The organism is Azospirillum sp. NS33 (assembly GCF_059703765.1).
This window is the reverse complement of the sequence record NZ_BAAKJB010000017.1, coordinates 57,532-111,062: the sequence shown is the minus strand read 5'-3', so window position 1 is coordinate 111,062 and position 53,531 is coordinate 57,532. Positions and strand designations below refer to the sequence as shown.

63 protein-coding genes and 4 tRNA genes (1 of these 67 running past the window's edge) are annotated in these 53,531 nt (G+C 69.2%); 57 read left to right on the top strand and 10 right to left on the bottom strand.

The features are described from left to right. Positions 1–559 precede the first annotated feature (559 nt). Both AC6H2I_RS16390 and AC6H2I_RS16385 read left to right on the top strand, forming a co-directional pair. On the top strand, positions 560–1,852 hold the full coding sequence (locus AC6H2I_RS16390) for an outer membrane beta-barrel protein (protein WP_497501737.1): 1,293 nt from the start codon (positions 560–562) through the stop codon (positions 1,850–1,852). Between the two features lie 296 nt (positions 1,853–2,148). After that, on the top strand, positions 2,149–2,727 hold the full coding sequence (locus AC6H2I_RS16385; protein ID WP_497501736.1) for a polysaccharide biosynthesis/export family protein: 579 nt from the start codon (positions 2,149–2,151) through the stop codon (positions 2,725–2,727). Here AC6H2I_RS16385 and AC6H2I_RS16380 read toward each other — a convergent pair. Continuing rightward, the gene (locus tag AC6H2I_RS16380) at positions 2,718–3,014 is read right to left on the bottom strand and encodes a hypothetical protein (RefSeq protein WP_497501735.1); all 297 of its coding nucleotides are present in this window, start codon (positions 3,012–3,014) and stop codon (positions 2,718–2,720) included. The two genes, AC6H2I_RS16385 and AC6H2I_RS16380, sit on opposite strands and share 10 nt — an antisense overlap. A gap of 272 nt (positions 3,015–3,286) precedes the next feature. On the opposite strand from AC6H2I_RS16380, the gene AC6H2I_RS16375 reads away from it, so the two are divergent. Continuing rightward, positions 3,287–4,294 carry a TAXI family TRAP transporter solute-binding subunit gene (locus tag AC6H2I_RS16375; protein ID WP_497501734.1) on the top strand — a complete coding sequence of 336 codons (1,008 nt, stop codon included), beginning with the start codon at positions 3,287–3,289 and terminating at the stop codon, positions 4,292–4,294. A 98-nt stretch (positions 4,295–4,392) separates the two neighbouring features. Here the strand turns inward: AC6H2I_RS16375 and AC6H2I_RS16370 are convergent. Both AC6H2I_RS16370 and rlmB read right to left on the bottom strand, forming a co-directional pair. Continuing rightward, positions 4,393–4,468: transfer RNA gene (locus AC6H2I_RS16370), tRNA-Thr, on the bottom strand. A gap of 72 nt (positions 4,469–4,540) precedes the next feature. Continuing rightward, on the bottom strand, positions 4,541–5,272 hold the full coding sequence (gene rlmB / locus AC6H2I_RS16365) for a 23S rRNA (guanosine(2251)-2'-O)-methyltransferase RlmB (RefSeq protein ID WP_497501733.1): 732 nt from the start codon (positions 5,270–5,272) through the stop codon (positions 4,541–4,543). Positions 5,273–5,582: 310 nt separating this feature from the next. Between rlmB and AC6H2I_RS16360 the strand changes: the two genes are divergently transcribed. The 16 genes from AC6H2I_RS16360 to tuf (AC6H2I_RS16285) all read left to right on the top strand — a co-directional run bounded on the left by AC6H2I_RS16360 (position 5,583) and on the right by tuf (AC6H2I_RS16285) (position 23,852). Further along, positions 5,583–5,668: transfer RNA gene (locus tag AC6H2I_RS16360), tRNA-Tyr, on the top strand. Between the two features lie 62 nt (positions 5,669–5,730). Then, positions 5,731–5,804 (top strand) — tRNA-Gly (locus AC6H2I_RS16355). A 96-nt stretch (positions 5,805–5,900) separates the two neighbouring features. Further along, on the top strand, positions 5,901–7,091 hold the full coding sequence (gene tuf / locus AC6H2I_RS16350) for an elongation factor Tu (RefSeq protein ID WP_497501722.1): 1,191 nt from the start codon (positions 5,901–5,903) through the stop codon (positions 7,089–7,091). 116 nt (positions 7,092–7,207) lie between these two features. Beyond that, positions 7,208–7,283 (top strand) — tRNA-Trp (locus AC6H2I_RS16345). Positions 7,284–7,389: 106 nt separating this feature from the next. Beyond that, positions 7,390–7,587, top strand: coding sequence for a preprotein translocase subunit SecE (secE, locus tag AC6H2I_RS16340; protein WP_497501732.1), 198 nt, complete (start codon positions 7,390–7,392; stop codon positions 7,585–7,587). 5 nt (positions 7,588–7,592) lie between these two features. Continuing rightward, positions 7,593–8,123 carry a transcription termination/antitermination protein NusG gene (gene nusG / locus AC6H2I_RS16335; RefSeq protein WP_497501731.1) on the top strand — a complete coding sequence of 177 codons (531 nt, stop codon included), beginning with the start codon at positions 7,593–7,595 and terminating at the stop codon, positions 8,121–8,123. A 135-nt stretch (positions 8,124–8,258) separates the two neighbouring features. Then, on the top strand, positions 8,259–8,690 hold the full coding sequence (rplK, locus tag AC6H2I_RS16330; protein ID WP_497501730.1) for a 50S ribosomal protein L11: 432 nt from the start codon (positions 8,259–8,261) through the stop codon (positions 8,688–8,690). A gap of 3 nt (positions 8,691–8,693) precedes the next feature. Continuing rightward, positions 8,694–9,398: a 50S ribosomal protein L1 gene (rplA, locus tag AC6H2I_RS16325; protein ID WP_497501729.1), complete on the top strand. Its 705-nt coding sequence runs from the start codon at positions 8,694–8,696 to the stop codon at positions 9,396–9,398. Positions 9,399–9,672: 274 nt separating this feature from the next. Further along, positions 9,673–10,200 carry a 50S ribosomal protein L10 gene (gene rplJ, locus AC6H2I_RS16320; protein ID WP_497501728.1) on the top strand — a complete coding sequence of 176 codons (528 nt, stop codon included), beginning with the start codon at positions 9,673–9,675 and terminating at the stop codon, positions 10,198–10,200. Between the two features lie 56 nt (positions 10,201–10,256). Next, a complete protein-coding gene (gene rplL / locus AC6H2I_RS16315) occupies positions 10,257–10,634 on the top strand; it encodes a 50S ribosomal protein L7/L12 (protein ID WP_497501727.1) in 378 nt (125 codons plus the stop codon). A gap of 221 nt (positions 10,635–10,855) precedes the next feature. Further along, positions 10,856–15,049, top strand: a complete 4,194-nt coding sequence (gene rpoB / locus AC6H2I_RS16310) for a DNA-directed RNA polymerase subunit beta (RefSeq protein ID WP_497501726.1) — start codon at positions 10,856–10,858, stop codon at positions 15,047–15,049. A 99-nt stretch (positions 15,050–15,148) separates the two neighbouring features. Beyond that, positions 15,149–19,315, top strand: a complete 4,167-nt coding sequence (rpoC, locus tag AC6H2I_RS16305) for a DNA-directed RNA polymerase subunit beta' (protein ID WP_497501725.1) — start codon at positions 15,149–15,151, stop codon at positions 19,313–19,315. A 335-nt stretch (positions 19,316–19,650) separates the two neighbouring features. Next, positions 19,651–20,022, top strand: coding sequence for a 30S ribosomal protein S12 (gene rpsL, locus AC6H2I_RS16300; protein WP_029007684.1), 372 nt, complete (start codon positions 19,651–19,653; stop codon positions 20,020–20,022). A gap of 13 nt (positions 20,023–20,035) precedes the next feature. Further along, complete coding sequence (gene rpsG / locus AC6H2I_RS16295) at positions 20,036–20,506, top strand: 30S ribosomal protein S7 (protein ID WP_497501724.1); 471 nt, start codon at positions 20,036–20,038, stop codon at positions 20,504–20,506. A gap of 42 nt (positions 20,507–20,548) precedes the next feature. Further along, on the top strand, positions 20,549–22,624 hold the full coding sequence (gene fusA / locus AC6H2I_RS16290) for an elongation factor G (protein ID WP_497501723.1): 2,076 nt from the start codon (positions 20,549–20,551) through the stop codon (positions 22,622–22,624). A 37-nt stretch (positions 22,625–22,661) separates the two neighbouring features. After that, positions 22,662–23,852, top strand: coding sequence for an elongation factor Tu (gene tuf, locus AC6H2I_RS16285; protein ID WP_497501722.1), 1,191 nt, complete (start codon positions 22,662–22,664; stop codon positions 23,850–23,852). Positions 23,853–23,980: 128 nt separating this feature from the next. On the opposite strand, the gene AC6H2I_RS16280 is transcribed toward tuf (AC6H2I_RS16285), so the two are convergent. After that, positions 23,981–24,325 (bottom strand): helix-turn-helix domain-containing protein, encoded by a 345-nt coding sequence (locus AC6H2I_RS16280; protein WP_497501721.1) that lies wholly within the window; start codon positions 24,323–24,325, stop codon positions 23,981–23,983. A gap of 231 nt (positions 24,326–24,556) precedes the next feature. On the opposite strand from AC6H2I_RS16280, the gene AC6H2I_RS16275 reads away from it, so the two are divergent. From AC6H2I_RS16275 to AC6H2I_RS16135, 29 genes are all read left to right on the top strand, one after another. Beyond that, positions 24,557–24,847 carry a hypothetical protein gene (locus tag AC6H2I_RS16275; RefSeq protein ID WP_497501720.1) on the top strand — a complete coding sequence of 97 codons (291 nt, stop codon included), beginning with the start codon at positions 24,557–24,559 and terminating at the stop codon, positions 24,845–24,847. An 821-nt stretch (positions 24,848–25,668) separates the two neighbouring features. Next, on the top strand, positions 25,669–25,977 hold the full coding sequence (rpsJ, locus tag AC6H2I_RS16270) for a 30S ribosomal protein S10 (RefSeq protein ID WP_497501719.1): 309 nt from the start codon (positions 25,669–25,671) through the stop codon (positions 25,975–25,977). Between the two features lie 61 nt (positions 25,978–26,038). Next, on the top strand, positions 26,039–26,776 hold the full coding sequence (gene rplC, locus AC6H2I_RS16265; protein ID WP_497501718.1) for a 50S ribosomal protein L3: 738 nt from the start codon (positions 26,039–26,041) through the stop codon (positions 26,774–26,776). Between the two features lie 5 nt (positions 26,777–26,781). Then, a complete protein-coding gene (rplD, locus tag AC6H2I_RS16260; RefSeq protein ID WP_497501717.1) occupies positions 26,782–27,402 on the top strand; it encodes a 50S ribosomal protein L4 in 621 nt (206 codons plus the stop codon). After that, complete coding sequence (locus AC6H2I_RS16255; protein ID WP_497501716.1) at positions 27,399–27,716, top strand: 50S ribosomal protein L23; 318 nt, start codon at positions 27,399–27,401, stop codon at positions 27,714–27,716. The genes rplD and AC6H2I_RS16255 overlap by 4 nt, the downstream gene beginning before the upstream one ends. A 16-nt stretch (positions 27,717–27,732) precedes the next feature. Beyond that, positions 27,733–28,557, top strand: a complete 825-nt coding sequence (gene rplB, locus AC6H2I_RS16250; RefSeq protein WP_497501715.1) for a 50S ribosomal protein L2 — start codon at positions 27,733–27,735, stop codon at positions 28,555–28,557. A 12-nt stretch (positions 28,558–28,569) separates the two neighbouring features. After that, positions 28,570–28,848, top strand: coding sequence for a 30S ribosomal protein S19 (gene rpsS / locus AC6H2I_RS16245; protein WP_497501714.1), 279 nt, complete (start codon positions 28,570–28,572; stop codon positions 28,846–28,848). A 3-nt stretch (positions 28,849–28,851) separates the two neighbouring features. Continuing rightward, positions 28,852–29,244 (top strand): 50S ribosomal protein L22, encoded by a 393-nt coding sequence (gene rplV, locus AC6H2I_RS16240; protein ID WP_497501713.1) that lies wholly within the window; start codon positions 28,852–28,854, stop codon positions 29,242–29,244. Between the two features lies 1 nt (position 29,245). Further along, positions 29,246–30,049, top strand: coding sequence for a 30S ribosomal protein S3 (gene rpsC, locus AC6H2I_RS16235; RefSeq protein WP_497501712.1), 804 nt, complete (start codon positions 29,246–29,248; stop codon positions 30,047–30,049). Positions 30,050–30,061: 12 nt separating this feature from the next. After that, positions 30,062–30,487, top strand: a complete 426-nt coding sequence (gene rplP, locus AC6H2I_RS16230; protein ID WP_497501711.1) for a 50S ribosomal protein L16 — start codon at positions 30,062–30,064, stop codon at positions 30,485–30,487. Beyond that, positions 30,484–30,690, top strand: a complete 207-nt coding sequence (rpmC, locus tag AC6H2I_RS16225; protein WP_497501710.1) for a 50S ribosomal protein L29 — start codon at positions 30,484–30,486, stop codon at positions 30,688–30,690. The genes rplP and rpmC overlap by 4 nt, the downstream gene beginning before the upstream one ends. A gap of 14 nt (positions 30,691–30,704) precedes the next feature. Further along, positions 30,705–30,959, top strand: a complete 255-nt coding sequence (rpsQ, locus tag AC6H2I_RS16220) for a 30S ribosomal protein S17 (protein WP_497501709.1) — start codon at positions 30,705–30,707, stop codon at positions 30,957–30,959. 19 nt (positions 30,960–30,978) lie between these two features. Then, positions 30,979–31,347, top strand: a complete 369-nt coding sequence (gene rplN / locus AC6H2I_RS16215) for a 50S ribosomal protein L14 (RefSeq protein ID WP_497501708.1) — start codon at positions 30,979–30,981, stop codon at positions 31,345–31,347. Then, positions 31,347–31,664: a 50S ribosomal protein L24 gene (gene rplX / locus AC6H2I_RS16210; RefSeq protein WP_497501707.1), complete on the top strand. Its 318-nt coding sequence runs from the start codon at positions 31,347–31,349 to the stop codon at positions 31,662–31,664. Before rplN ends, rplX begins: the two co-directional genes overlap by 1 nt. Before the next feature lie 10 nt (positions 31,665–31,674). Beyond that, a complete protein-coding gene (rplE, locus tag AC6H2I_RS16205) occupies positions 31,675–32,217 on the top strand; it encodes a 50S ribosomal protein L5 (RefSeq protein WP_497501706.1) in 543 nt (180 codons plus the stop codon). A 17-nt stretch (positions 32,218–32,234) separates the two neighbouring features. Beyond that, positions 32,235–32,540 carry a 30S ribosomal protein S14 gene (rpsN, locus tag AC6H2I_RS16200; RefSeq protein ID WP_497501705.1) on the top strand — a complete coding sequence of 102 codons (306 nt, stop codon included), beginning with the start codon at positions 32,235–32,237 and terminating at the stop codon, positions 32,538–32,540. A gap of 13 nt (positions 32,541–32,553) precedes the next feature. Beyond that, positions 32,554–32,952, top strand: coding sequence for a 30S ribosomal protein S8 (rpsH, locus tag AC6H2I_RS16195; protein WP_497501704.1), 399 nt, complete (start codon positions 32,554–32,556; stop codon positions 32,950–32,952). Between the two features lie 10 nt (positions 32,953–32,962). Continuing rightward, positions 32,963–33,496 carry a 50S ribosomal protein L6 gene (gene rplF, locus AC6H2I_RS16190; RefSeq protein WP_497501703.1) on the top strand — a complete coding sequence of 178 codons (534 nt, stop codon included), beginning with the start codon at positions 32,963–32,965 and terminating at the stop codon, positions 33,494–33,496. Between the two features lie 7 nt (positions 33,497–33,503). Continuing rightward, positions 33,504–33,866 carry a 50S ribosomal protein L18 gene (rplR, locus tag AC6H2I_RS16185; protein WP_497501702.1) on the top strand — a complete coding sequence of 121 codons (363 nt, stop codon included), beginning with the start codon at positions 33,504–33,506 and terminating at the stop codon, positions 33,864–33,866. Between the two features lie 12 nt (positions 33,867–33,878). Continuing rightward, entirely contained in the window at positions 33,879–34,460 is a 582-nt protein-coding gene (gene rpsE / locus AC6H2I_RS16180; RefSeq protein WP_497501701.1) for a 30S ribosomal protein S5, read from the top strand. A gap of 16 nt (positions 34,461–34,476) precedes the next feature. Beyond that, complete coding sequence (rpmD, locus tag AC6H2I_RS16175) at positions 34,477–34,668, top strand: 50S ribosomal protein L30 (RefSeq protein WP_497501774.1); 192 nt, start codon at positions 34,477–34,479, stop codon at positions 34,666–34,668. A 4-nt stretch (positions 34,669–34,672) separates the two neighbouring features. Further along, positions 34,673–35,158, top strand: a complete 486-nt coding sequence (rplO, locus tag AC6H2I_RS16170) for a 50S ribosomal protein L15 (RefSeq protein WP_497501700.1) — start codon at positions 34,673–34,675, stop codon at positions 35,156–35,158. Positions 35,159–35,295: 137 nt separating this feature from the next. Then, a complete protein-coding gene (gene secY, locus AC6H2I_RS16165; RefSeq protein WP_497501699.1) occupies positions 35,296–36,636 on the top strand; it encodes a preprotein translocase subunit SecY in 1,341 nt (446 codons plus the stop codon). After that, positions 36,633–37,277, top strand: a complete 645-nt coding sequence (locus tag AC6H2I_RS16160; protein ID WP_497501698.1) for an adenylate kinase — start codon at positions 36,633–36,635, stop codon at positions 37,275–37,277. Before secY ends, AC6H2I_RS16160 begins: the two co-directional genes overlap by 4 nt. Positions 37,278–37,446: 169 nt before the next feature. Further along, positions 37,447–37,815 carry a 30S ribosomal protein S13 gene (gene rpsM / locus AC6H2I_RS16155; protein WP_497501697.1) on the top strand — a complete coding sequence of 123 codons (369 nt, stop codon included), beginning with the start codon at positions 37,447–37,449 and terminating at the stop codon, positions 37,813–37,815. A gap of 18 nt (positions 37,816–37,833) precedes the next feature. Then, positions 37,834–38,232, top strand: coding sequence for a 30S ribosomal protein S11 (rpsK, locus tag AC6H2I_RS16150; protein ID WP_497501696.1), 399 nt, complete (start codon positions 37,834–37,836; stop codon positions 38,230–38,232). A 134-nt stretch (positions 38,233–38,366) separates the two neighbouring features. Continuing rightward, the gene (locus AC6H2I_RS16145) at positions 38,367–39,383 is read left to right on the top strand and encodes a DNA-directed RNA polymerase subunit alpha (RefSeq protein ID WP_497501695.1); all 1,017 of its coding nucleotides are present in this window, start codon (positions 38,367–38,369) and stop codon (positions 39,381–39,383) included. 139 nt (positions 39,384–39,522) lie between these two features. Then, positions 39,523–39,945 carry a 50S ribosomal protein L17 gene (rplQ, locus tag AC6H2I_RS16140; RefSeq protein ID WP_497501694.1) on the top strand — a complete coding sequence of 141 codons (423 nt, stop codon included), beginning with the start codon at positions 39,523–39,525 and terminating at the stop codon, positions 39,943–39,945. 122 nt (positions 39,946–40,067) lie between these two features. Beyond that, complete coding sequence (locus AC6H2I_RS16135; protein WP_497501693.1) at positions 40,068–40,646, top strand: YqaA family protein; 579 nt, start codon at positions 40,068–40,070, stop codon at positions 40,644–40,646. A gap of 22 nt (positions 40,647–40,668) precedes the next feature. Here the strand turns inward: AC6H2I_RS16135 and AC6H2I_RS16130 are convergent, their stop codons facing one another. Beyond that, positions 40,669–40,932, bottom strand: a complete 264-nt coding sequence (locus AC6H2I_RS16130; RefSeq protein WP_497501692.1) for a hypothetical protein — start codon at positions 40,930–40,932, stop codon at positions 40,669–40,671. 122 nt (positions 40,933–41,054) lie between these two features. On the opposite strand from AC6H2I_RS16130, the gene AC6H2I_RS16125 reads away from it, so the two are divergent. Genes AC6H2I_RS16125 through AC6H2I_RS16115 form a run of 3 tightly spaced genes read left to right on the top strand, consistent with a single transcriptional unit; the run spans position 41,055 to position 43,640 of the window. Then, positions 41,055–41,435, top strand: coding sequence for a hypothetical protein (locus tag AC6H2I_RS16125; RefSeq protein WP_497501691.1), 381 nt, complete (start codon positions 41,055–41,057; stop codon positions 41,433–41,435). Positions 41,436–41,443: 8 nt separating this feature from the next. Beyond that, the gene (locus AC6H2I_RS16120; RefSeq protein ID WP_497501690.1) at positions 41,444–42,784 is read left to right on the top strand and encodes a replication-associated recombination protein A; all 1,341 of its coding nucleotides are present in this window, start codon (positions 41,444–41,446) and stop codon (positions 42,782–42,784) included. Beyond that, complete coding sequence (locus AC6H2I_RS16115; RefSeq protein WP_497501689.1) at positions 42,771–43,640, top strand: hypothetical protein; 870 nt, start codon at positions 42,771–42,773, stop codon at positions 43,638–43,640. The genes AC6H2I_RS16120 and AC6H2I_RS16115 overlap by 14 nt, the downstream gene beginning before the upstream one ends. Before the next feature lie 39 nt (positions 43,641–43,679). Here the strand turns inward: AC6H2I_RS16115 and AC6H2I_RS16110 are convergent, their stop codons facing one another. From AC6H2I_RS16110 to AC6H2I_RS16100, 3 genes are all read right to left on the bottom strand, one after another. After that, positions 43,680–44,264 carry a cysteine hydrolase family protein gene (locus AC6H2I_RS16110; protein WP_497501688.1) on the bottom strand — a complete coding sequence of 195 codons (585 nt, stop codon included), beginning with the start codon at positions 44,262–44,264 and terminating at the stop codon, positions 43,680–43,682. 52 nt (positions 44,265–44,316) lie between these two features. After that, positions 44,317–45,522 carry an OpgC family protein gene (locus AC6H2I_RS16105; protein ID WP_497501687.1) on the bottom strand — a complete coding sequence of 402 codons (1,206 nt, stop codon included), beginning with the start codon at positions 45,520–45,522 and terminating at the stop codon, positions 44,317–44,319. 133 nt (positions 45,523–45,655) lie between these two features. Further along, on the bottom strand, positions 45,656–46,477 hold the full coding sequence (locus tag AC6H2I_RS16100; protein ID WP_497501686.1) for an SGNH/GDSL hydrolase family protein: 822 nt from the start codon (positions 46,475–46,477) through the stop codon (positions 45,656–45,658). Positions 46,478–46,694: 217 nt separating this feature from the next. On the opposite strand from AC6H2I_RS16100, the gene crcB reads away from it, so the two are divergent. The 6 genes from crcB to AC6H2I_RS16070 all read left to right on the top strand — a co-directional run bounded on the left by crcB (position 46,695) and on the right by AC6H2I_RS16070 (position 52,210). After that, positions 46,695–47,093 (top strand): fluoride efflux transporter CrcB, encoded by a 399-nt coding sequence (gene crcB, locus AC6H2I_RS16095; protein WP_497501685.1) that lies wholly within the window; start codon positions 46,695–46,697, stop codon positions 47,091–47,093. A 278-nt stretch (positions 47,094–47,371) separates the two neighbouring features. Then, positions 47,372–48,355, top strand: a complete 984-nt coding sequence (locus tag AC6H2I_RS16090) for an RluA family pseudouridine synthase (RefSeq protein WP_497501684.1) — start codon at positions 47,372–47,374, stop codon at positions 48,353–48,355. A gap of 102 nt (positions 48,356–48,457) precedes the next feature. Then, complete coding sequence (locus tag AC6H2I_RS16085; protein WP_497501683.1) at positions 48,458–50,158, top strand: methyl-accepting chemotaxis protein; 1,701 nt, start codon at positions 48,458–48,460, stop codon at positions 50,156–50,158. 78 nt (positions 50,159–50,236) lie between these two features. Further along, on the top strand, positions 50,237–50,716 hold the full coding sequence (locus AC6H2I_RS16080) for a cache domain-containing protein (protein WP_497501682.1): 480 nt from the start codon (positions 50,237–50,239) through the stop codon (positions 50,714–50,716). 108 nt (positions 50,717–50,824) lie between these two features. Beyond that, a complete protein-coding gene (locus AC6H2I_RS16075; protein WP_497501681.1) occupies positions 50,825–51,502 on the top strand; it encodes an HAD-IA family hydrolase in 678 nt (225 codons plus the stop codon). A 12-nt stretch (positions 51,503–51,514) separates the two neighbouring features. Continuing rightward, a complete protein-coding gene (locus AC6H2I_RS16070) occupies positions 51,515–52,210 on the top strand; it encodes an ATP12 family chaperone protein (RefSeq protein WP_497501680.1) in 696 nt (231 codons plus the stop codon). A gap of 74 nt (positions 52,211–52,284) precedes the next feature. Here the strand turns inward: AC6H2I_RS16070 and AC6H2I_RS16065 are convergent, their stop codons facing one another. Both AC6H2I_RS16065 and ygfZ read right to left on the bottom strand, forming a co-directional pair. Beyond that, positions 52,285–52,932: a PRC-barrel domain-containing protein gene (locus AC6H2I_RS16065; RefSeq protein ID WP_497501679.1), complete on the bottom strand. Its 648-nt coding sequence runs from the start codon at positions 52,930–52,932 to the stop codon at positions 52,285–52,287. A 122-nt stretch (positions 52,933–53,054) separates the two neighbouring features. Continuing rightward, on the bottom strand, positions 53,055–53,531 hold the 3' portion of the coding sequence (gene ygfZ / locus AC6H2I_RS16060) for a CAF17-like 4Fe-4S cluster assembly/insertion protein YgfZ (protein WP_497501678.1). It continues 441 nt past the right edge of the window; only the last 477 of its 918 coding nucleotides appear in the window; the start codon falls outside the window, past its right edge; it ends in the stop codon at positions 53,055–53,057.

Genomic DNA, 53,531 nt, shown 5'->3' with positions numbered 1-53,531 from the left:
GCACCACGGCGGATGGCGGCGGGTGGCGGCGGGGCGGTCAGGGGGCCCGTTTCGGGGGATAGGTCGGCGGCGGCACGGCGCGTTCGGTGTCGCTGCGGGGTGCCGGCGCGGCGGGTTCGGGCACCCCGCCCGGGGTGTAGGGCGGCATCGCGTCGTCCGGTGGCCGCTTCGGCGACCGCGCCGGCCTCGGCCCGCTGGGCGGCGATGGGGGGGTGACCGGCGTCTCGGGGTCGGCCATCGGGACCTCCAGTGGTGGGTGGGGCTGTCGGCGTCGCCCCGTCCCCGGAAAACCGCCGTGGCCGTCCGCCGTCCCGCCCCTCCGCCGAACGCGCCGTCGCCTATGACGTTCGTCGAGTAGTTCGCCGGGCTCCTCTCCGCTCGGCGGATGCCAGCCAAGTCATGTTGCCGGGTGGGCACAGTTGCCCGCAAAACCGTGTTCCCCGTGCCTTCACTGTTGCGTTCGTGTCACGCCATCGGTTGACTTGCGGCACCGCCCGATCCACCGACCCGGTCTCGGGCGCTTCAGTTTTGCGGCATGATGCCTATCGCGGTGAGCCCCATGAAGACCTTGTCCCCGTCGATTGTTGCCTCCGCCGCCGCGGTCGCCGGACTGTTGTCCGGGCTGGGCCCGGCGCCGGTCGCAGCGCAGGACCTGCAGCGCGGCGAGACCGTGCTGGAGCGTCCCCGCCCCGAGGTCGAGCAGCTCGGCATCCGGGCCGGCTCCTTTCGCGTCCTGCCGCGCCTCGAAGGCGGGGTGACGTACGACAGCAACGTCCTGGCCACGGAGCGGGACGAGGAGGACGATCTGATCATCGTCACCCGGCCGGAGCTGGACATCCGTTCCGACTGGAACCGCCACGCGCTGAACCTGTCGGCCTATGGGGAGCTCGGCCGCTACACCGACCATTCCCGCCTCAACTACACCGACTACCGGGTGCTGCTGGACGGCCGCCTGGACGTGTGGCGGGACAACACGCTCGAAGGCGAGGCCTTCCACCGCCGCAACCACGAGGGCGCCGGGGAGATCGACACCGAGCTGGGGCCGACGCTGGCGACCGGCGTGGCCGAGCCGGTGGTCTACTACGTCACCGGCGGCGAGCTGGCCTACACCCACCATTTCAACCGCGTGAACCTGCGGCTGTCGGGGCTGGCCTCGTACTACGACTACGACGACGCCGTCCTCGCCGGCGGCGCGACCCAGCCCGAGGACGACCGCAACCGCTGGATCTATGGCACGGCGTTGCGCGCCGGCTATGCGTTCCTCGACGGATACGAGGCGTTCGTGCAGGGCGCGTACACCTGGACCCGCTACGACGATGCCACCCGCTACGGCGACGTCGCGCGCGACTCCGACGGCTACGACATCACCGCCGGCTTCAGCGCCGATCTCACGGCGCTGGTCACCGGCGAGGTCTTCGCCGGCTACCTCTCCCGCGACTTCGACGCCCCCACCCTCGACGACGTCGACGGGCTGGCCTTCGGCGGGCGGGTCAACTGGGCGGTGACCGAGCTGACGGCGGTCACCGGCTCCGTCACCCGGCACGTGCGCGACACCCGGGCGGCGCTCGGCGGGGCCACCGCGTCGAGCTACACCCGCACCGTGTACGCCATCGGCGTCGACCACGAGCTGCTGCGGACGGTGCTGCTGAACGGCCGCGTGCAGTACCGCACCGACGACTTCAATGGCATCGATCGCGCCGACGACGTCTACACCCTGGGGCTCGGCGCGACGTACCAGGTCAACCGCTACCTCTACGTCACCGGCGGCTACACCTTCGAGGAGCGGCAGTCGGACGCGGCGACGGAGTACAGCACCAATCTGCTGTTCCTGCGGGTCGGCGCCCAACTCTGACCGGCCAACTGGTCGCCAAGTCGCCATCACCACGCCCACAGTCCTGCCGCGCAATGACGGCGCCCGCGAACGCCGCGGGCGCCGTCCTTCGTTTTGACCTCGGCCGATCGGCGGGACGGGATATGCTGCACCCCATGCCTCGTCCATTCGCCAGAGTGGGAGGCGGCCACGTGTGTTAATTCGACTCCACTTATTCCCGTAGCCGCGGGAGTGACTAGGATCTTACCTGGACACCGGGGTCGTCGGCATCGGCCGCGGCCCGCCCCCGCAAGACACGTTCCAGGGAAGGGTTTGGGATGAATCGACGTCACCTGTTCCGTTTGCTCGGGCTTTCCGCCGCCGGCGTGGCCGGCTTCGGCATCGCCGGCTGCGCCAACATCGACGCGCCGCCCGAGCCCGCGGGCTCGGTCCAGGCGGGCGAATACACGCTGGACGCGGGCGACGCGCTGCGCGTCATCGTCTTCGGCGAGGAGCAGCTCTCCGGGGAGTTCCGGGTCGACGGCTCCGGCAGCGTCGCCATGCCGCTGATCGGCGAGGTGCAGGCCCGCAACCGCACCACCCGGCAGCTGGAGACCGAGATCGCGTCTCGGCTGGAGAGGGGCTACGTGCGCGACGCCCGGGTCAGCGTCGAGGTGCTGAACCACCGGCCGTTCTACATCCTGGGCGAGGTGCGCAACCCCGGCCAGTACAGCTTCCAGAACGGCATGACCGCGCTCACCGCGGTGGCCATGGCCGGCGGCTACACCTACCGCGCCGACGACGATTTCATCCTCGTCACCCGTGGCAGCGACCCCGACAAGAAGCTCTACCGCGCGCCGCTCAACACGCCGATCCGGCCGGACGACGTGGTGCGCATCCCCGAGCGCTATTTCTGATCGGGGGCCGTGCGGCGGCCCCGGCCACCGTCGCCGTGCCGCCGGTCGCCGGCCACAGGGGGCGCGACGGGCACCGGGCCGGGCGGGGGCGCCGCAGCGCGCGGCGCCGGGGTGCCCGCCGCCTCGTCGTCGGTGCCCAGGGGCGCCGCCGCGGGGTCCGGGGCGGCGATCTTGTCGTCGGTCTTGCCGCTGTCGATGGCGGCGCGCAAGCGGGCCGCGCTGCCGTCGCGCCGCTGCGGTCCGGCGCTGGCGGGGTCGATCGGTCGGGTGTCGGGGCGTTCGTCCATGGCTCGGCCTCGGGGTCGTCAACGTGGGGCGGGGGGCGCCGCCGACCCAACCAACCGCCGGGCGGCCGTCGCGTTCCCGTCCGCCGCACCCCGTCCGGCTTCCCCTCCTCTGCGCTCCTCCACCTTTTTTCCGCCCCCGGATGCGTTGACGGCCCCTGGCGGGCCTGCCATCGTGACCGTGATGCCCGCGCCGGGCGCCGGCGCCGGCGCTGGCCGGTGCGGTCGCGCCGGCGGGGACGGCGCCCCTTCCGCCGTCCGGGAAGGAGGCTCCAATGGCCACCAGATTCGTGTGCGCCGCCGTCGTGGCCGCGTTGCTTGTGCTGGCCCCGCCACGCCCCGGGGCGGGCGCGGCGGAGTTGGTGATGGCGACGATCTCGCCCACGAGTGATGATTTCCAGATGGCGCTGGCCTGGTCGGCGCTGCTGACGGCGGACGGGGCGGCGCTGCGCATCGCGCCCGTGGCCACCGGGACGGCGAAGGGGCTGCGGCTGCTGACCCAGGGGCGTGCCGATCTGGCGCTGATCGGGGCGCCGCACTACCTCGACGCGGTCGGGCGCACCGGCAGCTTCGAGGATGATCCGCCCGGAGCGGCGGCGGCCTACCGGGACCTGCGCGCGCTGTTCGCGGTCCGCACCGGGATGGGGCAGTACGTGGTGCGTGCCGACGGGCCGGTCCACCGGTTCGCCGACCTCATGGGCCGTCGGGTCAGCGTCGGCCGGCCCGGCGGCAACGCCGGCCGGGTCACCACCGCCCTGCTGAAGGTGCACGGGGTCGACGCCGAGCGGGGCGAGGTGGCGACGGAGTACCAGGACTACGCCACCGCCCTCGCACGCCTCGCGCGGGGCGACATCGCCGCCGCGCTGGTCTGGGGCGGGCTGCCGCATGCGGCGATCGCCGCGGCCTCCCGCGACACGCCCCTGCGCTTCCTGTCGCCCGCCGCCGACAGCCTGCCGGCGTTTCGGCGGGCGCTGGCCAACGGCGCCCACTATGTCTACCGGGCGGTGCCCGCGGGACGGATCGCCCAGGCCTATGAGGGGGCCGTCGCCGTCGCCGGTGACGAGGCGCGCTTCTGGACCTTCCCCGTCATGGTGATGGTGCGTGCCGACATGCCCGATGCCACCGCCCACACCCTGTGCACGGTGTTCTGGCGCAATCTGGGAACGATTCGCGCCGGCGCCCCGGCCCTCGCCCTGGTCGACCCGCGGGAGGCCGCCGAGGGCCTGTCCGCCGACCTCCACCCGGGGGCCCGGCGCTGCCTCGAAGAGGCGGGGACGCTGTGAACCCGGGCCGCCGCCCGGGCGGCGGGCAACCGGCAAGCGGGCAACCGGCAAGCGGGCAAGGGGAACACGGGCAGGGGGAGATTGGGGACGCGGGAAGATGGTGCCGGATACAGGAATCGAACCCGTGACCTTCTGATTACAAATCAGCTGCTCTACCAGCTGAGCTAATCCGGCGCCGCGCCCCGACTCGGGGGACGGCGCCACACTAGCGTTCCGCCTCGCTCCGCACAAGCGCCGGATGGCCGCTCAGGGCCGCCGCCGCGCCACCTCGTAGAGGGCCACGGCGGCGGCGTTGGACACGTTCAGGCTGCCGACGGGGCCGCCGGTGGGCAGGCGGGCGATCGCGTCGCAGCGCTCGCGGGTCAGGCGGCGCAGGCCCGCGCCCTCGGCCCCCAGCACCACCGCGACCCGGCCCTCCGGCGCCATCGCGGCGAGGGTGCAGGGTCCCGATTCGTCGAGCCCGACGCACCAGATCCCGGCGTCCCGCAGCTCTGTCAGGGCCCGCGCCAGGTTGCTCACGCGGACCAGCGGCACCGCCTCCAGGGCGCCGGACGCGCTCTTGGCGAGCACGCCCGTGACCTCCGGCGCGTGCCGTTCCGTCACCAGCACCGCCCGGGCCCCGAAGGCGGAGGCCGAGCGCAGGATGGCGCCGACGTTGTGCGGGTCCGTCACCTGGTCCAGCACCACCAGCAGCAGGGCCGACTCGATCGCGGCGGCGGCGCAGAGATCTTCGATCCCGACCTCGGGCAGGGCGTCCGCGTCCAGCGCCACGCCCTGGTGGACGGCGCCGGGCGGGAGCATGCGGTCGAGGTCCAGGCGGTCCACCACCGTCGGCGCCGGCCGCTCCAACCCCGCCGCGGCCGCCCGTTCCAGGGCGTCGTCGAGGGCCGTGCGGCCCGACTCGGTCACCAGCAGCCGGCGGCACCGCCGCTCCGGGTTGACCCACGCGGCGGCCACGGGGTGGAGGCCATAGAGCATGCCGGCTCCCGCGCGCGGGCCTGCGCCCCCCGGCGACGCCCCGGGACGGCGTCGCCGGCCGGGCGGCGGCGCGGCCGGTCCAGCCGGTCCGGCGCTGTCGCGACCGCCGTGCTGGCGTGGGGAGGAGGGGCGGGATGGCTTGCGGCTCATGGGGCACTCGGCGTCGGGATGGGGTGGTCGAAGGGGGCGCGGCGAAGGCGCGCCGCGACCCTAGGCGTTTTTCACGAGGCCCGCATTCATCGCTGTTGACAAGCCCCCAAAAATTCTCATAGTGCCGAACTCCGTTCCGGGGCACACCGGGACGGACCCTGGAAGGGTGGCCGAGTGGTTAAAGGCAGCAGACTGTAAATCTGCCCTCTTCGGAGTACGTAGGTTCGAATCCTACCCCTTCCACCATCTACTCTACGGCTGGGCCGGGAACGCGCTCCCGGGTGGCCGCGCCGGCTGGGCTGGGCAAGGCGGGTGTAGCTCAATGGTAGAGCAGAAGCCTTCCAAGCTTACGACGAGGGTTCGATTCCCTTCACCCGCTCCAGCCCGCGCGCACACCGGGCGTGCCATGCCGTCCGGCCTTTAGCGTGCCTCGGATTCGTCGGGGCGTCGGGAACGTCGGGAACGAAAGAAAACTGCGATGGCGAAGGCGAAATTCGAGCGGAACAAGCCGCACTGCAACATCGGCACGATCGGCCACGTCGATCACGGCAAGACGTCGCTGACGGCCGCGATCACGAAGGTTCTGGCGGAGTCCGGCGGTGCGACGTTCACCGCGTACGACCAGATCGACAAGGCGCCGGAAGAGAAGGCGCGTGGGATCACGATCTCGACGGCGCACGTTGAGTACGAGACGGCGAACCGTCACTACGCGCACGTGGACTGCCCCGGCCACGCGGACTACGTGAAGAACATGATCACGGGCGCGGCGCAGATGGACGGCGCGATCCTTGTGGTTTCGGCGGCGGACGGTCCGATGCCGCAGACCCGGGAGCACATCCTTCTGGCGCGTCAGGTCGGCGTTCCCGCGATCTGCGTGTTCATGAACAAGGTGGACATGGTGGACGACCCCGAGCTTCTGGAGCTGGTTGAGCTCGAGGTGCGCGAGCTGCTGTCGTCGTACCAGTTCCCCGGCGACGACATTCCGATCGTGAAGGGCTCGGCGCTGTGCGCGCTGGAGGACCGGAACCCGGAGATCGGGCGCGAGGCGGTTCTGGCGCTGATGGCCGAGGTCGACAAGTACATCCCGCAGCCGGAGCGTCCGAAGGACCGTCCGTTCCTGATGCCGATCGAGGACGTGTTCTCGATCTCGGGTCGTGGCACGGTGGTGACGGGTCGTGTCGAGCGCGGCATCGTGAAGGTCGGCGAGGAGGTCGAGATCGTCGGCCTGAAGACGACGGTGAAGACGACGGTGACCGGCGTCGAGATGTTCCGCAAGCTGCTCGACCAGGGCGAGGCCGGCGACAACATCGGCGCGCTGCTGCGCGGCACGAAGCGCGAGGACGTTGAGCGCGGCCAGGTGCTGGCGAAGCCGGGCACGATCACGCCGCACACCAAGTTCAAGGCCGAGGCGTACATCCTGACGAAGGAAGAGGGCGGCCGCCACACGCCGTTCTTCTCCAACTACCGTCCGCAGTTCTACTTCCGCACGACCGACGTGACGGGCATGGTGGCGCTGCCGGAAGGCACGGAGATGGTGATGCCGGGCGACAACGTCGCCATCGAGGTGACGCTGATCGCCCCGATCGCCATGGACGAGGGCCTGCGCTTCGCCATCCGCGAGGGCGGCCGCACCGTCGGTGCCGGCGTCGTTGCCTCCATCATCGAGTGATGGTATAAGGCTCCTCCGCCGCCGGGTCCGCCCGGCGGCGGAGTTTTCAGTGGACGCGTTGCGGAAGTTCGGCTATACCGCGCTCCGCCCTCCGGGACGGCGCACGGGACGGCTTTAGGAGTGTAGCTCAATTGGTAGAGCACCGGTCTCCAAAACCGGGGGCTGGGGGTTCGAGCCCCTCCACTCCTGCCATTCCGCACTGCAACAGACATCGACGCCGGCCGGTGCCGGCGTTTTTTCGCTGAGGGGCGCCGGTCTCGGCACCCTCATCGCTCCCGGATCTGGTACGAACCGCACCATGGCAAAAGTCAATCCCGCCACATTCGCCAGCGAGGTTCGCCGCGAGGTCGCCAAGGTCACTTGGCCGACCCGCAAGGAGACCGCGATCACGACCGCCATGGTCTTTGTCATGGTGGTGCTGGCGGCGCTGTTCTTCCTGGTGGTGGACCAGATCCTGTCGGTGGCCGTGCGCCTCGTTCTCGGCCTGGGGGCCTGAGCGCCATGGCGATGCGGTGGTACGTGGTCCACGTCTACTCCGGCTTCGAGAAGAAGGTCTCCCAGTCGATCCGCGAAAAGGCCGCCCAGAAGGGTCTGGACGAGCTGTTCGACGAGATCCTGGTGCCGACCGAAGAGGTCGTCGAGGTGCGGCGTGGCGCGAAGGTCGCCTCCGAGCGCAAGTTCTTTCCGGGCTACGTCCTGGTCCGCATGGATCTTACGGACGACACCTGGCACCTGGTGAAGAACACCCCGAAGGTCACCGGCTTCCTGGGCGGCGGCGGCAAGCCGCAGCCGATCAGCCAGAAGGAAGCGGAGCGCATCGTCAAGCAGGTCCAGGAAGGCGTCGAGCGGCCGAAGCCCTCGATCACCTTCGAGGTGGGCGAGCAGGTGCGCGTCAGCGACGGACCCTTCACCTCGTTCAACGGGACGGTCGAGGAGGTGGACGAGGAAAAGGCCCGCCTCAAGGTCGCCGTCTCCATCTTCGGTCGCTCGACCCCGGTGGAGCTGGAATACGCCCAGGTCGAGAAGGTCTGAGGGCGTGCGTGTGACGGCTGGGGGCGGAGAGTTCCGCCGCCGGCCGTATCGACCGTGGGAGGCCCGCCATAGCCGCACCACGGAAACCCGGCGGCGCCGCTCGTAGACGCGGTCGCCGCTATCGGAGGTTAAGACATGGCGAAGAAAATCGTTGGTTACATCAAGCTGCAGGTGCCGGCCGGCAAGGCCAACCCGTCGCCGCCGATCGGCCCGGCGCTCGGTCAGCGCGGCCTGAACATCATGGAGTTCTGCAAGGCGTTCAACGCCAAGACGCAGGACCTGGAGGTCGGCATGCCGATCCCGGTGGTGATCACCGCCTACGGCGACCGCACCTTCACGTTCGTCACCAAGACCCCGCCGGTGACCTATTTCCTGAAGAAGGCGTCGGGCATCGCCAAGGGCACCACGACCCCGGGCAAGGGCACGGTCGGGTCCATCACCATGGAGCAGATCCGCGAGATCGCCCAGAAGAAGATGGTCGACCTCAACGCCAACGACGTCGAGGCGGCGTCGCGCATGATCGTCGGCTCCGCCCGCTCGATGGGCCTCGAAGTGGTGGGGGACTGATCCATGGCCAAGCTGGGCAAGCGTCTCAAGAACGCCTACTCCGACGTCGACCGCGACGCGTTCTACGCGCTGGTCGACGCCATCAAGCTGCTGAAGGGCAAGGCCACGGCGAAGTTCGATGAGACCATCGAGATCGCCATGAACCTGGGCATCGACCCGCGCCACGCCGACCAGATGGTCCGCGGCGTCGTCAACCTGCCCAACGGCACCGGCAAGACCGTGCGCGTCGCCGTGTTCGCCAAGGGCGCCAAGGCGGACGAAGCCGCCGCCGCCGGGGCCGACATCGTCGGCGCCGAGGACCTGGCCGAGAAGATCCAGGCCGGCGAGATGAACTTCGACCGCTGCATCGCCTCGCCCGACATGATGGGCGTGGTCGGCAAGCTCGGCAAGATCCTGGGCCCGCGCGGCCTGATGCCGAACCCGAAGCTGGGCACCGTGACCCCCAACGTCGCCGACGCCGTGAAGGCGGCCAAGGCCGGCGCGGTGGAGTTCCGGGCCGAGAAGACCGGCATCGTGCACGCCGGCGTCGGCAAGGCCAGCTTCTCCGACGAGGCGCTGGCACAGAACATTCACGCCTTCGTGGACGCGATCTCGAAGGCGAAGCCGTCCGGCGCCAAGGGCACCTACATCGAGAAGGTGTCGTTGAGCTCGACCATGGGCCCCGGCCTCAAGCTCGACATTCCGAGCCTGAGCGGCGCCCCGGCCTGACGGCCGATGAGTTTCGCCGCCGCGACCTTCGGGCCGGGGCGGCGGGGGGATGCCCCCGGCGCCGCCGGAGGCATCCATCCCTGTCCGAGACCGCAGGCGCCGGAAACGGCTTAATGATGCCCTGCGCAGACAGGAGTTTGAACCGACTACCGGCCGTGGCGGTCGCCACGGTCTCGTTCGGCTTGGGCTTCTGGGACAGGTTTTAGCCGGGATCGAAACGCCCCTGCGGGGGACATCGGTCCCATGGTGCACTCTAGTGCATTGGAGGCGATCCGTGGATCGTACACAAAAAGAAGCGACGATCGCGGACCTGCATTCTAAGCTGCAGGACACCGGCCTGGTGGTGGTCACCCATCACCTCGGCCTGACGGTTGCGGAAGTGACCGACCTGCGCGCGAAGATGCGGGCCGCGGGGGCCAGCTTCAAGGTGACGAAGAACCGGCTCGCCCGCCGTGCCCTGAAGGGCACGCAGTTCGAGGGGCTGGACGGCCTGTTCAAGGGCCCGACGGCGATTGCCTACTCGCAGGACCCGGTGGCGGCGGCCAAGGTTGTGGCCGCCTACGCCAAGTCCAACGACAAGCTGGCCATCGTCGGCGCCGGTCTCGGCACCCAGATGCTCGACGCGGACGGGGTGAAGGCTCTGGCCGAACTCCCGTCGCTGGATGAACTGCGCGCCAGGCTCGTTGGCATGATCCAGACCCCGGCGACACGAATCGCCGGCGTCCTCCAGGCGCCGGGCGGTCAAATCGCCCGCGTCCTGTCGGCTTATGCCACCAAAGACGAGCAGGGCGAGGCGGCCTGAGCCTCGCTGTGAACGCGTAAACCAGACCCGAACCCAAGCTTACCAGGAAGAGAGAAATGGCTGATCTGCAGAAGCTGGTCGACGATCTGTCGGCCCTCACCGTCCTCGAGGCCGCCGAGCTGTCGAAGATGCTCGAGGAGAAGTGGGGCGTGTCCGCCGCCGCTCCGGTGGCCGTCGCCGCCGCCCCGGGTGCCGCCGCCGCCGCCGCCCCGGTCGAGGAGCAGACCGAGTTCAACGTGATCCTCGCCGAAGCCGGCGACAAGAAGATCAACGTCATCAAGGAGGTCCGCGCCATCACCGGTCTCGGCCTGAAGGAGGCCAAGGATCTGGTCGAGGGCGCCCCGAAGGCCGTGAAGGAAGCGGTCAGCAAGGACGAGGCCGCCAAGATCAAGAAGCAGCTTGAAGACGCTGGCGCCAAGGTGGATATTAAGTAAGACCGTCTTGCTGAGACACGGAACGCATATATCCACGCCGGACGGCGGCTGGCTCCCTCGGGGGCCCGCCGCCGCACGGCGTTTTCGTCCTTCCACCGGTCGGGGGGGTCCCGCAAGGGAGTCCGCCGCCCGGCATTTGCTGTCCCGGTCGCCCTCCTGGCGGACGGGACCTGTCGCTCGGTCGGATGAGCGTACACACGGACAGACGTTTGGGGACATCCATGGCCAAATCCTTTACCGGTCGTAAGCGTGTTCGCAAGAGCTTCGGGCGCATCCCGGAAGTCACCCAGATGCCCAACCTCATCGAGGTGCAGCGGAGCTCGTACGACCACTTCCTGCAGATGGACGTCCCGCCCGAAAAGCGGGCGAATCTGGGTTTGCAGGAGGTGTTCCGGTCGGTGTTCCCGATCAAGGACTTCTCCGATCGGGCCGTTCTCGATTTCGTGCGCTACGAACTCGAACAGCCTAAGTACGATGTGGAAGAGTGCCAGCAGCGGGGCATGACCTTTGCCGCGCCGCTGAAGGTGACCCTGCGCCTGTCGGTGTTCGATGTCGAGGAGGATACCGGCCTGCGGTCGATCCGCGACATCAAGGAACAGGACGTCTACATGGGCGACATGCCCCTGATGACGGCCAACGGCACTTTCGTCATCAACGGCACGGAACGCGTTATCGTGTCGCAGATGCACCGCTCGCCGGGCGTGTTCTTCGACCACGACAAGGGCAAGACCCACTCGTCGGGCAAGTACCTGTTCGCCGCCCGCGTCATCCCCTACCGCGGCTCCTGGCTCGACTTCGAGTTCGACGCCAAGGACCTCGTGTACGTGCGCATCGACCGGCGCCGCAAGCTGCCGGCGACCACCTTGCTGTTCGCGCTCGACAACGCCGCGACGGTGAGCCTGCGTGGCCAGCGCCGGGAATCCGGCAAGGACCTGCTGCCCTATGAGGCGCAGGGCATGTCGAAGGAGGAGATCCTCTCCTACTTCTACGACGTCATCACCTATTCCCGCGCGTCCGGCGGCTGGAAGACCCCGTTCTCGGCCGAGCGCATGAAGGGCGTGAAGCTGATCTCCGACCTGGTCGACGCCAAGACCGGCCAGGTGGCAGCCGAGGCCGGCGCGAAGATGACCCCGCGCCTGATCCGCAAGCTGCAGGACGGCGGCCTCGAGGAGCAACTGGTCGCCACCGAGGAGTTGACCGGCCGCTACCTCGCGGTGGACGTCATCAACGAGCAGACCGGCGAGGTCCTGCACGAGGCCGGCGACGAGCTGTCGGCGGCCGACCTGGAGAAGCTGGAGAAGTCGGGGGTCGCCGAGATCCCGGTGCTGGCGATCGACCACATCAACGTCGGCGCCTACATCCGCAACACCATGGCGGCCGACCGCAACGCGTCGCGCGAGGACGCGCTGATCGACATCTACCGCGTCATGCGGCCGGGCGAGCCGCCGACGCTGGAGAGCGCCGAGGCGCTGTTCAACGGCCTCTTCTTCGACAGCGAGCGCTACGACCTCTCGGCCGTCGGCCGGGTGAAGATGAACGCGCGCCTGAACTTCAAGACCGATGACACCATGCGCGTCCTGCGCAAGGAGGACATCCTGGAGATCCTGAAGGTTCTGGTGAGCCTGAAGGACGGCCGGGGCGAGATCGACGACATCGACCACCTCGGCAACCGCCGGGTGCGGTCGGTCGGCGAGCTGATGGAGAACCAGTACCGCGTCGGCCTGCTGCGCATGGAGCGGGCGATCCGCGAGCGCATGAGCTCGGTCGAGATCGACACGGTGATGCCGCACGACCTGATCAACGCCAAGCCGGCGGCGGCGGCGGTGCGCGAGTTCTTCGGCTCGTCGCAGCTCTCGCAGTTCATGGATCAGACCAACCCGCTGTCGGAGATCACCCACAAGCGCCGCCTGTCGGCGCTCGGCCCGGGCGGCCTGACCCGCGAGCGCGCCGGCTTCGAGGTGCGCGACGTTCACCCCACCCATTACGGCCGCATCTGCCCCATCGAGACGCCGGAAGGCCCGAACATCGGCCTGATCAACTCGCTGGCGACCTACGCGCGCGTGAACCAGTACGGCTTCATCGAGAGCCCGTACCGCAAGGTGCACGACAGCCGGGTGACCGACGAGGTGGTCTACCTCTCGGCCATGGAGGAAGGCCGCTACGTCGTCGCCCAGGCCAACGCCGAACTGGACGGGCAGGGCCGTTTCGTCGCCGACCTCGTGTCCTGCCGGCAGGGCGGCGAGTATCTGATGTTCCGCCCCGAGGCGATCGACCTCATCGACGTGTCGCCCAAGCAGCTGGTGTCCGTCGCCGCGGCGCTCATCCCGTTCCTGGAGAACGACGACGCCAACCGCGCGCTGATGGGGTCCAACATGCAGCGCCAGGCGGTGCCGCTGGTCAAGGCCGACGCGCCGCTGGTGGGCACGGGCATGGAGGCCACGGTGGCCCGCGACAGCGGTGTCACCATCGTTGCCAAGCGCTCGGGCGTGATCGACCAGATCGACGCCACCCGCATCGTGATCCGCGCCACCGACAACGCCGACACCATGGCGCCCGGCGTCGACATCTACAACCTGTTGAAGTTCCAGCGCTCCAACCAGAACACCTGCATCACCCAGCGGCCGCTGGTGAAGGTCGGCGACCGCGTGGCGGCCGGCGACATCATCGCCGACGGCCCGTCGACCGAGCTGGGCGAGCTGGCCCTGGGCCGCAACGTGCTCGTCGCCTTCATGCCCTGGAACGGCTACAACTTCGAGGACTCCATCCTCATCTCCGAGCGGATCGTCAAGGACGACGTCTTCACCTCGATCCACATCGAGGAGTTCGAGGTGATGGCCCGCGACACCAAGCTGGGCCAGGAGGAGATCACCCGCGACATCCCGAACGTCGGCGAGGAGGCGCTCAAGAACCTCGACGAGGCGGGCATCGTCTACATCGGCGCCGAGGTGAAGCCGGGCGACATCCTGGTCGGCAAGGTGACGCCCAAGGGCGAGAGCCCGATGACGCCGGAAGAGAAGCTGCTGCGCGCGATCTTCGGCGAGAAGGCGTCGGACGTGCGCGACACCTCCTTGCGGCTGCCGCCGGGCGTCACCGGCACGATCGTCGAGGTCCGCGTCTTCTCGCGGCGCGGCGTCGACAAGGACGAGCGCGCCCAGGCCATCGAGCGGGCCGAGATCGAGAAGCTGGCCAAGGACCGCGACGACGAGAAGGCGATCCTGGAGCGCAGCTTCTACGCCCGCCTGAAGGAGCTGCTTCTGGGCCAGGTCGCCCAGTCCGGCCCGCGCGGCTTCCAGGTCGGCCTGGCCATCACCGAGGAGGGCCTGGGCTCGATCACCCGCGGCCAGTGGCGCCAGGTGTCGGTGCAGGACGAGAAGGTGATGGAGTCGGTCGAGAACATCACCAAGGTGTTCGACGACAGCATCCAGGCGCTGCAGAACCGCTTCGAGAACAAGGTCGAGAAGCTGCAGCGCGGCGACGAGCTGCCGCCCGGCGTCATGAAGATGGTCAAGGTGTTCGTCGCGGTGAAGCGCAAGCTGCAGCCCGGCGACAAGATGGCCGGCCGCCACGGCAACAAGGGCGTGGTGTCGCGCATCATCCCGCAGGAGGACATGCCCTACCTGGAGGACGGCACGCCGGTCGACCTCGTGCTCAACCCGCTGGGCGTGCCCTCGCGCATGAACGTCGGCCAGATCCTGGAGACGCATCTGGGATGGGCGTCGGCCGGGCTGGGCCGGCAGATCGGCGAGTGCATCGACCGCTACCGCCACCTCAGCCGCACCCAGGGCGACGGCACGCCGGCGATCGAGCCCCTGCGCAGCACGCTGAAGGCGGCGTACGGCCCGGAGGTCTACGACGAGGACATCGCCGACATGACCGAGGGCGAGCTCATGGAGCTGGCCGGCAACCTGCGCAAGGGCATCCCGTTCGCCACCCCGGTGTTCGACGGTGCGCGCGAGGACGACATCTGCCGGATGCTGGATCTGGCCGGTCTCGACCGCTCCGGGCAGGTGACGCTGATCGACGGCCGGACGGGCGAGTCCTTCGACCGCAAGGTCACGGTGGGCTACATCTACATGCTCAAGCTCCACCACCTGGTCGACGACAAGATCCACGCCCGGTCCATCGGTCCGTACTCGCTGGTCACCCAGCAGCCCCTGGGCGGCAAGGCCCAGTTCGGCGGCCAGCGCTTCGGCGAGATGGAGGTGTGGGCCCTCGAAGCGTACGGTGCGGCGTACACCCTGCAGGAAATGCTCACCGTCAAGTCCGACGACGTCTCCGGCCGCACCAAGGTCTACGAAGCCATCGTCCGCGGTGACGACAACTTCGAGGCCGGCATTCCGGAGTCGTTCAACGTGCTGGTCAAGGAGCTGCGCTCCCTCGGCCTCAACGTCGAACTGAACACGCGGTCCTACTGAGCTTGACGACGACCACCGCCGGAAGACGGGTGCCCCCCCGTTCTCTTCCGGCGGCGCGTCCCCATATGACAACGCGGCTGACGCCAGCGGGAGACGGTCATGAATGAGTTGATGAACATTTTCGGCCAGGTCCAGGGTCCTCAGAGCTTCGATCAGATTCGCATTCAGATCGCCAGCCCCGAGCGCATCCGGTCCTGGTCGTACGGCGAGATCAAGAAGCCGGAGACCATCAACTACCGCACTTTCAAGCCTGAGCGCGACGGCCTGTTCTGCGCGCGCATCTTCGGCCCCATCAAGGACTACGAGTGCTTGTGCGGCAAGTACAAGCGCATGAAGTACCGTGGCATCATCTGCGAGAAGTGCGGCGTCGAAGTGACCCTCTCGAAGGTCCGCCGCGAGCGCATGGGCCACATCGAACTGGCCTCGCCGGTCGCGCACATCTGGTTCCTGAAGTCGCTGCCGAGCCGCATCGGCCTGCTGCTCGACATGACGCTGAAGGACCTCGAGCGCATCCTCTATTTCGAGAACTACGTCGTCATCGAGCCCGGCCTGACCCCGCTGAAGCTGCACCAGCTCCTCTCCGAGGAGGAGTTCGTCACCGCCCAGGACGAGTACGGCGAGGATTCGTTCACCGCCTCCATCGGCGCCGAGGCGCTGCGCATCATGCTCTCCGCCCTCGACATGGAGGAGGAGAAGAAGCGCTGCCGCGAGGACCTGCGCGACACCGCGTCGGAGGCCAAGCGCAAGAAGCTGGTCAAGCGCCTGAAGCTGATCGACGCCTTCCTGGAGAGCCAGTCCCGTCCGGAGTGGATGATCCTCGAGGTCATCCCGGTCATCCCGCCCGAGCTGCGCCCGCTGGTGCCGCTGGACGGCGGCCGCTTCGCCACCTCCGACCTCAACGACCTCTACCGCCGCGTCATCAACCGCAACAACCGCCTGAAGCGCCTGATCGAGCTGAAGGCGCCGGACATCATCGTGCGCAACGAGAAGCGCATGCTGCAGGAGGCGGTCGACGCCCTGTTCGACAACGGCCGCCGCGGCCGCGTCATCACCGGCGCCAACAAGCGTCCGCTGAAGTCGCTGTCCGACATGCTCAAGGGCAAGCAGGGCCGCTTCCGCCAGAACCTGCTGGGCAAGCGCGTCGACTACTCCGGCCGGTCGGTCATCGTGGTGGGCCCGGAGCTGAAGCTGCACCAGTGCGGCCTGCCCAAGAAGATGGCGCTGGAGCTGTTCAAGCCGTTCATCTACGCCAAGCTGGAGCTCTACGGCCTGGCCTCGACCATCAAGGCGGCCAAGCGCATGGTGGAGAAGGAGCGGCCCGAGGTCTGGGACATCCTGGAGGAGGTGATCCGCGAGCACCCGGTCATGCTGAACCGGGCGCCGACGCTGCACCGCCTCGGCATCCAGGCGTTCGAGCCGGTGCTCATCGAGGGCAAGGCGATCCAGCTCCACCCGCTGGTCTGCACCGCCTTCAACGCCGACTTCGACGGCGACCAGATGGCCGTGCACGTGCCGCTGAGCCTAGAGGCCCAGCTCGAGGCGCGCGTCCTGATGATGTCGACCAACAACATCCTGTCGCCGGCCAACGGCAAGCCGATCATCGTGCCGTCCCAGGACATCGTCCTGGGCCTCTACTACATCACCATGGACCGCCCCGGCGAGCCGGGCGAAGGCATGGTCTTCTCCACCGTCGGCGAGATCGAGCAGGCGCTCGACGCCAAGGTGCTGACCCTGCACGCCAAGATCAAGGCGCGCTACAAGGGCGTGGACTCCGAAGGCACGCCGATCGTCACCATCGTCGAGACGACCGCCGGCCGCATGCTGCTGTCGGAGATCCTGCCGCGCCACCCCGCCGTGCCGTTCGCGCTGATCAACCGCCTGCTGACCAAGAAGGACGTCGGCAACGTCATCGACGCCGTCTACCGCCATTGCGGCCAGAAGGAGACGGTGATCTTCGCCGATCGCCTGATGAAGCTGGGCTTCGGCCACGCCTGCCGGGCCGGCATCTCCTTCGGCAAGGACGACATGGTCATCCCCGCCGCCAAGGTGAAGCTGGTCGGCGACGCCAAGGAGCGGGTGAAGGAGTATGAGCAGCAGTACCTCGACGGCCTGATCACCCAGGGCGAGAAGTACAACAAGGTGGTCGACGTCTGGTCGGAGTGCACGGAGAAGGTGGCGACCGAGATGATGAAGGTCATCTCCGACACCGCCCCGGGAAAGCCGGTGAACTCGGTCTACATGATGGCGCATTCCGGTGCCCGCGGCTCGGCGGCGCAGATCCGCCAGCTCGCCGGCATGCGCGGCCTGATGGCCAAGCCGTCGGGCGAGATCATCGAGACGCCGATCATCTCGAACTTCAAGGAAGGCCTGACCGTGCTGGAGTACTTCAACTCCACCCACGGCGCCCGCAAGGGCCTGGCCGACACCGCGCTGAAGACGGCGAACTCCGGCTACCTGACCCGCCGCCTGGTCGACGTCGCCCAGGACGCCATCATCGTCGAGCATGACTGCGGCACCGAGAAGGGCATCACCGTGAAGGCGGTGATCGACGGCGGCGAGGTCATCTCGCCGCTGTCCGACCGCATCCTCGGCCGCACCGCGGTCGACGACGTGGTCGACCCGCTGAACGGCGAGATGATCTGCAACCGCGGCGACCTGATCGACGAGCCGCTGGTCGACCGCTTCGAGCGGTCGGGCATCGACAGCGTGCGCATCCGCTCGGTGCTCACCTGCGAGACCAAGGACGGCGTGTGCGCCATGTGCTACGGGCGCGACCTCGCCCGCGGCACGCTGGTCAACACCGGCGAGGCGGTCGGCGTCATCGCCGCCCAGTCGATCGGCGAGCCGGGCACCCAGCTCACCATGCGCACCTTCCACATCGGCGGCGCCGCCCAGCGCGGGGCCGAGCAGAGCTTCGTGGAGGCGGCGTTCGACGCCACGGTGCGGATCAACAACCGCAACGTGGTGCTGAACTCGGCCAGCGTGCCGGTGGTGATGGGCCGCAATTGCGAGGTGGTGCTGCTCGACGACCAGGGCCGCGAGCGGGCCCGGCACCGCGTCCCCTACGGCACCAAGCTGCTGGCGGACGAGGGCGCGTTGGTCGAGCGCGGCCAGAAGCTGGCGGAGTGGGACCCCTACACCCTGCCGATCATCACCGAGCGCGAGGGGACGGCCCACTACCTCGACCTGGTCGAGGGCGTGTCCATGCGCGAGGTGATGGACGAGGCCACCGGCATCTCGTCCAAGGTGGTGGTGGATTGGCGCCAGCAGACGCGCGGTGCCGATCTCAAGCCGCGCATCACGCTCCGCGACCCGCAGGGCAACGTGGTGATGCTGCCGAACAACATGGAGGCGCGCTACTTCATGTCGGTGGACGCCATCCTGTCGGTGGAGAACGGCGCCCAGGTGAAGGCCGGCGACGTGCTGGCCCGCATCCCGCGCGAATCCTCGAAGACGCGCGACATCACCGGCGGTCTGCCGCGGGTGGCCGAGCTGTTCGAGGCGCGCCGTCCCAAGGACTTCGCCATCATCTCCGAGAGCGAAGGCCGGGTCGAGTTCGGCAAGGACTACAAGACCAAGCGGCGCATCGTCGTGCGCCACGAGGAGACCGGGGACGAGACCGAGTACCTCATCCCCAAGGGCAAGCACATCTCGGTGCAGGAGGGCGACTACGTCCAGCGGGGCGACCTGCTGATGGACGGCAACCCGGTGCCCCACGACATCCTGTCGGTGATGGGGGTGGAGGCGCTTGCCAACTACCTCATCAACGAGATCCAGGACGTCTACCGGCTGCAGGGCGTGAAAATCAACGACAAGCACATCGAGGTGATCGTCCGCCAGATGCTGCAGAAGGTCGAGATCACCGACGCCGGCGAATCCACCTTCCTGGTGGGTGAGCAGGTCGACCGCCAGGAGTTCGACGAGGAGAACAACAAGACCATCGCCGAAGGTCTGAAGGCGGCCGAGGGCAAGCCGGTGCTGCAGGGCATCACCAAGGCCTCGCTGCAGACCCGCTCCTTCATCTCGGCCGCGTCGTTCCAGGAGACGACCCGCGTCCTCACCGAGGCCGCGGTGTCGGGCAAGACCGACAACCTGGAAGGCCTGAAGGAGAACGTCATCGTCGGCCGCCTGATCCCGGCGGGAACGGGGTCGGTGGTCAACCGCCTGAAGCAGATCGCCGCCGAGCGCGACCGCGTGGCCGCCTTGGCCGCGGAGGAGGGGGCTCCGGCCCTGCCGCCGCACCACGGCGAGAGCTCGGCCGCCTGAGCGCGGCCGGCTTCGCCGGTGATCGGGGGCGCGTCCGACGGGACGCGCCCCTTTTTCTTGGGCGCATCGCTTTCGCGCCGGCCGGGCCGACACGGCAAAAGCCCGCTTGACGCCACCACCGGCGCTCCATATAGTCGCCCGACCTCAAAGGGCAGGTGGTAGGCGGACGCACGCCTAGACACTGCCCTGTTCGAACCGCGACATAGCCGTTTGGGAAGCTCTGGACGGCGTTCGATGATTGGGCCCGCAACGAGGCGATCGCGCTTCGATGGCGGGTTTTTGCATCGTCTGGCGGCGTTTGCCGGGCGAGCCACAGGAAGGAATGAAAGGCTGCAATGCCGACGATCAACCAATTGATCCGTAAGCCGCGTGAGCCCGAAGCCGCGCGCAACAAGGTTCCGGCGCTGGAGGCGTGCCCGCAGAAGCGCGGTGTGTGCACCCGCGTCTACACCACGACGCCGAAGAAGCCGAACTCGGCCCTTCGTAAGGTCGCCCGTGTGCGTCTGACCAACGGTTTCGAGGTCACCAGCTACATCCCGGGCGAAGGCCACAACCTTCAGGAACACTCCGTGGTGATGATCCGCGGCGGTCGCGTCAAGGACCTTCCGGGTGTGCGCTACCATATCATTCGCGGCACCCTGGACACCCAGGGTGTGAAGGATCGTAAGCAGCGCCGGTCGAAGTACGGCGCGAAGCGCCCGAAGTAAGGAGTACCAGGCGATGTCCCGTCGTCGTCGCGCCGAGAAGCGTGAGGTCCTGCCCGACGCCAAGTATGGCGATCGCGTTCTGACCAAGTTCATGAACTGTCTGATGTTGGACGGCAAGAAGTCGGCCGCCGAGCGCATCGTCTACGGTGCGCTGGAGCGCGTCGAGGGCAAGGCGAAGGCCGACCCGGTCCAGGTCTTCCACGACGCCCTGGCGAACGTGAAGCCGCACCTCGAGGTGCGGTCCCGTCGCGTCGGCGGCGCCACCTACCAGGTGCCGGTCGAGGTCCGCACGGACCGCGCCCAGGCCCTGGCCATCCGGTGGCTGATCGGCGCGGCCCGCGCGCGGTCGGAGAACACCATGACGGAGCGTCTGTCGGGCGAGCTCCTCGATGCCGCGAACCAGCGCGGCACCGCGGTGAAGAAGCGCGAGGACACCCACCGCATGGCCGAGGCCAACAAGGCGTTCTCGCACTACCGCTGGTAAGCACGACCGGTCGGTAAGCACGCAGTCCGGAAGACGCCCGACATGCCCCGTTCCCATCCACTCGACCGCTATCGCAACATCGGCATCATGGCCCACATCGATGCCGGGAAGACGACGACGACCGAGCGGATCCTCTTCTACACCGGACGGTCCTACAAGATCGGCGAGGTCCACGAGGGCACCGCCGTCATGGACTGGATGGAGCAGGAGCAGGAGCGGGGCATCACCATCACGTCGGCGGCGACCACGTGCTTCTGGCGGGACCACCGCATCAACATCATCGACACCCCCGGCCACGTCGACTTCACCATCGAGGTGGAGCGGTCGCTGCGGGTGCTCGACGGTGCGGTGGCGGTGTTCGACGCGGTGGCCGGCGTCGAACCCCAGTCGGAGACCGTGTGGCGGCAGGCGGACAGGTACCGCGTGCCCCGCATGTGCTTCGTCAACAAGATGGACCGCACCGGCGCCGACTTCTTCCGCTGCGTCGGCATGATCCGCGACCGGCTCGGCGCGGAACCGCTTGTGCTGCAGCTTCCCCTCGGCGAGGGCGCCGCCTTCGCCGGCGTGATCGACCTGGTGGAGAACCGGGCGGTGGTCTGGAAGGACGAGACGCTCGGCGCCGAGTTCCACCACACCGCCATTCCCGATGCCTTCAAGGACGAGGCGGCCCGCCAGCGCAAGGCGCTGATCGAGACCGTGGTGGAGCAGGACGACGACGTCCTCATGGCCTACGCCGACAGCGGCCTGGACCCCGACGCGGCGACTCTGCGCCGGCTGATCCGCAAGGGCACGCTGGACTTCGCCTTCGTCCCCGTGACCTGCGGATCGGCGTTCAAGAACAAGGGCGTCCAGCCGATGCTGGATGCCGTGGTGGATTTCCTGCCGTCGCCCCACGACGTAACCAACGTGCAGGGCACCACCGTCGACGGCGCCCCCGACGAGCGGCCGACCGACGACGCCGCGCCCTTCGCCGCGCTGGCGTTCAAGATCATGAACGACCCCTTCGCCGGGACCCTGACTTTCGTGCGGATCTACTCCGGCACGGTGGAGACCGGCAGCTCCCTGCTCAACGCCGCCAAGGGCGAGCGGGAGCGGGTCGGGCGCATGCTGCTGATGCACGCCAACACCCGCGAGGAGATCAAGGAGGCCGGGGCCGGCGACATCGTCGCCTTCGCCTCCCTGAAGGCCACCACCACCGGCGACACCCTGTGCGACCCCGACCGGCCGATCGTGCTGGAGCGCATGGAGTTTCCCGAGCCGGTGATCGAGGTCGCGGTCGAACCCAACTCCGCCGCCGACCACGAGCGGATGGGGGCGGCGCTGCAGCGACTCGCCCAGGAGGACCCGTCGTTCCGCGTCGCGGTCGATCCCGAGAGCGGGCAGACCATCATCAAGGGCATGGGCGAGCTGCACCTGGAGATCCTGGTCGACCGCATGAAGCGGGAGTTCAAGGTCGACGCCACCGTCGGCGCACCGCAGGTCGCCTACCGCGAGACCATCGCCCGCCGGGTCGAGGTCGACCACACCCACAAGAAGCAGACCGGTGGCACCGGCCAGTTCGCCCGGGTCGCGATGGTGTTCGAGCCGCTGGCCCCGGGAGAGGGATTCCGCTTCGTCAACGCGGTGACCGGCGGGGCAGTGCCCAAGGAGTTCGTCCCCGGCGTCCAGAAGGGCCTGGAGGGGGCGAGGACCAGCGGCCCCGTGCTCGGCTTTCCGGTCGTCGACATCGCGGCGACCCTCACCGACGGCGCCTACCACGACGTGGACTCCTCCGTCCTCGCGTTCGAGATCGCCGCCCGTGCCGCCTTCCGCGAGGCGATGCCCCAGGCGGGGCCGGTCCTCATGGAGCCGGTCATGGCGGTCGAGGTGGTGACCCCCGAGGACTACCTCGGCGACATCATCGGCGACCTGAACCGTCGGCGCGGCCAGATCGCGGCGATGGACCAGAGTGGAAACGCCCGTCTCGTCACCGCGACGGTTCCCCTGGCCGAGATGTTCGGGTACGTCAACAGCCTGCGGTCGATGAGCCAGGGCCGCGCCCAGTACAGCATGCAGTTCGACCACTACGAGCCGGTGCCGCAGGCCATCGCCGACCAACTGCGGTCGAAGTTGGCCTGACAACCGCCTGAACCTTGAGAGACGGAGAGCACACGCCATGGCGAAGGCGAAATTCGAGCGGAACAAGCCGCACTGCAACATCGGCACGATCGGCCACGTCGATCACGGCAAGACGTCGCTGACGGCCGCGATCACGAAGGTTCTGGCGGAGTCCGGCGGTGCGACGTTCACCGCGTACGACCAGATCGACAAGGCGCCGGAAGAGAAGGCGCGTGGGATCACGATCTCGACGGCGCACGTTGAGTACGAGACGGCGAACCGTCACTACGCGCACGTGGACTGCCCCGGCCACGCGGACTACGTGAAGAACATGATCACGGGCGCGGCGCAGATGGACGGCGCGATCCTTGTGGTTTCGGCGGCGGACGGTCCGATGCCGCAGACCCGGGAGCACATCCTTCTGGCGCGTCAGGTCGGCGTTCCCGCGATCTGCGTGTTCATGAACAAGGTGGACATGGTGGACGACCCCGAGCTTCTGGAGCTGGTTGAGCTCGAGGTGCGCGAGCTGCTGTCGTCGTACCAGTTCCCCGGCGACGACATTCCGATCGTGAAGGGCTCGGCGCTGTGCGCGCTGGAGGACCGGAACCCGGAGATCGGGCGCGAGGCGGTTCTGGCGCTGATGGCCGAGGTCGACAAGTACATCCCGCAGCCGGAGCGTCCGAAGGACCGTCCGTTCCTGATGCCGATCGAGGACGTGTTCTCGATCTCGGGTCGTGGCACGGTGGTGACGGGTCGTGTCGAGCGCGGCATCGTGAAGGTCGGCGAGGAGGTCGAGATCGTCGGCCTGAAGACGACGGTGAAGACGACGGTGACCGGCGTCGAGATGTTCCGCAAGCTGCTCGACCAGGGCGAGGCCGGCGACAACATCGGCGCGCTGCTGCGCGGCACGAAGCGCGAGGACGTTGAGCGCGGCCAGGTGCTGGCGAAGCCGGGCACGATCACGCCGCACACCAAGTTCAAGGCCGAGGCGTACATCCTGACGAAGGAAGAGGGCGGCCGCCACACGCCGTTCTTCTCCAACTACCGTCCGCAGTTCTACTTCCGCACGACCGACGTGACGGGCATGGTGGCGCTGCCGGAAGGCACGGAGATGGTGATGCCGGGCGACAACGTCGCCATCGAGGTGACGCTGATCGCCCCGATCGCCATGGACGAGGGCCTGCGCTTCGCCATCCGCGAGGGCGGCCGCACCGTCGGTGCCGGCGTCGTTGCCTCCATCATCGAGTGACAGGGTCCCGCGGCGTGGCCGGCTCCGCCGGCCCGTCGACGGACCGAATCGAACGGGCCGCCGACCCCTGGGGTCGGCGGCCCGTTTTGGTGTGGCGCACCCGGTGTGCGGTTCGCACCGCTTCGGGCTCACGCCACCTTCTCGAACTGCTCCTCAGCCTGTTTGCGCAGCTTGGCCGCTTCGCGGCGAACCTCTCCGGCAATCCATTCCACGATCATCGGGCGCACCATCGAATGGGGGATGGACTTGCCCGAGATCCAGCGACTGATCGTCCCGCGGGTGGCGCCGACCCCCTCGGCCAGTGCGGCCTGGGTGATTCCATGGCGCGACACGGCGGCCGCGATGACGGCTGTGAACTGCTGAGAATCGTCCCGATCGAAGTCGCGGAGCATGGCGGCAAACGTCTCCATGGCGTCCGCGTCGGACCGGTAGATGCGTTCTCCCAGCGTCATCTTCTCCGTGGTCGGTAGCATGTGAACGACCTCTGGCATTTGCTTCCTGAATGGCAAAGGATAGGACGGCGCAAAAATTTTGCAAGGCGCAATGTGTGAGACACTGGCAGTACCTCAGATCATGGTGGGTGGCGCGTAAGCGCCGCATCGGGTAGAACGACCGTCAAGGGACGCGTTGTATGCGCGCATGATGCGCCCGTCCACCTCCCGAGCCGAGTGCAAAGCTGAGCACATGAGACGGGGAGCCTGGCCGTGCAGAAGTTGACCGTCCGCCCATCGGTCTCCGCTGACCTGACACGCATCGAATCCTACTACCGCCACAACCACGATCCAGGCGTGCGCGAGCGACCAGGCGAGATGATGATGGAGGCCATCCTTTCCAACCGTGTGCTTATCGGCGAGACCGAGGACGGAGCCATCGTCGCAGCCGCCGGAACCTTCGAATTCTGTGACGGCGACTTCATCGAATTCGGGGCCGTTCCGCGGCGGCGGTCGAGTGGTCGGCCGCGGTGTTCGAGGTCCATTGGTTCTTCGGCGGCATGATGCTGTTCGACATTGCGGACCTGAGTCAGCGTGCCGTCAGCCGTGCGACGCGCGCCGAACAGCCGGGTGACGCGTGGTCCCCGGACCACCGCGCCGCCGCCGCCGCGGTCGCCGTCGCTGGGGCCGCCGTCGCTGGGGCCGCCGCCGGGACCGCCGCCGGCGGGATGGAGTCGGGCTGGCCGACGTCGGCGACGAGCCTGCCTGGCCTCCCCTGGAAGTCCGTTCCGACGGGCGACGGCCCGCCGGACGGTCGAAAGCCCAGGTCCGATCGGTGGTCGGCGATGGCGGCGCGGCCGTTTGGGTGCGGCGGAGCCGGTGGCGGTGATCGGACTTCCATTCCGACGGTGGGGGTGCCGGGGTGGATGGTCGGCGGCGGGTTCGCCGTCCCGCCGTCGAGCCGCACCGAGGCCGATCGGCGTCCCGACGGCCGAACCCGGTAGACCGGTCCATCCCTCTGTCGACGGGCAGGCCCGTCGACAGAGGGGACGGAAATCTATTGACAGCAGGAGGGGCAACGCCTACACGTTACGCCCTCTGGATTTAGGGTTGGTGGTAGGCGAGACCGGCCTAGACGCAGCCCGGCACGAACGGCGACGAGCGCAGCGCGCTCCCCGCCGAAAGAACATCCGGTACCGTGGCGCGCCGCGGTGGGATGTTCTTTTTGTCGTATCGGCTGCCAGCACGGTTCCGGATCGAGCGATTGCCCGCCTCAGCGGCCGACCTCCGTCGACAACGGCGAAGGGCGGCCGGTTTTGCGGTTGGGACAAGGATTTCGGCGGCGTCGGTGCGTCGCCGTCAGAAGGTGCAAGGGACGTTTGGATATGGACAGCCAGAACATCCGGATCCGCCTGAAGGCGTTCGATCATCGCGTGCTCGACCAGTCGACCAGCGAGATCGTCAACACGGCCAAGCGGACCGGCGCGCGCGTGCGGGGACCGATCCCGCTGCCGACGATGATCGAGAAGTTTACCGTCAACCGCTCGCCGCACATCGACAAGAAGTCGCGCGAGCAGTTCGAGATCCGCACCCACAAGCGGCTTCTCGACATCGTCGACCCGACCCCGCAGACGGTCGACGCGCTGATGAAGCTTGACCTCGCCGCCGGTGTCGACGTCGAGATCAAGCTCTGAGGTCATTTCGGGTAAGGGACCTCTCCGGCAAGCGGATGTCCCTGGTTAGGAGTAAGAACGAATGCGATCCGGACTGATCGCGCAGAAGGTCGGCATGACCCGCGTCTTCACGAATGAAGGCGAGCATGTGCCGGTTACTGTGCTGAAGGTCGACGGCTGCCAGGTCGTCGCCGTGCGCACCGAAGAAGCCGATGGTTACACCGCGGTCCAGCTCGGCGCCGGCACCATCAAGGTGAAGAACGTGACGAAGCCGTTGCGCGGCCACTTCGCGAAGGCGAAGGTCGAGCCCAAGCGCAAGGTGGTCGAGTTCCGCGTCGATGCGGACGCGCTGATCGAGGTCGGGGCCGAGCTGTCGGCCGCCCACTTCGTTCCCGGCCAGTTCGTGGACGTCACCGGCACCTCGATCGGCAAGGGCTTCGCCGGCGCCATGAAGCGCTGGAACTTCGGCGGTCTGCGGGCCACCCACGGCGTGTCCGTGTCGCACCGCTCGCACGGCTCGACCGGCAACCGCCAGGACCCCGGCAAGGTCTTCAAGAACAAGAAGATGGCCGGTCACCTCGGCGACGAGCGGGTCACCGTTCAGAACCTCAAGGTGGTCTCCGTCGACGAAGAGCGCGGCCTGATCTTCCTGAAGGGCGCGGTCCCCGGGTCGGAAGGCGGCTGGGTGCGCGTGCGCGACGCCGTCAAGAAGAAGCAGCCGGACGGCCTGCCGTTCCCGGCCGCGGTGAAGGCTGCGACCGCCACCGACGCCGCGGGTGAGGCTCCGGCCTCCGAGGCTCCCGCCGAGTCGCAGGAGTGAGTGCCATGAAGGCGACCATCAAGAACCTGAACAACGAGGACGTGGGCGAGATCGAACTCGCCGACGCCATCTTCGGCCTGCCGGTGCGCACCGATCTGCTGCACCGCATGGTGAACTGGCAGCTCGCCAAGCGCCGCTCTGGGAACCACAAGACCAAGGGCATCAGCGAGATCGCCGGCACCACGAAGAAGCCGTACCGCCAGAAGGGCACCGGCCGCGCCCGCCAGGGCTCGACCCGCTCGCCGCAGTTCCGCGGCGGCGCCACCATCTTCGGCCCGGTCGTGCGCTCCCACGCCCACGACCTGACCAAGAAGGTCCGCAAGCTGGCGCTGAAGACCGCGCTGTCCGCCAAGGCCGCCGACGGCAAGCTGATCGTGCTGGACGACGCCACGGCCGACACGCACAAGACGAAGGATCTGGCGTCGCGCCTGACGACGCTGGGCCTCAACTCGGCGCTGATCATCGGCGGTGCGAACCTCGACGAGAACTTCGTCAAGGCGTCGCGCAACATCCCGCTGATCGACGTGCTGCCGGAGCAGGGCGCCAACGTCTACGACATTCTGCGCCGCGATACGCTGGTCCTCACCCGCAACGCGGTCGAGCAACTGGAGGCTCGTCTGAAATGAGCAAGCAGTCGAAACCTGCGGTGAGCCGCGAGCGGATGTACGACCTGATCCTCGCGCCGGTCATCACCGAGAAGTCGACGCTGGGGTCGGAGCACAACAAGGTGACGTTCCGAGTGCCGCTCAGCGCGACGAAGCCGGAGATCAAGGCGGCGATCGAGGGCCTGTTCAATGTCCAGGTGAAGGCGGTCAACACGCTGATCACCAAGGGCAAGACGAAGCGGTTCCGCGGCACCATCGGCCGCCGCTCCGACGTCAAGAAGGCGATCGTGACGCTCGCCGAGGGTCATTCGATCGACGTGACCACCGGCATCTGAGCGGGAGTGAGTTCCGATGGCATTGAAGCAATACCGACCGATCACCCCCTCGCTGCGCGAGCTGGTGATCGTTGACCGCTCCGAGCTCCACAAGGGCAAGCCGGTCAAGGCGCTGACCCAGGGCCTGACCAAGTCGGGCGGCCGCAACAACACCGGCCGCATCACGGCGCGGCGGATGGGCGGCGGCCACAAGCGCGTCTACCGCCTGGTGGACTTCAAGCGGCGCAAGTTCGACATCCCGGCGTCCGTGGAGCGGATGGAGTACGACCCCAACCGCACCGCGTTCATCGCGCTGATCAAGTACCAGGACGGCACCCTGTCGTACATCCTGGCGCCGCAGCGCCTGAAGGTGGGCGACAACGTGGTGGCGGGCGAGCGCGTCGACGTGAAGCCCGGCAACGCGATGCCGCTGAAGAACATCCCGGTCGGCACCGTGGTCCACAACGTCGAGCTGAAGCCCGGCAAGGGCGGGCAGATTGCGCGCGCCGCCGGCACCTATCTGCAGCTGGTCGGCCGCGACAGCGGTTACGCCCAGCTGAAGCTGCCCTCGGGCGAGTTGCGCGTGGTGCGGGGCGAGTGCATGGCCACCATCGGTGCCGTGTCGAACCCCGACCAGCTCAACATCAACCTGGGCAAGGCGGGCCGGTCGCGCTGGCTGGGCAAGCGCCCGGCGGTGCGCGGCGTGGTGATGAACCCGATCGACCACCCGCACGGTGGTGGCGAGGGTCGCACCTCGGGCGGCCGTCATCCGGTGACCCCGTGGGGCAAGCCCACCAAGGGCAAGAAGACGCGGAACAACAAGAAGACGGACGCGCTCATCCTGCGCCGTCGCTCGAAGTAAGGAGGTCGAACCGTGGCGCGCTCCGTATGGAAAGGCCCGTTCGTCGATGGCTTTCTTCTGAAGAAGGCTGACAAGTCGCGGGCCAGCGGCCGCAACGAGATCATCAAGATCTGGTCGCGGCGTTCGACCATCCTGCCGCAGTTCGTGGGTCTCACGTTCGGCGTCTACAATGGGCATAAGTTCCTGCCGGTGATGGTGACCGAGCACATGATCGGCCACAAGTTCGGCGAGTTCGCTCCGTCGCGCACCTTCTACGGGCACGCGGCGGACAAAAAGGCGAAGAGGAAGTAAGCCATGGGCAAGCCCGCCAATCCCAGCCGTATCGCTGAGAACGAGGCGCTGGCGTCGGTCAAGATGATCCGAACCAGCCCGCGCAAGCTCAACCTCGTCGCCCAGCTCATCCGCAACATGGACGCGGCGTCGGCCGTGGCCGAGCTGACCTTCTGCAAGCGCCGCATCGCCGGCGACGTGAAGAAGGTCCTGCAGGCCGCGATCGCCAACGCCGAGAACAACCACCAGCTCGACGTCGACCGGCTCTACGTGGCCTCGGCGACGGTCGGCCGGGCGCTGGTGATGAAGCGCTTCCATGCCCGCGCCCGTGGACGCGGCGCGCGGATCGAGAAGCCGTTCTCCAACCTGACGATCGTCGTGCGCGAGCGCGCCGAAGCCGCTGAAGGGGCCGAGTAACATGGGTCAGAAAGTCAATCCCATCGGGCTGCGGGTCGGCATCAACCGCACCTGGGACAGCCGCTGGTTCGCCGGTCGCGACTACTCCAGCCTGCTGCACCAGGACCTGAAGCTGCGCGACTTCCTGCAGGAGCGCCTGAAGCAGGCGGGCTGCTCGCGCGTCGTCATCGAGCGTCCCGCCAAGAAGGCCCGGATCACCGTCCACACCGCCCGCCCGGGCGTGGTGATCGGCAAGAAGGGCGCGGACATCGAGAAGCTGCGCAGCGAACTGGCCAAGATGACCGGTTCGGAGGTGAGCCTGAACATCGTCGAGATCCGCAAGCCGGAGATCGACGCCCGCCTCATCGCCGAGAACATCTCCAGCCAGCTCGAGCGCCGGGTCGCCTTCCGCCGCGCCATGAAGCGCGCGGTGCAGTCGGCGATGCGCCTGGGCGCCCAGGGCATCCGGATCAACTGCTCCGGCCGCCTCGGCGGGGCGGAGATCGCCCGCCTGGAGTGGTACCGCGAGGGTCGGGTGCCGCTGCACACGCTGCGCGCCGACATCGACTACGGCACCGCCACGGCGAAGACCACCTACGGCACCTGCGGTGTCAAGGTGTGGGTCTTCAAGGGCGAGATCATGGCCCACGACCCGATGGCCCAGGACAAGCGGATGGCCGGCGAGGCCGTGGCGACCGACGGCGAACCGCGCCGCGACCGCCGCGACCGTGACGGTGAGCGGCGCGACCGCCGCGGTCCGCGTGGCGACCGGGGCGACCATCGCGGCGAGCGGAGCGACAGCTCCGACCGCAGCGCCAGCGAGTAAGGGGACTGAGCGATGCTTTCTCCCAAGCGTACGAAGTACCGCAAGGCCCACAAGGGCCGCATCCACGGCAACGCCAAGGGCGGGACCGCGCTGAACTTCGGCGCCTTCGGCCTGAAGGCGCTGGAGCCCGAGCGCATCACGGCGCGGCAGATCGAGGCGGCCCGCCGCACGATCACCCGCCACATCAAGCGCCAGGGCCGGGTGTGGATCCGCATCTTCCCCGACCTGCCGGTCTCCACCAAGCCCGCCGAGGTCCGCATGGGCTCCGGTAAGGGCACGCCCGAATACTGGGCGGCGCGGGTGAAGCCCGGCCGCATCCTGTTCGAGCTGGACGGGGTCCCGCACGACCTGGCGAAGCGCGCGTTCGAGCTGGCGGCTGCCAAGCTGCCGATCAAGACCAAGTTCGTGACTCGCCTCGGCGAGGAGGTGACGGCATGAAGGCCGAAGACATCCGGGCAAAGAGCAGCGACGAGCTGAACGACCAGCTCCTGCAGCTCAAGAAGGAGCAGTTCAACCTGCGCTTCCAGCGCGCCTCGGGCCAGCTGGAGAACACCGCGCGGGTTGGCGTTCTGCGCCGCGACATCGCCCGCATCAAGACCATCCTCGGCCAGCGCACGCGCTCGGCCGAGGTCGCGAAGTAAGGAGGGCCGTTCCCATGCCTCGCCGCGTCATGCATGGCACGGTGGTCAGCGACAAGGGCGACAAGACCGTCGTCGTTCTCGTCGAGCGCCGCGTGATGCACCCCGTCTACAAGAAGTTCATCCGTCTCTCGAAGAAGTACTCCGCCCACGACGAGAACAACCAGTTCAAGGTCGGCGACATGGTGGAGATCATCGAGTGCCGTCCGATTTCCAAACGGAAACGCTGGTCGGTTGTGACGGAGTCCGCCGCTCCCGGCGGCGCCGCCTGATTGAGAAAGGTGTGATCCTATGATCCAGATGCAAACCAACCTGGAAGTCGCCGACAACAGCGGGGCGCGCCGGGTGCAGTGCATCAAGGTGCTTGGCGGGTCCAAGCGGAAGGTTGCGACCGTCGGCGACGTCATCGTCGTGTCGGTCAAGGAAGCCATTCCGAAGGGCCGCGTCAAGAAGGGCGACGTGCACCGTGCCGTCATCGTCCGCACCGCGAAGGAACTGCGCCGCGACGACGGTTCGGCGATCCGCTTCGATCGCAACGCCGCCGTTCTGATCAACAAGCAGAACGAGCCGATCGGCACCCGTATCTTCGGGCCGGTCACCCGCGAGCTGCGCGCGAAGAAGTTCATGAAGATCATCTCGCTGGCGCCGGAGGTGCTGTGATGGCTGCGAAGATCAAGACCAAGGATCGCGTCGTCGTCCTCACCGGCCGAGACAAGGGCAAGACCGGCGAGGTCGTCAAGGTTTTCCCCAAGGAGAACCGGGTGGTGGTCCAGGGCGTGAACGTCGTCAAGAAGCACGTGCGTCCCAGCGCGCGCTCCGAGGGCGGGATCGTCGAGATCGAAGCCCCGATCGACGCCTCGAACGTCGCCCACATCGACCCGAAGGACCAGAAGCCGACTCGTGTCGGGTTCAAGGTTCTGGAGGATGGCCGCAAGGTGCGTGTCGCCAAGCGGTCCGGCGAGATCATCGACTTGTGAGGGCCGGACCATGGCTGCACGACTGAAAGAGATCTACGACAGCAAGATCCGCGAGACGCTGAAGAGCGAGTTCGGTTACACGAACGACCTCCAGGTGCCGCGGATCGAGAAGGTCATCATCAACATGGGTGTCGGCGAGGCTGTCGCCGACTCCAAGAAGATCCAGATGGCCGCCGGCGAGTTGCAGGCGATCTCCGGCCAGAAGCCGGTGATCACCAAGGCCCGCAAGTCCATCGCGCAGTTCAAGCTGCGCGAAGGCATGTCCGTTGGCTGCAAGGTCACGCTGCGGCGCGACCGCATGTACGAGTTCCTGGACCGCCTGATCACCATCGCCCTGCCGCGCGTGCGCGACTTCCGCGGTGTGCCGGGCAACTCCTTCGACGGCCGCGGCAACTACGCCATGGGCGTCAAGGAGCAGATCATCTTCCCCGAGATCGACTACGACAAGATCGACCAGATCCGCGGGATGGACATCATCATCGTCACCACGGCGAAGACCGACAAGGAAGCCAAGGCGCTTCTCAAGGGCTTCGACATGCCGTTCGTGAGCTGATACCAGGAGCACGTACCATGGCGAAGACCAGCGCCGTCCAAAAGAACAAGCGCCGCATGAAGATGGTCAAGCAGTACGCCGATCGGCGTGCCAGCCTGAAGGCCATTGCCAAGGATCCCTCGGTGTCGCCGGAGGACCAGTTCGCTGCGCGCCTCAAGCTCGCCGAGCTGCCGCGCAACTCGTCGAAGGTGCGCGTCCGCAACCGGTGCGAGATGACCGGTCGGCCGCGCGCCTTCTATCGCAAGTTCAAGCTGTCGCGCATCGCGCTCCGTGACCTGGCCTCCACCGGCCAGATCCCGGGCATGGTGAAGTCGAGCTGGTAAGGAGGACCGCACGATGGCTCTGAGCGATCCCCTCGGCGATATGCTGACCCGCATCCGCAACGGACAGCGCGCTCGCATGTCCTCCGTGGAAAGCCCGGCTTCCAAGCTCCGCAGCAATGTGCTGGAGGTGCTGAAGCGTGAGGGATACATCCGTGGCTACAGCCAGGAGCAGGTTCGCCCCGGCGTTGCCAACCTGAAGATTGAGCTGAAGTACCACGAGGGCGAACCTGTCATTAAGCAGATCGGCCGCGTGTCCAAGCCCGGTCGCCGCGTGTACTCGAAGATTGCCGATCTCCCCAAGGTCTACAGCGGCCTGGGCATCGCGATCCTGTCGACGCCGCGTGGTGTCATGTCGGACAACGAGGCCCGCGCCGCCAATGTCGGCGGCGAAGTCCTCTGCCGCGTGTTCTGAGGAGGCGGCCATGTCGCGAATTGGCAAACATCCCGTGTCGGTCCCGGCCGGCGTCGACGTCCAGGTGCAGGGGCAGACCGTCTCGGCGAAGGGGAAGCTGGGTGCGCTCAGCACGACCCTGATCGACGACGTCGTCGCCAAGCTCGAGGACGGCAAGATCGTCGTCACCCCGCGCAACGACTCCAAGCGTGCGCGCACCATGTGGGCCACGGCGCGGACGCTCGTGAACAACATGGTCGTCGGGGTCTCGCAGGGGTACACCGTGAACCTGGAGATTAACGGCGTCGGGTACCGCGCCGCCGTGCAGGGCAAGGAGCTGGTGATGCAGCTCGGCTACTCGCACGACGTCAAGTACCCGATCCCCGAAGGCATCGCGATCAAATGCGACAAGCCGACCCTCATTTCGGTGAGCGGCTTCGAGAAGCAGAAGGTCGGCCAGGTGGCCGCGGAGATCCGTGGCTGGAAGCCGCCCGAGCCCTACAAGGGCAAGGGCATCAAGTACGAGACCGAGACCGTCCTCCGCAAGGAAGGCAAGAAGAAGTAGGCCCGCCATGCTGAAGCCCAAGCACATGGAAATGCGCCGCAAACAGCGCGTGCGCATTCAGATCGCGAAGAAGGCCGGCGGGCGGGTTCGTCTGTCGGTGCACCGCACCCACCTGCACATCTACGCCCAGCTCATCGACGACGCGCAGGGCCGCACGCTGGCGGCCGCCTCCTCCATGGAGAAGGATCTGCGCGAGGAGCTCAAGCACGGCGGCAACGTCGAGGCCGCCAAGCGCATCGGCACGTTGATCGCCGAGCGCGCCAAGGCGGCGGGCGTGACCGAGGTCGTGTTCGACCGTGGTGGCTATCTCTATCATGGTCGGGTCAAGGCCCTGGCCGAAGCTGCCCGCGAGGGCGGGCTTTCGTTCTAAGGAGTCCCTGACATGGCACGTGAACGAGGCGATCGGGGCGGCCGCGACAGGCAGCCGCGCGAGCGCGATCGGGAAGAGAGCGAGCTGGTCGAAAAGCTCGTCGGCATCAACCGCGTCGCCAAGGTGGTGAAGGGCGGCCGGCGCTTCGGCTTCGCCGCCCTGGTCATCGTCGGCGACGGCAAGGGTCGGGTCGGCTACGGCTCGGGCAAGGCGCGCGAGGTTCCGGAGGCCATCCGCAAGGCCACCGATCAGGCCAAGCGCGGCATGATCCGGGTGCCCCTGCGCGAGGGCCGCACGCTCCACCACGACGTGAACGGTCACTTCGGTGCCGGCCGCGTCGTGCTGCGCGCGGCTCCGGCGGGCTCCGGCATCATCGCCGGCGGCCCGATGCGCGCCATCTTCGAGGCGCTGGGCGTGGCGGACGTAGTGACGAAGTCGATCGGCACCTCGAACCCCCACAACATGATCAAGGCGACCTTCGACGCGCTGACCAAGGTGGTCAGCCCGCGCGCCGTGGCGGCCCGCCGCGGTCGCCGGGTCAGCGACATCCTCGGCCGCCGGGAAGCCGGCGCCGCCGAGGCGAAGGAGGCGTGACATGGCCCAAGACGAGATGACCGGCAAGACGACTGTCGTCGTCACCCAGATCCATAGCCCGATCGGTCGCCGCAGCGACCAGCGGGCGACTTTGGTCGGCCTGGGCCTGAACAAGCTGCACCGCACGCGCGAGCTGGAGGACACCCCGGCCGTGCGCGGCATGATCGCCAAGGTGCAGCATCTGGTCCGCGTCGAGAACGAGGGCTGATGCCATGACCAAGCTGAACGAGCTTCGCGACAACGAGGGTGCCCGCAAGGCCCGCATGCGGGTCGGCCGTGGCATCGGCTCGGGCAAGGGGAAGACGGCCGGCCGCGGCGTGAAGGGTCAGACCTCGCGCACCGGCGTGTCGATCAACGGCTTCGAGGGTGGGCAGATGCCCCTGCACCGGCGTCTGCCGAAGCGGGGCTTCACCAACCTGTTCGCCAAGGAGTACTCGGTCGTCAACCTGGGCCTGGTCCAGAAGGCGATCGATGCCGGCAAGCTGGACGCGACGCAGACCGTCGACGCGGCGGCGCTGCGGGCGGCCGGTCTGGTCGGCAAGCTGAAGAAGGACGGGGTTCGCCTGCTCGCCCGTGGCGAGATCACGGTGAAGGCCGCATTCTCGGTGGCCGGCGCGTCGAAGTCGGCGATCGAGGCGGTGGAGAAGGCCGGCGGCAGCGTGACGGTCACGCAGCCCGCCGCCGAGGCCGCCGAGTGACCTCCGGGCCCGCCCGCTCGCGGGCGGGCCGCAGGGGTGACGCACGTTAGGCGTTGACGCGAGGGCGGCCTGCGGTGCAGGACCGCCCCGCACGCATGTTTGGACCCACGTTGGTTTGAACCGGGGGACGAGAAGCCATGGCATCTGCGGCCGAACAGCTCGCCGCGAACATCAACTTCGGCGCGTTCGCCAAGGCGACCGAGCTGAAGAAGCGCATCTGGTTCACCCTGGGTGCCTTGATCATCTATCGGCTGGGCACCTACATTCCGCTTCCCGGCATCGATCCCCAGATCCTGCAGGACATCTTCCGCCAGCAGGGCGGCGGCATCATGGGCATGTTCGACATGCTGGCCGGCGGCGCGCTGAGCCGCATGACGATCTTCGCGCTCAACATCATGCCGTACATTTCGGCCTCGATCATCGTCCAGCTCCTCACCGCGGTCTCGCCGCAGCTCGAGGCGATGAAGAAGGAGGGCGAGTCCGGCCGCAAGAAGCTGAACCAGTACACCCGCTACGGCACGGTGCTGCTGGCGACGGTCCAGGCCTACGGCCTCGCCGTGGGCATGGAGGCGATGTCCAGCTCGACCGGCTCGGCGGTGGGCGATCCCGGATTCTTCTTCCGCATCACCACGGTGATCACGCTGGTCGGCGGCACCCTGTTCCTGATGTGGCTGGGCGAGCAGATCACCGCACGGGGTATCGGCAACGGCATCTCGCTCATCATCTTCGCCGGCATCGTCGCCGAGCTGCCGCGGGCCCTGGTGGGCACCCTGGAGCTGGGCCGGACCGGCGCGCTGTCGACCATCTTCATCATCTTCATGCTGGCGATGGCCGTCGGCGTGGTGTTCTTCATCGTCTTCATGGAGCGTGCGCAACGGCGGCTGCTGGTGCAGTACCCGAAGCGCCAGGTCGGCAACCGGATGTTCGGCGGCGAATCGACGCATCTGCCGCTGAAGCTCAACACCTCGGGCGTGATCCCGCCGATCTTCGCGTCGTCGCTTCTGCTGCTGCCGCTCACCGCCATCGGCTTCGCCGGCGGCGACGGGCCGGAATGGCTGCAGACGGCGTCGCGCTTCCTGGCCCACGGCACCGTGCTCTACATGGTGCTGTACGCCGCGCTGATCGTCTTCTTCTGCTTCTTTTACACGGCGATCGTCTTCAACCCGGCGGAGACGGCGGAGAATCTCCGCAAGTACGGTGGCTTCATCCCCGGCATCCGGCCCGGCAAGAACACCGCCGATCACCTGGACTACGTGCTCACCCGGCTGACCGTTGTGGGCTCGGCGTACCTGGTGGTGGTCTGCCTGCTTCCCGAGTTTCTGATTGCGGAGAGCGCGGTTCCGTTCTATTTCGGCGGAACCAGCCTGCTCATCGTGGTGACGGTGACGATGGACACGGTGGGACAGATCCACTCCCATCTCCTGGCGCACCAGTATGAGGGGCTGATCAAGAAGGCGAAGCTTCGGGGGAAAAAATGAATCTGATCCTGCTCGGTCCGCCGGGCGCCGGGAAGGGGACCCAGGCGCGCCGCATCGAGGACGCGCGCGGTCTCGTCCAACTCTCCACCGGCGACATGCTGCGCGCGCTGGTGGCGGAAGGGGGCCCGCTGGGCCAGCAGGCCAAGGACATCATGGCGGCCGGCCGGCTGATGCCGGACGACCTGATGGTTCAGATGATCGGCGCGCGGATCGAGAAGCCGGACGTCACCAACGGCTTCATCCTCGACGGCTTTCCCCGCACGGTCGCCCAGGCGGAGGCGCTGGACGGCATGCTGGGGCAGAAGGGGCTGAAGCTCGACCACGTCATCGAGATGAAGGTGGACGACGCGGCGCTCGTCGAGCGCATCACCGGCCGCTACACCTGCGCCAAATGCGGCAAGGGGTATCACGACCGGTTCGAGACGCCGAAGGTCAACGGCGTGTGCGACGTCTGCGGCTCGACCGAGTTCAAGCGGCGGGCCGACGACAACGCGCAGACGGTGTCGACGCGGCTGGAGCAGTATCACGCGCAGACCGCGCCGATCCTGCCCTATTACCGGGACCGCGGCGTGCTGAAGTCGGTGGACGGCATGGCCGACATCGACGAGGTGACCCGGCAACTCGAGGCCATCATCGGCTGATCGGGTGAGTCGGGTTGACAGGGCGGCGCTTTGTTCTATACTGCGCGCCCTCGGTGCCGGAAGGGACCGAACGGAATTTCGCGTCCCGATTCAGTCCGTCTGAGTCGGGCGCTTGTGCATCAGGGACCGCGGCCCGCCTGGGCCGTTTAGCTTATCGAGGAGAGCAGGCGTGGCGCGTATTGCTGGCGTCAACATCCCCGCGGCCAAGCGCGTGGAGATCGGGTTGACCTACATCCACGGCATTGGCCCGGCCAAGGCCAAGGAGATCTGCGGAAAGCTGTCCATTCCGGCCGAGCGCCGGGTGAACGAGCTGACCGACGACGAGGTGCTCCGCATCCGTGAGACCATCGACGGCGCCTACCGGGTCGAAGGTGACCTGCGTCGCGAAGTCGCGATGAACATCAAGCGTCTGATGGACCTGGGCTGCTACCGCGGCCTGCGGCACCGCAAGGGCCTGCCGGTCCACGGTCAGCGCACCCACACCAACGCGCGCACCCGCAAGGGTCCCGCGAAGCCGATCGCCGGCAAGAAGAAGTAATTCAGGGGACTACCTTCAATGGCAAAGCCGTCCGCTGCAGCGCAGCGCCTGCGTCGTCGTGAGCGCAAGAACATCACCGCCGGTGTCGCGCACGTCAACGCGTCCTTCAACAACACGATGATCACCATCACCGACGCGCAGGGGAACACGATTTCCTGGTCGTCGTCGGGCACGATGGGCTTCAAGGGCTCGCGCAAGTCGACCCCCTACGCCGCCCAGGTCGCGGCCGAGGATGCCGGCCGCAAGGCGCAGGAACACGGCATGAAGACCCTCGAGGTCGAGGTGAAGGGCCCGGGTTCGGGGCGCGAGTCGGCGCTGCGCGCGCTGCAGTCCGTCGGCTTCACCATCACCTCGATTCGCGACGTGACGCCGATCCCGCACAACGGCGTCCGTCCGCCCAAGAAGCGCCGCGTCTGATCCCGCGCTTCATCGTTCCCGAGGGGGCTTTCCGTTCCGGGGCACGCGGCCGCCCGCCATCGCGGCCGCGTCGGAATTGGGGCGGAGCCGCGCCCGTGGGTTCGTGTTGACCCGATGGCATTCGAGGACTTTCCGTGCTTCAGAAGAACTGGCAAGAGCTGATCAAGCCGAACAAGCTGGACGTCCAGCCCGGTGACGACGGCGACCGCGTCGCCACCATCGTCGCCGAGCCGCTGGAGCGTGGCTTCGGCCTGACCTTGGGCAACGCGCTCCGCCGCGTGCTGCTGTCGTCGCTCCAGGGCGCCGCCGTCACCGCCATCCACATCGACGGCGTGCTGCACGAGTTCTCGTCGATCCCCGGCGTGCGCGAGGATGTGACGGACGTCGTCCTCAACATCAAGTCCATGGGCCTGCGCATGGGCGGCGACGGGCCCAAGCGCATGCGCCTGCGGGCGGAGGGTCCCGGCGAGGTGCGCGCCGGCATGATCGAGACCGGGCCGGACATCGCGGTGATGGACCCGGATCTGGTGATCTGCACGCTCGATTCCGGGGCGCGGCTGAACATGGAGCTGACGGTCGAGACCGGCAAGGGCTATGTTCCGGCCAGCCAGAACCGCCCCGAGGACGCCCCGATCGGGCTGATCCCGGTGGACGCGCTGTTCTCGCCGGTGCGCAAGGTCTCCTACAAGGTCGACAACGCCCGCGTCGGCCAGGTCACCGACTACGACCGGCTGTCGATGATGCTGGAGACCAACGGCGCGGTGAAGCCGGAGGACGCGGTGGCCCTGGCCGCCCGCATCCTGCAGGACCAGCTTCAGCTCTTCATCAACTTCGAGGAGCCGACCACCGCGGTCCACGAGGAGAAGCACGAGGAGGTTCCGTTCAACAAGAACCTCCTGCGCAAGGTCGACGAGCTGGAGCTGTCGGTCCGCTCCGCCAACTGCCTCAAGAACGACAACATCGTCTACATCGGCGACCTCGTTCAGAAGACCGAGGCGGAGATGCTGCGGACCCCGAACTTCGGCCGCAAGTCGCTCAACGAGATCAAGGAAGTGCTCGCGCAGATGGGGCTCCATCTCGGCATGGAGATCCCGAACTGGCCGCCCGAGAACATCGAGGAACTGGCCAAGCGTCTGGAAGAGCCGTACTGATCGCCCGGCCCCCCGCCCGCGGGGGGCCGTCGTCCGACCGGGTCGACCCGACCCACCCCGCGCCGTTCCGGTCTGATCCGGGCGGCGGGGACCACCACCGGCTCCCCGAGGGGGGCCCAGCCATGAAAGGAAACGAGCCATGCGTCACGGTGTGTCCGGACGGAAGCTCAGCAAGACCAGCAGCCACCGCAAGGCCATGTTTTCCAACATGGCGAACGCGCTGATCAAGCACGAGCAGATCAAGACCACCCTGCCCAAGGCCAAGGAGATGCGGCCGATCATCGACCGCCTCATCACCCTGGGCAAGAAGGGGGGCCTCGCCAACCGTCGCCTCGCCTTCGCGCAGCTGCGCGACGACGCCATGGTGTCGAAGCTGTTCGCGGGCCTGGCCGACCGCTACAAGGACCGCCAGGGCGGCTACAGCCGTGTCGTCAAGGCCGGCTTCCGCTACGGCGACGCCGCCCCGATGGCGATCATCGAGCTGGTCGACCGTGATCCCGCGGCCAAGGGTCTCGACTCCGGGCCGGTCCAGGCGACCGAGGACGCCGACGCCGAGGCCTGAGCCCCGGCGCTTTCCGGTGGCGTCGCGCAAGGCCGCGCGGTAGTGTCCGCGCCAGAACCCTCCCCCCGGGCCGGCCCCCGGGGGGAGGGCTTCGTTTGAGGGGCCATGGCGGGCGGGTTTCGATGCTGAGACCGTTGTACAACTGGATCCTCCGGGCCGCCGCCCGCAAGGATGCGGTGTGGTGGATGGCCGGGGTCTCCTTCGCCGAAAGCTCCTTCTTCCCGCTGCCTCCCGACATCATGCTCGTGCCCATGTGCCTGGCCGAGCCGAAGAAGCTGTGGTGGTACACCAACGTCTGCGCGCTGGCCTCGCTGGTCGGCGGTTTCGTCGGCTACGCCATCGGCTTCTACCTCTTCGAGAGCGTCGGTCGCTGGATCTTCGACCTCTACGGTCTCTGGGCCTCGTACCATTCCTTCAGCGAGTCGTTCAACGCCCTGGGCCCGTGGTTCCTGATCCTCAAGGGCGTGACGCCGATCCCCTACAAGCTGCTGGCCATCATGGCGGGAATCGCCCAGATGGACGTGCTGGTGTTCGCCCTGTGCTCGGTGGTGGCGCGGTTCTCACGCTACTACCTGATCGCCATCCTGCTGCATTTCTACGGGCCGCGGGTGCAGGAGATCATCGAGAAGCGGCTGATGCTGGTCACCACCATCATTCTGGTGGTCGTGGTCGGCGGGCTGCTCAGCTTCAAGCTGGTGTAGAGGCGGCGCCCCCCGGGGGCCCTCACGGCGGCATGCCGTGGTCCTGCCGGTTCCGCTCCGCCGTGCTCATCGCACGCCGTTCCGCCCGCTCCCGCACGACCATGCCGGCGATGGCCGCGGCGATCAGCGCGCCGCCCAGGATCGGCAGGATCATGTCCAGGCCCGACACGCCGGGCGCGGCGACCATGCGCACCGCGAGCAGGGCGAGGCCGCCGAGCAGCAGCGCCACGAACAGCGGCGAGGGGCGGCGCCGCCGGGGCGGTCGGTCGTTTGGCTGGGGGCTCATTTGCGACGTTCCCTTTCGCGAGGTCTTCCCGGCATATTGTGGCGACGGGCGGGGGATGCAGGGGGTGTGACGATCCGCGCATACCATCGCGCCGCCCCAAGGACAAGGAAACAGGAGTTGAGATGTTCCGTCGGCTTGCCGTGATCGCCGTGACGGCCCTGGGTTTGGCCGCGTGCTCCATGCCGTTCGGAGGGCCGTCGGCGCCGCCGGCGCAGCCCGCCGTGACGGCGCCCGGCCCGGCGGTGACGGGGACCGCCCCGGCCACCCGGACCGGGGGGGCGGCGGTCGACGAATCGACGCCGCTGCTCGCGCCGGAATCGGCGGCGGCGTCCTGCCCGGCGGCGTGCGAGCGCAGCTTCCGCATCTGCATGGATTCGGTGGCGGCCCGCCCGGGCACCACCGACACCTTCGGCGCCACCCAGCGCCCGTTCACCGCGACCGACGACTGCCAGTACGATCTGGGCCGCTGCCTGCGGCGCTGCCCGGCACAGACCTCGCCCTGAGGCGCGGCGTGGCGCGGCGCCGCCCGTCGGGAGAGGGGGAGCGGGACGGGGCGGGGCTGTTCGCCGGCGGCGCCCCCCGGCCCCTGGCCGACCGCCTGCGCCCGGGCGGGCTGGATGCGGTGGTGGGGCAGGACCATCTGCTGCGGCCCGACGGCCCGATCGGGCGGATGGTGACGGCGCACCGGCTGGCCTCGATGATCCTGTGGGGGCCGCCGGGGTGCGGGAAGACGACCATCGCCCGCCTCTTGGCCCAGACCACGGACCTCCACTTCGAACCGCTCTCGGCGGTCTTCTCCGGGGTGGCCGATCTGCGCCGGGTGTTCGAGGCGGCGCGGGAGCGGCGGGCGGTCGGGCAGGGCACGCTGCTGTTCATCGACGAGATCCATCGGTTCAACCGGTCCCAGCAGGACGGCTTCCTGCCCTATGTGGAGGACGGGACCGTCACCCTGGTGGGCGCGACCACCGAGAACCCGTCGTTCGAGCTGAACGCCGCGCTGCTGTCACGCTGCCAGGTCTTCGTCCTCAACCGCCTCGACGAGGCGGCGCTGGACCGTCTGCTGCGCCGGGCGGAGGCCGAGGAGGGCCGGCCGCTGCCCCTCGACCCCGACGCGCGCGCCGCGCTGAAGGCGATGGCCGACGGCGACGGCCGCTTCTGCCTGAACCTGTGCGAGGAGCTGTTCGCCCTGCCGGAGGGACCGCCACTGGACACGGCGGCGCTGGCGCTCACCGTGCAGCGCCGTGCCCCCCTCTACGACAAGGCCCAGGAGGGCCACTACAACCTCATCAGCGCCCTGCACAAGGCGCTGCGCGGGTCGGACACCGACGCCGCGCTCTACTGGTTCGCCCGCATGCTGGCCGGCGGCGAGGACCCGCGCTACATCGCCCGGCGCCTGACCCGGTTCGCGGTGGAGGACATCGGCATGGCGGACCCCGCGGCCCTGACCCAGGCGATCGCCGCGTGGGAAGCGTACGAGCGCCTGGGCAGCCCGGAGGGCGACCTGGCGATCGCCCAACTGGTCGTCTACCTGGGCACCGCGCCCAAGTCGAACGCGGCGTACAAGGCGTTCGGAGCCGCCAAGCGCGCCGCCAAGGAGACCGGCTCGCTGATGCCGCCCAAGCACATCCTCAACGCGCCGACCCGGCTGATGAAGGACATCGGTTACGGCGCCGGCTACGCCTACGACCACGACACGGCGGAGGGGTTCTCCGGCCAGAACTACTTCCCGGACGGGCTGGAGCGGCCGGTCTTCTACCGCCCCGTGGAGCGCGGATTCGAACGCGAGGTGCGCAAGCGCCTCGACTATTGGGCGCGTCTGCGCGAGCGCCGGCAGGGCGATGACGGGGTTTGACCGCATCGTCGCCATCGACTGGTCGGGGGCCCGGGGGCCGCGCTACGCCGGCATCGCCGTGGCGGAGTGCAGCACGGGCAACGGGCCGCCGCACCTCGTCGCCCCGTCCCAGGGACGGAGCTGGACCCGCACGGCGGTGCACGACTGGCTGCTGGCCGGCCTCGACCGCGGACCGGCGCTGGTCGGCATCGATTGCGCCTTCTCTCTGCCCTTCGCGGTGGCGCGGCGCTACGGCGTCGCCGACGCCTTCGCCCTGTGGGACCTGGTGGAGCAGGTCACCGCCGGGGACGGCGACTTCCTCGGCCGGACCTTCGCCGACCACCCCGATCATGCCTGCGACTTCTGGTGCGCCGGTCCGCGGCCGGCCGGCTATGGCGCCCCCCACCGCCGCACCGAGCGGCAATGCCGGGCCGACGGGCTGGGCAGTCCCGAGAGTCCGTACAAGCTGCTGGGGCCCAAGCAGGTGGGGCCGGGCGCGCTGGCCGGCATGCGCGTCCTGCGCAGCCTGCGCGCCCGTGGCGGCGGCCGGCTCGCCGTCTGGCCGTTCGAGGAGTCCGCGGCGGGCGCCACGGTGGTGGTGGAGATGTACCCGCGCCTGTTCCTGAAGCAGGCCGGATTCGGCCTGCGCAAGATCCGCACGCCGGCGGACATCGATGCGGCGCTTGCCGCGCTCGGCTCCGCCCCCGCCCGCCTGCCGGCCGACGTCAGCGACCACGCGGCGGATGCGCTGGTGTCGGCGGCCGGCTTGCGGCGTCTGGCCGGCCGGCGGGAGGCCTGGTCGCCGCCGGCGTTGACGGCCGAGGACCGGCGGTGCGAGGGCTGGATCTTCGGCGTCGGGATGGGCGTCCCGGCGTAGGGCGCACGGCGCGGACGGCGTCCCGTCCGTCGCTCGCGGTCAGCGGGACACCGCGGCGAGCAGGTCGGCGGTGGAGGCGATGCGCGCGTACTCCCCATCCATGATGGCCAGCGACAGCGCGTGCACGTCCTCGGCCGGCCAGACCCGGCCCCGCCGGTCGCGGCGGGCGTAGGTGAAGCAGGCGTCCTCCACCACCAGGGTGGTGAAGCCGAGGTTGCCGGCCATGCGCACGGTGGCCTCGACGCTGTTCTCGGTGATCACGCCGGCGACCACCAGGGTCGCGATGCCCTGGTCGGTCAGCCAGGCCTCCAGCCCGGTGCCGATGAAGGCGCTGTTGGTGGTCTTCGGCACCACCCGCTCGCCCGGCGCCGGCTCGGCCTCCGGCTTGAAGGCGTGACCGGGGCCGCCCACCCAGTAGGTCGAGCGCGACTCCGCCTCGTCGTGGCGGACATGGACCACCGGGCGCCCGCCGGCCCGCCACGCCGCCAGCAGGGCGGCGACGTTGGCCTCGGCCTGCGGGGTGTTGCGGGGGCCGGCGGCGGCCCAGCGCGGGTCGTCGATGGCGCGTTGCAGGTCGACGATCAGCAGGGCGGCGTTGGCCGGCAAGGGCACGGGGAGCGGCATGGTGGTGGGGCCTCCGGACGGACCCTCATGCTGTCACACCGCGGCCCCGCCGTCACGACCGCAACGGCGGCGGGGTGAACGCGACGCCGGGCTCGGTCCGGCGGGGTGCCACCGCCGCCTTGGGCCGCGCCTTGAGCGCGCGGCTCCACTCGATGAGGTGGGCGAACCCGAACATGACCAGCACCCCGCCGGCGCCGCTGAGGATCTGCACCGCCACCCGTTCGTCCCCCACGGTGTTGGCGACGTCGGCCAGGGGCGCCAGGATCACGCCGAGACAGAAGACCTCGAGCGAGTGGCGGCCGATGCGGCGGACCTCGGCGGTCAGGGGGTGGTCGAGCCAGGCGCCCCGGGGCACCAGCACCGCGGCGCAGAACGCCAGGGCCAGGAAGTGGAGCAGCCGCAGCGGGTGCAGGTCGGTCTTGCTCACGGGATAGATCAGGTCGGCCAGGACCGGAGGCATGAGGACGTCGTGCAGGGCCGGCCAGCGCCAGGCCAGGGCCAGCAGCCCGCCCAGCGCCAGGCACACCAGCGCACCACCCAGCGCGACACCGGAAAAGCGCGCGCCCCGGGCCGTGCCGGTCGCCGTGCCGGGGGCCGGGTCCATGGCCGGGGCCGGGCCCGGCCGGGTCGCCGCCGCCGCCCCCAGCACGAACAGGAACTGCCACGCCAGCGGGTTGAAGAACCACTCCTCGCCCTGTTGGGCGGGGAAGTTCCAGTCGAAGGCCAGGGCCGCGACGTAGAGGGCCGCCGACGCCGCCACCGTCCAGCCCCGCCAGCGCAGGAGCGCCGGCAGAAGGGGCGCCAGGGCCGCCAGCAGCACGATGTAGAGGGGAAGCGGGTCGAGCAGGCCCGGCTTGAAGCGCAGCATCAGGGCGTCGACCAGAGCGTGCCGGGTGTCGACCACGAAATAGCCGAGGTTCAGGGCGTCGGCGAAGTCCCGTGTCTCGACGCGGGAGCTTGCCACGAACACCACCCCCATCAGCACCACCATCAGGAAGATGTGGGCGACGTAGAGGGTCCAGGCCCGCTTCAGGATGCGCACACCGGCCGACAGCACGCCGTCGCGGATCAGGCAGCGGCCGTAAGCGAGGGCGGCGCTGTAGCCGGCCAGGAAGACGAACACCTCGGCCGCATCGCTGAGACCGAAGTTCCGCATCGAGACCTGGCCCAGAATGCTGCCGGGGGTGTGGTCCCAGAAGATGAAGATCAGGGCGAGGCCGCGGTAGAAATCGATCCGGCCGTCACGTTCCGTTTGCATCGTCTGACCCGTTCCTGCCCCTGCTCTTCGACAGCAGGTGCAGCAGGAACGGTGCCGATCCTGCGGCGGTTCCTCTTCTCCGAAGGGGTGGGCGGGGCACGGGGCGTACCCCGCCCAGTCGGCACCCCCGGTCTCAGCGCGCCTCGGAGGTCCGCTGGCGGGCCGCGGACGGGGCCAGCAGGTCGGCCACCGCGGCGGCCAGGCAGTGGTAGCTCGGGTCGCGCAGATGGTAGCCGTCGGGGCTGAGCATGGTGCCCACGGTGAATCGTCCGCTGGCCAGCCACCCCTTCATCATGCGGTGGCGGTCGACCACGGGGACGCCCAACTCGCGCCCGAGCGCCGCGACCGCGGCCACGTAGTCGGCGTAGGAGTCCACGTCGGCCTCGCCGGGAAAGAACTGGGGGTTCATCAGCACCAGCTCGGCTCCGGCGGCGCGGATGCGCGCCGCGCCGTCGCGCACCACCGCGATGAAGTCCGTCACCGGGACCCGCTGGAACCCGTCGTTGGTGCCGATCTGCCAGACCACCAGGTCCGGCCGCGCCGCCAGCACGTCGGCGTCGAGCCGGGCGAGATTGGCGGCGGCGGTCTCGCCGCCCCGTCCCTTGTTCAGCACGGCCACCGTCGCGCCGCCCGTGCGCGCGCCCAGCATGGCCTGGAGCTGGGCGGGGTAGGTCTTCGCGGGGGTCGAGGCGCCGACCCCTTCGGTGCTCGACGAGCCCAGCGCCACCACGGTGAGGGGCCGGCTCGCGGCCAGCGTGTCGCGGGTGCGCGCCACGGCCGCCGCCACGCCCGCGTCCGCCCAGGCGTCGTCGGCGAACGGCCCGCACCCGGCCGCGTCCACGGCCCCCTCCGCGGCGCCCGGCCGGGGGATGTCCGCCGCCGCGGCCGCCCCGCCCCACACCGGGGCGACCGCCAGGACCGCCGCCAGGACCGCCGCCGCACACCGTCCGCCCATGCCCCCCTCCATCCGCGCTGCCAATGTTGCGGTGCACAGTGTCGGCGGGTGCGGTAAACAAGTCGTTAACCATGAATGGCGGGGCTGGCGCGCCGATTCTCCTGGATTTGGCGGAGCGGGGCTGGCAAAGGACGCCGTCGCGGTGACGGCGGGGCGGCGGAACCGGCTATACTGCGCCATCCGCCGCGTCACCGGTCCGCTGAAGGGGTTCCGTCCCGTGTCTGTCTCCTCCATTCTTGCCGTCGCCGCCGGCGGCGCGCTCGGCTCCGTCGGGCGCTACCTCGCCATGGCCGCGGTCGGCCAGTGGCTCGGGACGGCGTTTCCCTTCGCCACCATGGCCGTCAACGTGGCCGGCTGCTTCGTCATGGGCGCCCTGGCCGAGCTGGCCGCCCTGGTGTGGTCGCCGGCGCCGGAGGTGCGGGCGCTGGTGATGGTCGGCGTCCTCGGCGGCTTCACCACCTTTTCCTCGTTCGCGCTCGACGTCGGCGCGCTGACGGGGCGCAACGCCTATGTGGAGGCAGGAATGTACGTGCTGGGCACGCTGGTCCTGACGATCGCCGGATTCTTCGCCGGCATGGCCCTGGTGCGGTCGCTGGCCGGCGGGGGGCTGTCATGAGCCCGGGTCCCCGCAAGCCGGCCGCCGGCAACGCCCCCAGGGGCAAGACACCGGCGGGCGGCCCACCCAGGGCCAAGGCGCCGGCGGGGAAGGCGCCCGCTGGCAAGGCGCCCGCTGGCAAGGCGCCCGCTGGCAAGGCGCCCGTTGGCAAGGCGCCCGCTGGCAAGCCGCCGGCTGGCAAGGCGCTGCCGGGCCGGGCGCCCAGGGGGCCGGCGCTCACGGGCAGGCCGCCGGCAGGCGCGCCCCCGTCGGCTGATGGCGGGCCCGGCGGTGGCGCGGTGGAGACGCGCACGGTGGCGGCCGACGACGCCGACGCCCGGCTCGACCGCTGGTTCCGCCGCCATTACCCCGACCTCACCCACGGCCATCTGCAGCGCCTGCTGCGCACGGGGCAGGTGCGGGTCGACGGCAAGCGGGCGGAGGCCAACACCCGGCTCGCCGCCGGCCAGGCGGTCCGCGTGCCGCCCCTGACGGTGCCGGGCGACGCCCCCGTCCGGGTCCGGCCGGCGGCGCCGGTGGTGCGGGCGAGCGAGGCCGTGGCCCTGCAGGCCCGGGTGCTCTACCGCGACGACGACGTGATCGCCTTCGACAAGCCGGCCGGCCTGGCGGTGCAGGGTGGGACGGGCACGTCCAAGCATCTCGACGCCATGCTCGACGCCCTGCGCTTCGGCGCGGAGGAGCGGCCCAAGCTGGTGCACCGCCTGGACAAGGACACCTCGGGCGTGCTGCTGCTGGCGCGCAACACCTTCGCCGCGGCGAAGCTGGCGGAGATGTTCCGGACCCACGACGTGCGCAAGATCTACTGGGCGGCCACCGTCGGCGTTCCCAAGCCCTACCAGGGCAAGATCGACCTGGCGCTGGCCAAGGAGGGAAGCGTGCGCGGCGAGCGCGTGGCGGCCGACGAGGAGGATGGCAAGCGGGCGGTCAGCCTCTACAGCGTGCTGGAGAACGCCGGAAAGAAGGCGGCGTTCGTGGCGCTCTGGCCGCTGACCGGGCGCACCCACCAGTTGCGCGTCCACATGGCCGCCATCGGCGCGCCGATCCTGGGCGACGGCAAATACGGCGGGACCGACGCCTTCCTGACCGGGGCGGAGGTCGCCAGGAAGGTGCACCTTCACGCCCGCCGCCTCATCCTGCCGCACCCCCGCGGCGGCCGCACCATCGACGTGACGGCTGTGCTGCCCGACCACATGCTCGCCACATGGGCGTATCTCGGCTTCGATCCGAACCTCAGGGAAGATCCGTTCGCCGCGTTCGAATGACAAAATCGGCGCACGGGTTTCTGCGCTGCAACCAAATGTGGCTTGCCTCCGGTCAAGTGCCCCGCCAATACTCCGGCGAGTGTTCGGCTTGGGGGTAACGCCATGCGTGTGGTCGACAACGTCCGGATCGGCACGAAGGTTTCGATCGCGCCGATCTTCGCGGTTCTGGGAATTCTGGCGATCGCGGCGCTCGGCACGATGGCGCTGCGCGACCAGCAGCACGCGGCCGACGAGATCGCCACGGTCGCCTTCGCCAAGGCGATCCGCAGCGCCTCGGTCGCCAGCACCGTGCAGGGGGCGCACACCGAGCTCTACCGCATGCTGACGTGGAACGCCGCCGGGGTGGACGCCGGGAAGGTGGCCGAGATCGCCGGGCGCTACCGCGCCGCCATCGACGCCGCCGGGGAGGGGCTGCGGTCGTTCCGCGAGACCTTCACGATCGCGCCCGCCGAAGCGGCGCTGCTGGAGCGGCTCGACCGCCAGATCGCGGCGTACCGCACCAACGCCCGCAACATGCTGGACATGCTGGACATCGAGTTCACCGCCGCGGTGTCGTGGATGTGGACCGCCCAGGGCGATTTCGAGGCGCTGCTTGCGACCCTCAACGAAATCGTCGAACTGGAGCACGGCGCCGCCGACGCCGCCCACCGCGCCGCGGCGGCCGACAGCGCCGCCGCGCAGCGCCTGTTCATCGGCACGGCGGCGGTCGGCACAGTGCTGGCGGCCCTGGTGTCGTGGCTGGTCGGGCGGGCCATCGCCGGCCCGGTGCGCGGCATGACCGCGGTCATGCAGCGCCTGGCCGAAGGCGACCACGGCGTGACCGTCCCGGGCACCGGGCGACGCGACGAGATCGGCGACATCGCCCGCACCGTGGAGGTGTTCAAGCGCAACGGCGAACGGGTCGACGCCCTGCAGGCCGAGCAGGACGCCACCCGGCGGCGCGCCGAGGAGGAGCGGCGCGCCGCCATGCAGGGCGTCGCCAGGGACCTGGAGGACAGCCTTCGGGCGGCCATGGCGGCGGTGTCGGAGGCGACCGGCGCGATTCGGCAGGAGGCGGCCTCGATGGCCACCAGCGCGCAGGAGACGTCGCGCCAATCCTCCAACGTGGCGGTCTCGTCGGAGCAGGCCAACGGCAACGTGGAATCGGTGGCCCAGGCGGCCGAGCGGCTCGCCGGCTCGATCACCGCCATCGCCCGGCAGGTGTCGGAATCCTCGCGCACGGCCCGCGACGCGGTGGCCCAGGCGGCGCGCACCGACAGCACGGTCCAGGGGCTGGCCAGCGCCGGCGAGAAGATCGGCCAGGTGGTCGGCCTGATCACCGAGATCGCCAGCCAGACCAACCTGCTGGCGCTGAACGCGACGATCGAGGCGGCGCGCGCCGGCGACGCCGGCAAGGGCTTCGCCATCGTCGCCCAGGAGGTCAAGAACCTGGCCAACCAGACCGCCCGGGCGACCGAGGAGATCACCGCCGAGATCGCCGGGATCAAGGCGGCGACCGCCCAGTCGGTCGGCGAGATCAAGGCGATCGGCGACACCATCAAGCGCATTGACGAGGCGCTGGCCCTGATCGCCGGGGCCGTCGAGGACCAGGGCACCGCGACCGCCGAGATCAGCCGGAACTGCAGCGACGCCGCCACCGGCACGCGCAGCGTGTCGTGCGACATCCAGAACGTCCAGCAGGTGGCCGAGCGCACCGGCTCCGCCGCCACCACGGTGCGCGCCACCACCGACCGCCTGGTCGGTGAGTTCGACCGCCTGCGCGGCCAGGTGGACGGGCTGGTGAGCCGGCTCAAGCGCGCCTGACCCGCCGCCCCGGCACCGGGGCCGCCCCACCGCCACCACCGAACCGCCACCACCGAACCGCCACCACAGGGAGTTCCCATGTTCCGCCGCACCGTTCTCATGGCCGCCGCCCTATTCGCCGCCGCCGCCCTCAGCCCGGCCGGGCCGGCCCGCGCCGCCGACGGCGTCGGCTCCGCCGCCGAGGCGACCGCACTCGTCGAGAAGGCCATCGCCCACTACGACGCCAAGGGGCGGGAGGCCGCTCTGGCCGACTTCTCCAACCCCCAGGGCGGCTTCAACGACCGCGACCTCTACGTCATCGTCAGCGACCTCGACGGCGTGTTCCTCGCCCACGGCGTCAACAAGGGGCTCATCAACAAGAACCTGATGGAGCTGAAGGACGTCAACGGCAAGCAGATCGTCCGCGCCATGGTCGACTCCGGTCGGTCGAGCCCGGGGGGTGGCTGGGTCGACTATGTCTGGACCAACCCGACGACCAAGAAGCTCGACCCCAAGAAGACCTGGGTCAAGCAGCACGACGGTCTGCTGTTCATGGTCGGCGTGTACGACCGGAAGTGACCGGCCGGAAGTGACCGGCCGGCCGGGCCCGCCCCTCGCCGGGGGGTGGGCGCCGCCGGCCTTCTGTGCTAAGGCTGCGACGGTTCGTTCCAGCGCCCGCCGAAGCCGATGACCAGCCCCCTCCGCCTCGCCCTGTTCGACTGCGACGGTACCCTCGTCGACAGCCAGCACATGATCGTCGCCGCCATGACGGCCGCGTGGGGGGCGCACGGGCTGGCGGCGCCCGACCACGCCGCCGTGCGCCGCGTCGTCGGGCTGCCGCTGGTCCAGGCGGTCGCCCTGCTGCTGCCCGAGCACGACGGGGCGACCCATCAGGCGATCGCCGACGTCTACCGCGACGCGTTCCTCGACCTGCGCCGCCGCGAGCCGGCGGAGCCGCTGTTCCCCGGCATCCGGGACAGCCTCGATGCCCTGGACGCGGATGGCGTGCTGCTGGGCGTCGCGACCGGCAAGTCGCGCCGCGGCCTTCAGGCCGTGCTCGAGGCGCACGGGCTCGCCGACCGCTTCGTCACCCTGCAGACCGGCGATGTCGGTCCCGGCAAGCCCCATCCGGAGATGGTGCGCCGGGCGCTGGCGATGAGCGGGGCCGGTGCTGCGGTGATGATCGGCGACACCACGTTCGACATCCAGATGGCGGCGAACGCCCGCATCCCGTCGGTCGGCGTGTCGTGGGGGTATCACGCGGTGGCCGAACTGGTCGCGGCGGGAGCGGACCGGATCGTCGACGACGGCGACGCGGTGGCGGACGCGGTGCTGGCGCTGTTGAGTGGTGATCCGCGGCCCTGAGGACGGGAGAGCATGAAGCGTTTCTACAAGAGCGTCGACGTCGCGGCGAGCCCTGACGGCTGGGAGGTGCGGCTGGATGGCCGCCCGGTGCGCAGCCCGGCCAAGGCCCGACTGCTGTTCGCGGCCGAGCCGCTGGCCCGTGCCGTGGCCGCGGAATGGGAGGCCCAGGGCGATCAGGTGGTGCCGCACGCGATGCCGCTGATGCAGCTGTCCGCGACGGCGGTGGACGTGGTGCCGGGCAAGCGGGACGAGATCGTCGCCGGGGTGGCCCGGTACGCCGAGACGGACCTGCTGTGCTACCGCGCCGAGCACCCGCAGGCCCTGGTCGAGCGCCAGGCCCGGGCATGGCAGCCGCTGCTGGACTGGGCCACGCTGCGCTATGACGCGCCCTTGCAGGTGTGGGCCGGCCTGATGCCGCAGCCCCAGCCGGCCGGGGCGCTGCGCGCCCTTCACAGCGCGGTGGCCGCCCGGGACGACTGGTCGCTCACGGCGCTGCAGACGGCGACCTCGGCCTGCGGATCCCTGGTCCTCGGCCTGGCCCTCCTGGACGGCCGGATCGACGCGACGGCGGCCTTCGAGATCTCGCAGATCGACGAGACCTACCAGATCGAGCAATGGGGGGAGGACCCGGAAACCGTCCGGCGCCGCGCCGCCCTGCGCGCCGACATCGATGCGGCGCGGCGTTTCGCCGACCGCATCCGCGGGTAGCCGCCGACCGGGCAACGCAATGCCCTCCGCGGCGGACCGCGGGGGGCATCGCACGCGCGACCGGACGTCGGGCGTTACTGGTTGACGGCCGGGGCCGCCGGGGTGGCCGGCGTCGCGGGGGCCGCCTCCTGCTCCATGCGGCGGTTCAGGGACGTGGTGGTGTCGGAATACTCGAAGTCCGCCATGTCCCCGATCTGGTCCTGAGTCAGGCCGCTGAGCTGGACCTGCTCCTCGGCCTCGTTCCAGGTCGCGTCGGCGAAGTCGACCGCGACCTCCTTCTCGCCGATGCCCAGGAAGCCGCCCGACGCGATGACGAGCTGCGTCGCCTTGCCCGAGCTGTCGAGGATCACGTCCTCCACCTCGCCCAGATCCTCGCCGTCGGCCCCGATCACGTCGGCGCCCAGCATCTTCTCGACGGTCGCCATGTCGGCGCCGACGCGGGTGGTGGTGTCGGTGGTCATGGCGGCGCCCCCGGTGGTCGGGGCCGGTGCCGACACGGCGGCGTCGCTGTCGATCGCGCTGTCGGCGTTCAGATCGGTGTCCGCAGCCGCGGCGGAGTCATCCGCCTTCATGTCCGCCTTCAGGTCCATGTCGGCCTGGTCGTCCATGATCTGCGGCTGGGCGGTGGTGTCCGCACCGGCCTTCGGCTCCGCGTCCTGCGCGTAGGCGGCTCCCGTCATCAGCGCCAGCGCGGAAACGGCAGCGATCAATTCCCTCCGCATTGCAAACTCCTTTGGGTGTTCAAGCTTTGCCTGTGGCATGCATAAGAACACCGGCCGGAGCGTTTCCATTCACGGACAGGGGCGCCTCTTTTGGCGCACCACTTTCAGCATGGCCCCGATACTCAATTTGTTCTCCATTTCGGCGGCTCGGGAACCAGCGTCGATTCGCCGGCGCGGAGCGGCTGCCCCTCGGCGGCGGCCCTCTCCATGTCCTCCAGGCGGAGCAGAGCGAGGGCCCGGGCGCCGCCGCCGCCGCGCACCTCGCCCACCGTCCGCTCCCCCAGGGTGACCGGTGTGCCCGGGTCGGGCAGCGGGCCGTCGACGCGGACCGGCGTCAGCCGCTTCTTGATGAGCGCGCGGTAGCGGGTGCGCGCCGTCAGCTCCTGGCCCATGTAGCAGCCCTTGTCCCAGGAGATGGCGCGCAGCTCGTCGAGGTTGTTTTCCAGCGGGATCGCCCGCTCCACCTCCAGGTCGCGGCTGCCGTCGGGAACGCCCAGCTCCAGCCGCAGATGGTCGTAGGCACCGGCGGCGGCCTCCGTCAGCCCGGCCGCGGCCAGGGCCGCCAGCGACTCCCCGCGCCGTGCGCCGCCCGGCAGCAG

What these genes read in the sequence shown, in the direction of transcription:
- AC6H2I_RS16100 (WP_497501686.1), bottom strand. Translation starts at nt 46,477, where the DNA reads ATGGGCGGACGGTGTGCGGCGGCGGTCCTGGCGGCGGTCCTGGCGGTC.
- AC6H2I_RS16130 (WP_497501692.1), bottom strand. Translation starts at nt 40,932, where the DNA reads ATGAGCCCCCAGCCAAACGACCGACCGCCCCGGCGGCGCCGCCCCTCG.
- rplX (WP_497501707.1), top strand. Translation starts at nt 31,347, where the DNA reads ATGGCTGCGAAGATCAAGACCAAGGATCGCGTCGTCGTCCTCACCGGC.
- nusG (WP_497501731.1), top strand. Translation starts at nt 7,593, where the DNA reads ATGGCGATGCGGTGGTACGTGGTCCACGTCTACTCCGGCTTCGAGAAG.
- secY (WP_497501699.1), top strand. Translation starts at nt 35,296, where the DNA reads ATGGCATCTGCGGCCGAACAGCTCGCCGCGAACATCAACTTCGGCGCG.
- rplO (WP_497501700.1), top strand. Translation starts at nt 34,673, where the DNA reads ATGACCAAGCTGAACGAGCTTCGCGACAACGAGGGTGCCCGCAAGGCC.
- rlmB (WP_497501733.1), bottom strand. Translation starts at nt 5,272, where the DNA reads ATGCTCTATGGCCTCCACCCCGTGGCCGCCGCGTGGGTCAACCCGGAG.
- AC6H2I_RS16280 (WP_497501721.1), bottom strand. Translation starts at nt 24,325, where the DNA reads ATGCTACCGACCACGGAGAAGATGACGCTGGGAGAACGCATCTACCGG.
- AC6H2I_RS16075 (WP_497501681.1), top strand. Translation starts at nt 50,825, where the DNA reads ATGACCAGCCCCCTCCGCCTCGCCCTGTTCGACTGCGACGGTACCCTC.
- AC6H2I_RS16125 (WP_497501691.1), top strand. Translation starts at nt 41,055, where the DNA reads ATGTTCCGTCGGCTTGCCGTGATCGCCGTGACGGCCCTGGGTTTGGCC.
- rplR (WP_497501702.1), top strand. Translation starts at nt 33,504, where the DNA reads ATGCTGAAGCCCAAGCACATGGAAATGCGCCGCAAACAGCGCGTGCGC.
- rplP (WP_497501711.1), top strand. Translation starts at nt 30,062, where the DNA reads ATGCTTTCTCCCAAGCGTACGAAGTACCGCAAGGCCCACAAGGGCCGC.
- rpmD (WP_497501774.1), top strand. Translation starts at nt 34,477, where the DNA reads ATGACCGGCAAGACGACTGTCGTCGTCACCCAGATCCATAGCCCGATC.
- rplV (WP_497501713.1), top strand. Translation starts at nt 28,852, where the DNA reads ATGGGCAAGCCCGCCAATCCCAGCCGTATCGCTGAGAACGAGGCGCTG.
- fusA (WP_497501723.1), top strand. Translation starts at nt 20,549, where the DNA reads ATGCCCCGTTCCCATCCACTCGACCGCTATCGCAACATCGGCATCATG.
- rplB (WP_497501715.1), top strand. Translation starts at nt 27,733, where the DNA reads ATGGCATTGAAGCAATACCGACCGATCACCCCCTCGCTGCGCGAGCTG.
- tuf (WP_497501722.1), top strand. Translation starts at nt 22,662, where the DNA reads ATGGCGAAGGCGAAATTCGAGCGGAACAAGCCGCACTGCAACATCGGC.
- rplD (WP_497501717.1), top strand. Translation starts at nt 26,782, where the DNA reads ATGAAGGCGACCATCAAGAACCTGAACAACGAGGACGTGGGCGAGATC.
- rplF (WP_497501703.1), top strand. Translation starts at nt 32,963, where the DNA reads ATGTCGCGAATTGGCAAACATCCCGTGTCGGTCCCGGCCGGCGTCGAC.
- rplQ (WP_497501694.1), top strand. Translation starts at nt 39,523, where the DNA reads ATGCGTCACGGTGTGTCCGGACGGAAGCTCAGCAAGACCAGCAGCCAC.
- AC6H2I_RS16080 (WP_497501682.1), top strand. Translation starts at nt 50,237, where the DNA reads ATGTTCCGCCGCACCGTTCTCATGGCCGCCGCCCTATTCGCCGCCGCC.
- AC6H2I_RS16380 (WP_497501735.1), bottom strand. Translation starts at nt 3,014, where the DNA reads ATGGACGAACGCCCCGACACCCGACCGATCGACCCCGCCAGCGCCGGA.
- rpmC (WP_497501710.1), top strand. Translation starts at nt 30,484, where the DNA reads ATGAAGGCCGAAGACATCCGGGCAAAGAGCAGCGACGAGCTGAACGAC.
- rplA (WP_497501729.1), top strand. Translation starts at nt 8,694, where the DNA reads ATGGCCAAGCTGGGCAAGCGTCTCAAGAACGCCTACTCCGACGTCGAC.
- AC6H2I_RS16160 (WP_497501698.1), top strand. Translation starts at nt 36,633, where the DNA reads ATGAATCTGATCCTGCTCGGTCCGCCGGGCGCCGGGAAGGGGACCCAG.
- rplL (WP_497501727.1), top strand. Translation starts at nt 10,257, where the DNA reads ATGGCTGATCTGCAGAAGCTGGTCGACGATCTGTCGGCCCTCACCGTC.
- secE (WP_497501732.1), top strand. Translation starts at nt 7,390, where the DNA reads ATGGCAAAAGTCAATCCCGCCACATTCGCCAGCGAGGTTCGCCGCGAG.
- AC6H2I_RS16135 (WP_497501693.1), top strand. Translation starts at nt 40,068, where the DNA reads ATGCTGAGACCGTTGTACAACTGGATCCTCCGGGCCGCCGCCCGCAAG.
- rpsJ (WP_497501719.1), top strand. Translation starts at nt 25,669, where the DNA reads ATGGACAGCCAGAACATCCGGATCCGCCTGAAGGCGTTCGATCATCGC.
- AC6H2I_RS16115 (WP_497501689.1), top strand. Translation starts at nt 42,771, where the DNA reads ATGACGGGGTTTGACCGCATCGTCGCCATCGACTGGTCGGGGGCCCGG.
- AC6H2I_RS16110 (WP_497501688.1), bottom strand. Translation starts at nt 44,264, where the DNA reads ATGCCGCTCCCCGTGCCCTTGCCGGCCAACGCCGCCCTGCTGATCGTC.
- rpsC (WP_497501712.1), top strand. Translation starts at nt 29,246, where the DNA reads ATGGGTCAGAAAGTCAATCCCATCGGGCTGCGGGTCGGCATCAACCGC.
- AC6H2I_RS16070 (WP_497501680.1), top strand. Translation starts at nt 51,515, where the DNA reads ATGAAGCGTTTCTACAAGAGCGTCGACGTCGCGGCGAGCCCTGACGGC.
- rpsQ (WP_497501709.1), top strand. Translation starts at nt 30,705, where the DNA reads ATGCCTCGCCGCGTCATGCATGGCACGGTGGTCAGCGACAAGGGCGAC.
- rpsN (WP_497501705.1), top strand. Translation starts at nt 32,235, where the DNA reads ATGGCGAAGACCAGCGCCGTCCAAAAGAACAAGCGCCGCATGAAGATG.
- AC6H2I_RS16065 (WP_497501679.1), bottom strand. Translation starts at nt 52,932, where the DNA reads ATGCGGAGGGAATTGATCGCTGCCGTTTCCGCGCTGGCGCTGATGACG.
- tuf (WP_497501722.1), top strand. Translation starts at nt 5,901, where the DNA reads ATGGCGAAGGCGAAATTCGAGCGGAACAAGCCGCACTGCAACATCGGC.
- AC6H2I_RS16385 (WP_497501736.1), top strand. Translation starts at nt 2,149, where the DNA reads ATGAATCGACGTCACCTGTTCCGTTTGCTCGGGCTTTCCGCCGCCGGC.
- AC6H2I_RS16375 (WP_497501734.1), top strand. Translation starts at nt 3,287, where the DNA reads ATGGCCACCAGATTCGTGTGCGCCGCCGTCGTGGCCGCGTTGCTTGTG.
- AC6H2I_RS16085 (WP_497501683.1), top strand. Translation starts at nt 48,458, where the DNA reads ATGCGTGTGGTCGACAACGTCCGGATCGGCACGAAGGTTTCGATCGCG.
- AC6H2I_RS16390 (WP_497501737.1), top strand. Translation starts at nt 560, where the DNA reads ATGAAGACCTTGTCCCCGTCGATTGTTGCCTCCGCCGCCGCGGTCGCC.
- rpoC (WP_497501725.1), top strand. Translation starts at nt 15,149, where the DNA reads ATGAATGAGTTGATGAACATTTTCGGCCAGGTCCAGGGTCCTCAGAGC.
- rplN (WP_497501708.1), top strand. Translation starts at nt 30,979, where the DNA reads ATGATCCAGATGCAAACCAACCTGGAAGTCGCCGACAACAGCGGGGCG.
- AC6H2I_RS16255 (WP_497501716.1), top strand. Translation starts at nt 27,399, where the DNA reads ATGAGCAAGCAGTCGAAACCTGCGGTGAGCCGCGAGCGGATGTACGAC.
- rplC (WP_497501718.1), top strand. Translation starts at nt 26,039, where the DNA reads ATGCGATCCGGACTGATCGCGCAGAAGGTCGGCATGACCCGCGTCTTC.
- rpoB (WP_497501726.1), top strand. Translation starts at nt 10,856, where the DNA reads ATGGCCAAATCCTTTACCGGTCGTAAGCGTGTTCGCAAGAGCTTCGGG.
- rplK (WP_497501730.1), top strand. Translation starts at nt 8,259, where the DNA reads ATGGCGAAGAAAATCGTTGGTTACATCAAGCTGCAGGTGCCGGCCGGC.
- rpsE (WP_497501701.1), top strand. Translation starts at nt 33,879, where the DNA reads ATGGCACGTGAACGAGGCGATCGGGGCGGCCGCGACAGGCAGCCGCGC.
- rplE (WP_497501706.1), top strand. Translation starts at nt 31,675, where the DNA reads ATGGCTGCACGACTGAAAGAGATCTACGACAGCAAGATCCGCGAGACG.
- rpsG (WP_497501724.1), top strand. Translation starts at nt 20,036, where the DNA reads ATGTCCCGTCGTCGTCGCGCCGAGAAGCGTGAGGTCCTGCCCGACGCC.
- rpsH (WP_497501704.1), top strand. Translation starts at nt 32,554, where the DNA reads ATGGCTCTGAGCGATCCCCTCGGCGATATGCTGACCCGCATCCGCAAC.
- rpsL (WP_029007684.1), top strand. Translation starts at nt 19,651, where the DNA reads ATGCCGACGATCAACCAATTGATCCGTAAGCCGCGTGAGCCCGAAGCC.
- AC6H2I_RS16105 (WP_497501687.1), bottom strand. Translation starts at nt 45,522, where the DNA reads ATGCAAACGGAACGTGACGGCCGGATCGATTTCTACCGCGGCCTCGCC.
- rpsK (WP_497501696.1), top strand. Translation starts at nt 37,834, where the DNA reads ATGGCAAAGCCGTCCGCTGCAGCGCAGCGCCTGCGTCGTCGTGAGCGC.